This is a genomic window from Beijerinckiaceae bacterium (genome assembly GCA_004564215.1).
In the GTDB taxonomy this organism is placed as follows: domain Bacteria; phylum Pseudomonadota; class Alphaproteobacteria; order Rhizobiales; family Beijerinckiaceae; genus Methylocapsa.
In genome coordinates, this window is the sequence record CP024846.1 from 1,832,648 (window position 1) to 1,890,318 (window position 57,671).

The window sequence follows — 57,671 nt, forward strand, 5'->3', positions numbered from 1 at the left end:
ACCCCGCAAAAATCGTCGAGGATCTCGACCGGCGCATCGAGCGGGTGGTCAATGGATTACTCCCGCCGGTCGTACTCGAAGGCGCCGAGCTCCGCAAAATGAAGCTTGCGGACCGCATGGCGGCCCTTCGTATCCCAGGGGTAAGCATCGCGATGATCCATGACGGAGCGATCCAATGGGCGCGCGGCTTCGGAGTTCGATCCTTAGGTGGGCCGCCGGTCACGCCGGACGATCTGTTTCAGGCCGGCTCGATCAGCAAGCCCGTCACGGCGGTGGCCGCGCTTTCCTTCGTTGAAGACAGCAAACTTCATCTCGACAGCGATGTCGATTTGGCACTGACCAGCTGGAAGATTCCGGCTACACCGCTGACGAGGGAAGCCAAGGCGACCTTGCGCGAACTGCTCGCTCATCGCGCCGGCGTGAACGTCCCGGGCTTTTACGGCTATGCGTCGAATGCCTTGCTCCCTTCGCTGATCGCGACGCTGAACGGCACCGCGCCGGCAAATAATCCGCCGATCATTGTCGAAGTCGAGCCTGGTACGCAATACCACTATTCGGGCGGTGGCTACACCATCGTGCAGCAATTGCTCATCGATGTCAGTGGCCAGCCTTTTCCCCGCTTGCTGCAAGATTGCGTTCTCAGACCGTTCGGCATGACGCGAAGCGGTGACGCCCTATCTGGCGAATGGAGAACCGGTCGGGGGCGGCGCGCATATTTATCCCGAACTCGCCGCCGCGGGGCTTTGGACCACGCCGTCCGACCTCGCGCGCTTTGCCATCGGCGTCCAGAACGCGGTGGCGGGGCGGGCATCCCAGGTCCTGTCCCAAGCCATGGCGAAGGAGATGCTCACGCCCGGTCTTGGCCACTACGGCCTCGGGCCGATGATCGGCGGAAGCCGAGATCATCGCTATTTCTGGCATCCCGGCGTGAACATCGGATTTGCGAGCCTGATGGTAGGCTACGAATCCGGCGATGGCGCCGTGATCATGACCAATGGCGTGCGCGGTCTGGAGCTTGCCGACGAATTGATGCGCGCGATCGCGCATGAATATGATTGGCCGGACTTTGCCCCCGTCACCCGCAAATTGGCAAAAGTCGATCCCGCGATTTTCAATGCTTATCAGGGCCGCTACCGGTTGGCTCCAGATGTCGTTTTGACCATCTCGCGTCAAGGCGATCGCCTCTTCGCCCAAACCCCGGGAGAGCTGCAAATCGAACTCCTCCCCGAGAGCGTTCGAGACTTCTTCTGCATGGAAGCGAATGTTGCGATCAAGTTCAATACCGACGACCAGGGAGTGTCCACCGGACTGATCTTTCAGCAAAATGGAGAGGACATGCCGGCGCAACGGATCGACTAAAGCGCTTCCCGATCAGATGGAATCATCTGATCGAAAAGGAAACGCTCAAGTTCAACGAATTGGAGCATGTTCTGATCGAAAAAGTCGGTCAACTTTTTCGGAACATGCTCTAAAGAGCCGACAAAGGCCAAGCTATGCTCTCGAATGTCGCGCAATGGCAGAACAACCGTCGTGTTGAACGCGCCGGATGGCGCCCTCAAATCTTGAGGGCGGCTTTCAATTCCAGCAGCTGATCACGCTTTTCCGATGCGAGACGCCGGGCTTCGTCGTTGGGCGCATCGGCGACATCCTCTTCAACGTCCTTGATGTCGGCGGCGAGCTTCGCCGCATCGAGTTCCTCGACCGGAATCGCCTGTTCCGCAAGGATCGTCAGTCCGGTCGGGGCGACTTCGGCGAAACCACCACGGACAAACAGGCGAAGTTTCCTCGACGGCGTCTCATCGACTTCAACGACACCTGGCTTCATGGTCGACATGAAGGGCGAATGGTCCTTGAGAACCGTGAATTCGCCCTCCGTTCCGGGAACCACCACGGCTTCCACGTCGCCCGAGAAAACGAGTCGCTCGGGGGAAACGAGTTCGAAGTGAAAAGCCGCCATTTCATACCCTCGAATGTCGTTTGCTTATGCTGCCGATGCCATGCCGCGCGAACTGCTACGCCGCCTCGGCTGCAAGTTTCTGGGCCTTTTCGACCGCCTCGTCGATCGAGCCGACCATATAGAAGGCGGCCTCAGGCAGATGGTCATATTTGCCTTCGACGAGCCCCTTAAATCCCTTGATCGTGTCGGCGAGCGACACGAGCTTTCCGGGCGAGCCGGTAAACACTTCGGCGACATGGAAAGGCTGCGACAGAAAGCGTTCGATCTTGCGGGCGCGGGCAACCGTCAGCTTATCTTCTTCGGACAGCTCGTCCATGCCCAGAATGGCGATAATGTCCTGCAGACCCTTATAGCGCTGCAAAATCTGCTGAACTTTTCGCGCGACCGCGTAATGCTCTTCACCGACGACGAGGGGCGACAGCATGCGGGACGTCGAGTCCAGCGGATCGACCGCCGGATAAATGCCCTTTTCGGCGATCGCACGCGACAACACGGTCGTCGCGTCAAGATGGGCGAAAGAGGTTGCTGGCGCGGGATCGGTCAAATCGTCGGCGGGCACATAGATCGCCTGCACGGAGGTGATCGAGCCTTTGGTCGTCGTAGTGATGCGTTCCTGCAAGGCACCCATGTCGGTCGCCAGCGTCGGCTGATAGCCGACCGCCGAGGGAATACGGCCGAGAAGCGCCGAGACTTCGGAACCCGCCTGGGTGAAACGGAAAATATTGTCGACGAAGAAAAGCACGTCCTGGCCCTTGTCGCGGAAATCCTCGGCGACGGTGAGGCCGGTTAGCGCGACACGGGCACGCGCGCCCGGAGGTTCATTCATCTGGCCATAGACCAGCGCACATTTGGAGCCCTCGGCCGAACCGCCATGTTCATGCGGATCGACATTCACCTTGGACTCGATCATTTCATGATAAAGATCGTTGCCTTCGCGGGTGCGCTCGCCGACGCCGGCGAATACCGAATAGCCGCCATGCGCCTTGGCGATATTGTTGATCAGTTCCATGATCAAGACGGTCTTGCCGACCCCGGCACCGCCGAAGAGACCGATCTTGCCGCCCTTCGCATAAGGCGCGAGGAGATCGACGACCTTGATCCCGGTCACCAGAATCTGCGCTTCGGTCGCCTGCTCGGCATAAGTCGGGGCCGGCTGATGGATCGACCGACGGTTGTTCGCGTTCACCGGACCCAACTCATCCACCGGCTCGCCGATGACATTGATGATGCGACCGAGGCAGGCCTCGCCGACCGGCACCGTGATCGGGGCTCCCGTATCGGTGACCGGCTGGCCGCGGGTGAGCCCTTCGGAGACGTCCATCGCGATGCAGCGCACGGAATTTTCGCCGAGATGTTGGGCGACTTCCAGGACCAGGCGGTTGCCGCCATTGTTGGTCTCAAGCGCATTGAGGATCTCGGGGAGTTCCCCGTCGAATTTCACGTCGACGACGGCGCCGATGACCTGCGTGACGTGGCCTGTGGGCCTATTGGGGGCGGCGTCAGCCATGCTTCGTCCTCTCAAGATTGTCTTGAATGCTCACAGCGCTTCGGCGCCGGAGATGATCTCGATCAGTTCCTTCGTGATCATCGCCTGACGCGAGCGATTGTATTTCATAGTTTGCTTTTTGATCATCTCGCCGGCGTTGCGCGAGGCACTATCCATCGCACTCATCCGGGCGCCCTGTTCGGACGCGGCATTTTCAAGCAGCGCCCGCAAAACCTGGATCGAAATATTGCGCGGCAGCAGCGTTGTGAGGATTTGTTCCTCGTCCGGCTCATATTCGTAAACCGCGGCCGACCTCGTCGCTTTCTCATCCGCCGCAACGGCAAGCGGAATGAGTTTTTGCGCGGTCGGGATTTGCAAGATCACCGATTTGAAACGCGAAAAAAACAATGTGCAGACATCGAACTCGCCGGCATTGAAGAGTGCGACGATCCTGCGCCCGATCGCGTCCGCGTCGTTGTAACCGAGCGAACGGACACCGCGGAGGTCGATCAGGTCGATGATCTGACGCTCGAATTGCCGGCGCAGAAGGTCATGCCCCTTCTTGCCGACGCAGAGAATCTTGACCGTCTTGCCTTGTCCGATCAGCGAGGCCGCGGTGTCGCGCGCGAGACGCGCGATCGAAGCATTGAAGGCGCCGCAGAGGCCGCGTTCAGCCGTGCAGACAACCAAAAGATGGACGTTATCGCGGCCGGAGCCACCCAGCAGCGGCGGGACCTGCGCGCCGGTTCCGATCGAGGCCGCGAGCCCGCTCAGGACCTGTTCCATCCGCTCGGCATAGGGCCGCGCCGATTCAGCCGCCATCTGAGCGCGCCGGAGCTTAGCCGCCGCAACCATCTGCATGGCCTTGGTGATCTTCTGCGTCGCCTTCACGGAGGCGATCCGGTTACGCAGATCCTTTAACGAGGGCATTGTCTATCCACTTCACCTATGTCCCGGTGTCGCGAACTCACGCGAAAGTGTCATTCAAGCGAAGTTCTTGGCGTAGGCATCGACAATCGACTTCAGTTTTGCGCCGGAGTCGTCGGAAAGATCCTTGGAGATGCGGATCGCATCGAGCAGATCGGCGTGGCTCGTGCGCAAGAGCGCCAGAAGCCCATCCTCGAAAGCCCGCACCCGGTCAACCGGCAAACCATCGAGATAGCCGTTGACGCCGGCATAGATCACACACACCTGCTCTTCGATCTTCAGGGGCGAGAATTGCGACTGTTTCAAAAGCTCGGTCAAGCGGGCGCCGCGGGCGAGCAGCCGCTGGGTCGTCGCATCGAGATCGGATCCGAACTGCGCGAAGGCCGCCATTTCACGATATTGCGCGAGCTCGCCCTTGATCTTACCGGCAACCTTCTTCATCGACTTGGTTTGAGCCGAGGAGCCGACGCGCGACACCGAAAGACCGACGTTCACGGCAGGCCTGATACCCTGGTAGAAGAGATCGGTTTCCAGGAAGATCTGGCCGTCGGTGATCGAAATAACATTGGTCGGGATATAGGCGGAGACGTCGTTCGCCTGGGTTTCGATGATCGGCAGCGCGGTGAGCGAACCGTTCCCATTGGCGTCGTTGAGTTTCGCCGCGCGCTCCAGCAGACGCGAATGCAGATAGAACACGTCGCCCGGATAGGCTTCGCGGCCCGGCGGGCGACGAAGCAGAAGGGACATCTGACGATAGGCGACCGCCTGCTTGGAAAGATCATCATAGATGATCAGGGCATGCATCGCATTGTCACGGAAATATTCGCCCATGGCGCAACCGGAGAAAGGCGCCAAAAATTGCATCGGAGCGGGATCGGAGGCCGTCGCTGCGACGATGATCGAATATTGCAGCGCGCCCTGCTCTTCCAAGACCTTCACGAACTGGGCGACGGTCGAGCGTTTCTGCCCGATGGCGACATAGACGCAATAGAGCTTGAGATTTTCGTCGGTCCCCTCGTTCAAGGGCTTTTGGTTGAGGATCGTATCGAGCGCCACCGCCGTCTTGCCGGTTTGGCGATCGCCGATGATCAATTCGCGCTGGCCGCGGCCGATCGGAATCAGCGCGTCGATCGCCTTGAGGCCCGTCGACATCGGCTCATGCACGGATTTGCGCGGGATAATGCCCGGCGCCTTAACGTCGACCCGAGCGCGCCGCGTGGCATTGATCGGACCTTTGCCATCGATGGGATTGCCGAGCGCGTCGACGACGCGGCCAAGCAGTTCCTTGCCGACCGGCACGTCGACGATGGCGCCGGTCCGCTTGACGGTCTGGCCTTCCTTGATGTCGCGATCGCTGCCGAAGATAACGATACCGACGTTGTCGCTCTCGAGGTTCAAGGCCATGCCGCGCACGCCATTGGCGAACTCGACCATTTCGCCGGCCTGGACATTATCGAGGCCATAGACGCGGGCGATACCATCCCCGACCGAGAGGACTTGGCCCACCTCCGTCACTTGTGCTTCATTGCCGAAGCTCGCGATCTCGTTCTTCAGGATCGCGGAAATTTCAGCGGCACGGATTTCCATCAGCCGACCTCTTTCATGCGGGTACGAATAGAATTGAGTTTGGTCTTGAGTGAGCCATCGACCATGCGGGAGCCGAGCTGAACGATCAGCCCGCCGATGATCGCCGGGTCCACCTTAACCGCGATTTCGACTTGTCCGCCGCCGGACAGATTGGCGAGCGCGCTTTGCAGCGCCTCGACATGCTCGGCCTTGAGCGGCTCGGCGACGGTGACGGAGGCCCGCGTGACACCCTTTTCGGCGTCGTTCAATGTGTTGAAGTCGCGGATCATGTCATGAATGGCGAACAGCCTGCGCTTGGCGGCGGCCAGCTTGAGAAATTTTGCGGCAAGCCCGGTGATTTCAGCCTTGGCGAGGATCGCGCCGAGCGCCTTGATCTGCTCCTCAGCGGAGAAGACCGGGCTCTTGATGAAACGTTGCAAGTCCGCGCTCTGCGCAATTAATTCCGCGAAGGCGGCGAGATCTGCGGCAACTTGGTCGGTTGTCGCGGTTTCCCGGCTAAGCGCGAAAAGCGCCTGGGCGTAGCGCCCAGCCATTCCCGAAACAAGTCCCTCTTGTTGCGCCAATTTATTCCCCAGTTCTTGACTCAGCGGCCCGCAACGCTCGGGTCTTTCGCGGCGAAGCGGCAAAACCAATCAGCGCGAGGTGAAGCTGAGAACAGGGCAAAGCCATAAGAAAACGCGGCCCGCCCCGAAGGCGACGGTCCCTAACATAGAGCTTTTTGCGGCGCAACCCTAGCTGCGTCGAAGGCGGTTCCAAGGACCGACAAACCGCCTCGGCAAGAGTACCGACATCAATGTCACCTCGATCACGCTAAATCAAGATCGTCGGCGATAAGCTTTTGCCGGCAAGGGTCGGGCCCGTTCGGAGGTCGGCGACGCGGATGTTTTTGCAAAGATCAACCTAGGCTCCTCTGGCGTGCGGCTCCGGCGCGGCAAAACAGCGCAAGCCGCGCAATAAGCGCCTCGTGCGTGTTGAGGTTTAGCGGGAGGCCGTCTTGCGGGCCGAAAGCGCGATCGTCCACAACGCCCGTACCGTCAAGGCGGGCGCGAGTTTCGGCTCCCGTCTGGTCCGTGCGATGGCTTCGGCAATGGTCTCGATAACCCGGCCGAGTCGGGCCTTGGTCCACGCGGCCGACGAAGGCAAATCGAAAGCCTCGGGCCCGGCGCTTCGCGTGTCCCCGCCAAAACTGGTCCGGTGCAGCCGCAAAGCGTGGCGAAGCGCCGCGCCGAGCAGCGCATAATGATCGCCAGCCCCGCCAAAAATACGGCGCAGACTTGCATCGAGCGCAGTGAAATTGCCGCCAAAGGCGTCGTTGACGGCTTCCTCAACGAGAAGGCTCGATGCGTCCGACACAACGGCCTCGACGTCGCCGAGGTTAATCTCGCCCTTGCCATGCGCATAGAGCACGAGTTTTTCGAGTTCCGAGCGGGTCGAAAGCCGGTTTTGGCCAAGCAGCGAAGCAAGGAAGGCCTTGGCGGCGGGCGCAATCGCAAGATTCGACTCGCGAATCTCGACATCGATCAATTGCTCTATATCCCGGCCGGAATCCGGATAGCATTGGATCGCCGCCGCGTTTTTCCCGCGCTCGCACAATATCCTCAGGGCCGCATCTTTCTTCAACGCGCCGGCTTCGATCACGATGGTGCAGTCGCGCGGCGGCGTGGCGAGGACGAATTCGATCGCGCCGAGAAAGACCTTCCCCTGCGCCTCGATGACGATCGCTCTTTTCCCCCCGAAGAGGGGAATCGTATTGGCTTCATCGGCGAGCCGCATCGGGTCTGCGGCAAGCTCGTCGCCAGCGATCCGGACGAGTTGAAACGGATCCTTTGGATCGTCGATAGAACGCTGAATAATATCTCGCGTTCGCTCGGAGACGAGACCGGCGTCGGTGCCAAAGACAAGGTACAGAAAGATATGCGCAGGCGGTCGGGCAAGAAAACGCTCGGCTTCGTGATTCTTAACCGCCACCATCAGATGTCTCAGCCGCCTCCGGCAATAGCGGAGGCGAGGGCTGTGCGGATCTGATCAGCAAGCTCCTTCGCGTCGCGGATCTCGGCGTCACGCGCGGCGCGAATATCGGCAAACCTTTGACTGGTGCGATCATAGCTCGCAGCGACGGTTGCCGTTCCCTTGATAATCGGCTCGCCGCCCTGGACAGGCGTCAGCACGTAATTCGCATTTACCACGACGGTCGCGGCGGTCGGGTAGCCGGTGACCGTATCGAACAAAGGGGTCCGAACGGATGAGCTTGCGGTCACGACAAGCCGGTATTTAGGAGGAACATGCGCGCCGGTGCCGTTCAGGCGGAAAATCAGCTCGTTGCCAAGATAATGTCCGAGCCGGTTGGGAATCGGCTGAACTTCGATGGCTTGCAGTTCACCCGCGACGTCGCCGCCCGCGCTGAGCGGCCCATAGAGCGGCCGGAAACAGCCAGCGAGCGAGAAGCTGATCGAGAGGGCAGCCAGGACAGCTAACGCGGCTCTGCCACGCGGTTCGCGTTCAGGAAACGACATTCACAATCCTCTGCGGAACGATGATGATCTTTTTCACCGGTTTCCCCTCCAGCGCGCGCTGAACCGGATCGAGTGCGAGCGCGGCCGCCTCGATCGCGGCTCGATCGGCGCCGCGGTCGACGACGAGGTCGGCCCGCTTGCGGCCGTTGACCTGAACCGGCAAGGCGATCGTATCCTCGACGCAAAGGGCCTTATCGGCGCGCGGCCACGCGGCTTCGGACACCAGATCCGCATGGCCAAGCCGCGCCCAGCATTCTTCGGCGAGATGCGGCATCATCGGCGCCACCATCACCACCATGATTTCGCCGGCCTCGCGGAAGGCTGCGCGGATATCCGGGCCGATTTCCGCGCTTTCAATCGCGCCGATGGAAGCGGAAAGCTTGTTGGCAAGATCATGAATCTGAGCCACTGCGCGGTTGAAGCGCAACCGCTCGATGTCTTCCTCGATTTTGAGCAGGCTCGTATGAACCAATCGCCGAATCTCATTCGCCGCCGGGGATGGATTTTCCGCAAACGGCGTGTTGATGGGAGCGGCAAGTTCGGCGATTTCGCCCACCAGCCGCCAGAGGCGCTGAACGAATTTGGCTGCGCCCTGAACACCTTCTTCCGTCCAAATAACATCGCGTTCGGGCGGGGAGTCGGAAAGCACGAACCAGCGCGCGGTATCGGCTCCAAACCCCTCGATGATTTCGTCGGGATCGACGGTGTTGCGCCGCGACTTGGACATTTTCTCAATCGAACCGATGGCGATTTCCTGGCCGTTATCGAGCCGGAACGCACGCCGCTCATTGGCGCGCTGCTCGATCCTGATGTCGGTTGGAAAAAGCCATTCGCCGTCGGGGGCCCGGTATGTCTCGTGAACCACCATGCCTTGGGTAAATAATCCCGCAAAGGGCTCCTTGAGTTTGCCGACGTGACCGGTTGCCTGCATCGCCCGGGTGAAAAACCGAGCATAGAGGAGGTGCAAAATCGCGTGCTCGATGCCGCCGATATATTGATCGACCGGCAGCCATTTTTTGACCATCGCGGTGTCGGTCGGCGCGGCTTCGTTCCACGGATCGGTGAAGCGGGCGAAGTACCACGAGGAATCCACAAAAGTATCCATCGTATCCGTCTCGCGCCGGGCGGGCTCGCCGCAGACCGGACAGGCAACATGTTTCCAGGTCGGATGCCGGTCGAGCGGATTGCCGGGATCCTCGAAGCTGACGTCCTGAGGCAATTCCACCGGCAAATCGGCAACCGGAACCGGCACGATGCCACAGCTCTCGCAATGGATGATGGGGATCGGGCAGCCCCAATAGCGCTGGCGTGAAATGCCCCAGTCGCGCAGGCGGTAATTGACCTCGCGCCGGCCTTGCGGCCTGTTGCCGATCGACGTTGCCTCCATACGCCGGGCAACCTCTTTCTTTGCTTCGTTCGTTGTCATCCCATCGAGGAAGCGTGAATTGATCAGCACGCCGTCGCCCTCATATGCGGTATCGCCGATCTTGAAGGTATCGGGGTCTTTGTCCGGAGGACAGACAACCGGCGTATTGCCAAGCCCATGGGCATTGGCAAATTCAAGATCGCGCTGATCATGCGCCGGGCATCCGAAGATCGCGCCCGTGCCATAGTCCATCAAAACGAAATTGGCGACATAAACAGGCAGGCGCCAATCGGGGTTGAAGGGATGGCGCACTTCAAGTCCCGTGTCATAGCCTTTCTTTTCCGCCGTTTCGATGGCCGCCGCCGATGTGCTGCCATGATGGCATTCGGCGATGAAGGCGGCGAGGTCTCCGTCAACCTTCGCGGCCTCTGCCGCAATCGGATGATCGGCGGCGATCGCCAGGAATTTTGCGCCAAAAAGCGTGTCCGGCCGGGTAGTATAGACCTCGATTTCGCTTGCCGCCATGGGAGGCAACGGTTCGAGTTCGAATCGAATAACAAGCCCCTCCGAACGGCCGATCCAGTTTGCCTGCATCAGCCGGACTTTTTCCGGCCAGCGGTCCAGATTATCGAGCGAGGTCAATAGATCCTCGGCATAATCGCTGATCTTGAAGAACCACTGCGTCAGTTCGCGCTGCTCAACGAGAGCGCCCGAGCGCCAGCCGCGTCCGTCGATCACTTGCTCATTGGCAAGCACCGTAAAATCGAGCGGATCCCAATTGACCTTGGATTGCTTGCGAACCACGAGGCCGGCCGCGAGAAAATCCAGGAACATACGTTGCTGGTGCTTATAATAGCTTGGATCGCAAGTCGCGATCTCGCGCGACCAATCGAGCGAAAGCCCAATCGACTTCAATTGGGTGCGCATGGACGCGATATTGGCGTAGGTCCAGGCAGCCGGATGGCTCTTGTTGTGCCAGGCGGCGTTTTCGGCCGGCATGCCGAAGGCGTCCCAGCCCATTGGGTGCAAAACATTGAAGCCACGCGCGCGCTTGTAGCGGGCAATCACATCGCCCATCGTATAATTGCGGACGTGTCCCATATGGATGCGGCCCGAAGGATAGGGAAACATCTCGAGGACGTAATATTTGGGACGGGAATCTTCGTTAGGCGCGCGGAAAATTCCCGTTTCGTCCCAAATCCTTTGCCATTTGGGTTCGGTTTCGCGGGCGTTATAGCGCTCAGAGTCCATGGGCTTTTGATCGTCGATCGCGTCGGGTAAGCGGGCCAATATGTGAGGCGTACACAGCATTAATTAACGAACTCGGTCAATCTCCCTCGGTCAAGGTCGTGTTTCAGTTGGGATTTCGGCGTCGCGCGCGAGGGCTGACATTCGCCGAGAGTGGCCTTCCCCAACCTTCAGGGGCAAGTGCTGCTTCCAGTCAGCCCGAATATCTTGATCTTTACTTCTTTAGATTTTGGGGTGTTAACCTCTCAAACCTATTTCACGAGGGGAAATCATGTCTCCATCCGTTCGCGCAGGTTTCTTGATCGCAATCGCCGGGGCCTTAACGACCTCACCCATGAGCACCTCTTATGCGCAGGACGTTGCATCGCTTTGCGCGAAGGGGGCCGATAACGATCGCGTGAGCCCCATACCGGCCGCCCTTGTTCCAGCGGCGCGCCGGCTTTTCGGCTTTTCGTCCGACACGCCCGGCGCATACATTCAAAAAGGCACTTCGTTTCGATGCATGCAGGGCCAAGTTTGGCTTTGTAACACCGGCGCCAATCTCGTTTGCGGGAAAGCCAACGCCAGCCGCAAATCAGCAGGTGCTTCCGCCTTTTGCAAAGATAACCCCGGTTCCGATGTTGTTCCCATGGCCGCCACCGGGCATGACACGATCTACGAGTGGAAATGCGTTGGAACCAAAGCCGTCATCTCGCGACAGGTCGAAAAGCTCGATCCTCGTGGCTTCATTGCCGAGAACTGGAAGCAGTTGGATTAATACCAAGTCTCGAATGAAATTACTCATCTACCGTGGTCATGGCCGGGCTTGACCCGGCCATCCAAACATCTGCCTCCGTTGTTGGATGCCCGGCTCAAGGCCGGGCATGACGGCTAGCGCCGATGGGTCGCTCTCTTTGAAACATAGTACAAGGCCAAAGCTTTGCAGCAGCATACAAAATCTTTAGAAACCGCCGTCGGACGCCTCGCCGCGGTTCGCGCCCGCATCGCATGCGCTGCCCGCGACTCGGGGCGTAATCCACAAGATGTTGCCCTCGTCTGCGTCTCCAAAACTTTCGCCGCCGAGGAGATCAAACCCGTGATCGAGGCCGGCCAAAGAATTTTTGGGGAAAACCGGGTCCAGGAAGCGCTGGAGAAATGGCCGGCGCTCAAGGCCGCCCATCCCGACATCGAACTTCACCTCATCGGGCCGTTGCAGTCGAACAAGGCGCGCGATGCTGTTCAGTTTTTCGACGTCATCGAGACCTTGGATCGGGAAAAGATCGCCAAAACCCTTGCGGACGAGATCCAAAAATGCGGGCGGCACCCCCGCCTCTTCGTCCAGGTGAATACCGGCGCCGAACCGCAAAAGGCGGGCATTCTTCCGCAGCAGGCCGACCGCTTTATCGCGAATTGCCGCGAAAATTTTGGGCTGGAGATTTCCGGGCTCATGTGCATCCCGCCCGTCGACGATCAGGCCTCACCGCATTTCGCGCTTCTGAACCAGATCGCCGCCTGCAATGGGATCAAGGCTCTCTCGATGGGCATGAGCTCCGATTTTGAGCTCGCGATTCAATTGGGCGCGACCTATGTCCGGGTCGGAAGCGCCATATTCGGCGCGCGGTGAGATCGTGCGAGAAACTTCACCTGATCGTCAGCGTCACCTGTCGAGAGAGGCGTGGCAGCAGGCGCCGCAGATCGGCCGGGCGAAGGGCGACGCAGCCTTCGGTTGGCGCGTATCCCGGGCGAGCGCAATGAAGAAAAATCGCGCTGCCTTTGAATTTATGGCGCGGCCGGATGTTGAAATCGAGCACAAAAACCAGATCGTAAAGACCGTCCGCACGCCACAGTTTCTCGTGCCGGGCCGCGCTCGGCAAACGGACCCAGCGGTTGTAGACCGCGCTTGAAGGATCGTCGCACCAGCCGTCGGAGGGCCTGATCGGCCGCATCGGCACGAGCGAGAGGAGACGCGCCCCCCGGTCCACGCGAAAGAAACCAGAGAGCAATCGAAACGCGCCGGCGGGCGTCGCGTGGTCGCCTTCCCGCTTGTCTCGGGTGATCCCGGTTCGCCCGAGAGCGCAGGGGATGACCACCGGCCCCGCGTGAAATCTGCCGAACCAGACTGCATCAGCTTGACCTTGACGCGGCATACGCGTGGCCGATAGACGGCTCAGGCCACGCTTGACCTTGCCAGTCTTAAGCGCAAATGATTTAGGCAGCTCTTTTGCAATATATTTCATGCAAATTTATGCTTTCGGTCCATCGAATGCGATTCGCGGGTGCAGCCGGGCCGGTCCGTCTTAGCCCATTTTCCGGGCAAGCAACGGTAACCATTCCGCTTGAATTCGCTTTAGAGTTGCATGCCGCTTTCGCTCAAAATGCGCTTTCTTGGCTGCTGCACCTAAAGGCAGAGGGTTTCGGATAGATTTCCAATGCATTATGGGAAGGTTTTGGCACCGTGGGAACTGAGGAACCAGTTGAATCCGTGTCGATTATTGAGCGCGACGATGCCCGCTCCATTGGGGACAAGGTCATGACCCAGGCTCTTAAGATCCTGATCGCCGACGATGATAATGATTTGCGCGCGGCGCTGGCCGAACAACTTGCCCTGCACGAAGAATTTTCGGCCATCCAGGCCGATACCGCGAAGGGGGCGATCGCGCTGGCCCTTGCCGAAAGACCCGACCTCGTCATCATGGATGTCGGCTTGCCTGATCTCGATGGGCGCGAGGCGGTCCGGCAATTGCGCCAGGAAGGATTTAAAAATCCGATCATCATGTTGACCGGGCACGATACGGAGACCGATACCATCGAAGGATTCGATGCGGGAGCCAACGACTATGTGACGAAACCGTTTCGGTTTGCCGTGCTCCTGGCGCGGATCCGCGCCCATTTGCGCCAACATGAAACGAGCGAAGAGGCGCTGTTCCGGATTGGCCCCTATACGTTCCAGCCGGGGGCAAAGCATCTGATTGGCGAAAAGGGCAACAAGCTTCGCCTGACCGAAAAGGAAACCGCCATCTTGCGGTTCCTCTACCGGGCCGGGCAGTCGGTCATCACCCGAGAGGTCTTGCTGCGGGAGGTGTGGGGGTACAACGCCAATGTCACCACCCACACGCTGGAGACCCATATCTACCGGCTTCGGCAAAAGATCGAGCGCGACCCGGCCAAGGCGCAGCTTCTCATAACGGCTGCGGGCGGCTATAAGTTGGTTCCGTGAGGATAGCTCTGGCTTTTCCGAAAGCCGGGCTCTGCAAATGGAAGCGTCAGCATGCGATTGGAAGATGACATCCGCACGCTTGCGCGCAATCCGACCTTCGCTGCGATCGAACCCGAAGCGCTGCGGCTGATCGCATTTTCGGGCGAAACTCGCATCTTGCGCGCGGGCGACATTCTGTTCCGCCGCGACGAACTATCCAACGATGGCTTTGTGGTGCTCGCGGGCTCGATTGCCATGGATACCTCGGGGTTCGGCGCCACCGCCCGAATCGTCCGGCCACCTGGATTGATCGGCGAGTTGGCTCTGGTGACGCAGACCCGCCGGCCCGCGACCGCGATCGCCCGCGAACCCTCGACGGTCCTGCGGATTTCCCGCCCGCTGTTTCATCGGGTTCTGAACGAATTCCCAGCCAGCGCGGAACAGCTGCGCCAATCGTTGAGCGAACGGCTCCGTCAATTCACCGAGGAGCTCGGAGCGACGAGCTGGCCGGCCCTGGCCGCAGCCGACAAGGCTGAGTCGGGGTCTTAAGCCCACGTCTGGCCAAGCTTGTCAGAAATTGAAGTGCACGATGACCGGCACATGGTCGGACGGCCGTTCCCAGCCGCGGCTCTCCCGAACGACTCGCACGCCGCCGAGACTGGGCTTGAGGCTTTCACTGACCCAAACATGGTCGAGCCGCCGGCCCCGGTCGGACTTGGCCCAGTCGTGCGCGCGATAGCTCCACCACGTATAGAGCTTTTCATCCTGCGCCACGTAATGGCGCATCGCATCGACCCAAGGGCCAGCTTCGGCGACGAGGCCAAGCTTCTCGACTTCGACTGGCGTATGGCTGACCACCCGAAGCAAGGCCTTGTGATTCCACACGTCGGCCTCCATCGGCGCAATATTGAGGTCGCCGGCAATGACCGCATCCGTCTTGGCGATCTGATGGCTCGTGACCCACTCCGCCATTTCATCAAGGAAGGCGAGCTTATGCGCAAACTTCGGATTGATGTCCGGGTCCGGCTCGTCGCCACCCGCCGGCACATAAAAATTATGCAGGGTAAGCGGCCGGCCCTCCCCTTGGGTGGGAGAGAGCGTGACAGCGATGTGGCGGGCGTCCCCCTTGTCGCAGAACGAACGCCGGTCGATGAGGTCGAAGGGCAGCTTCGAGGCTACGGCGACGCCGTGATAGCCCTTCTGTCCATTGATCGCGACATGCGGGTAGCCGAGCTTGTGAAACGCGGCGAGAGGAAACTCGCTGTCTCGGCATTTGGTCTCCTGCAAGCAGAGAACATCTGGCGCATGTTCTTCCAAAAATCGCGACACAAGATTTATGCGCAGACGGACCGAATTTATATTCCAGGTTGCAAGAGTAAACTGCACGCCAAGCTCCACCACCAGCCAAGGAATTGACCACGTTTTCCAGCTCGGCCGCAAGCGCCAAGCAACTCGGCCCACAGGATCTGGCGGCGAAAAAAAGGGGCGCTCGATCATGGACCGAACGCCCCTAGGAGCAACCATTACCGGGAGGGGACCGGCAAATCTGCTTCAGGCGGAACGGGGGGATACGCCTGATAAGCTTTGTCGCTCACTCCCCTGAAAATACGTTGGGTTTGCGCAGTTTCAAGGCGCCCCTAGCCGGCTTTAAAATCCAAACGCTTGCGGTTTGACGCGCGGCTCGTTTCGCGATGCGGCTAAGCCATTAAAATTATTAGTGATTTTTAGGCAACGCCAGGCCCGCGATGCCTCAGGGCAAAAAGGGTCAATTATTTGTGTTTAACACGCGCTCTTGCGTGATCTGAAACAACCCGGGGTCCGGCTTCTTCGACAGATCGATATTGAAGAGCGAGACTAGAGTTTCATAGCCCTGGGGGTCGGTCACCTGCCATTGCCTGAGCGTGAACTTCACGGGATCGAATACCAGTTTAATCTGGGATGTTCCCCCGAAGGTCGCCTTGTCCTCGACCAGAATCGTCACGGCGTTCGGGTCGCTGGTCACGTCGATGATCTTCACATCGCGGGTCAGATCGACCTGATCCTTGAGCAGGAACTTAAGCGGTGTCTGGCTGATGAAATAAATATCCTTGGTCGCGGTCTTGCGATCGTGAACGGCAACGGAGAGACCGTCGGCGACGATCTCCAGCGTTGCGGGCGCGGCATATTCAAAGCGCAATTTCCCAGGCCGCTGGACGAAGATCTTGCCTTCGGAACGCTTGCCATCGGGACCGATCTGGACGAAGTCGCCGATCATGTTGGTGGCGGCGTTGAAATAGGTGTTTGCTTTTTGAACGGCGACGAGAGGGTCGAGGGGGACGAAGGGTTTGGCAGGGGCCGGGGCCGCGGTGGGAGCCGTAGCCTTGGCGGGGGCTGGTACAGTCGGAGACGTTCCTGCCTGAAGCGGCGCCATTCCGAAAAAGGAGCAAAATACGATAGCCAGTCCTGCCGTGCGCTTCATGAAGGCCGCCTCGATCCCGTGAAGTTTGCTGTTAGACCATTGATATGGCGTTAATGGGCCGCTGGTCTCACCTTCTGCGCGCGGCGTTTTCGCGTCCCGCCAACCCATTAGCCTACTTTTGCACGAGAGCTCAAGGCCGAACCAAAATGGCGCGAGAGCAAGCTCCGCGCCATTTGATGGGTTTAGGCGAACGCCGATCTAAGGGGCGTTCGCGGGAAAGCCGGCTTCAAGGCATTTGGATCGGGACATTCCTCGCAACCCGGCCGATGTCGGCCTCGACCATCATGGTGCAAAGGCTCTCAAGCGAGGTTTTCGGTACCCATCCCAATTTGTCGCGCGCCTTCTCAGGATTGCCTATCAAGATCTCGACCTCGGAGGGGCGATAGAAACGCGGATTGATTTTGACCAAGCTTTCGCCGCTCGATGCGGAGATGCCTTGCTCCTCCTCGCCCTTGCCCTGCCATTCTATGTCGATGCCGGCCGCCCGGAATGCCATGGTTGCGTAATCGCGCACCTTTTCGGCGCGATTGGTCGCCAGAATGAAGGTGTCGGGTTCCGGCGCCTGCAGAATGCGCCACATGCCCTCGACATATTCTTCCGCAAAGCCCCAGTCGCGGATCGATTCGAGATTGCCCAATTCGAGTGTTTTTTGCTGCCCAACCTGGATGCGCGAGACCGCGATGCTGATCTTGCGCGTGACGAACTCGGCTCCGCGCAGCGGGGACTCGTGATTGAACAGGATCCCGGACGCCGCGAAAATACCGTAGGCTTCGCGATAGTTTACCGCCATCCAATGCGCATAAAGCTTGGCCGCGCCGTAGGGGCTGCGCGGATAAAACGGCGTCGATTCGATTTGAGGAATGGCTTGCGCCGCCCCGAACATTTCCGCCGACGAGGCTTGGTAGAAGCGAATGCGAGGATTGACGGTGCGGATCGCTTCCAGCAGATGCACCGGTCCCAGACCGGTCATGTTGGCGGTCGCAATCGGCTGGTCGAAGGAAACATGGACGAAGCTCTGCGCGGCGAGATTGTACACCTCGTCGGGCTGCGTCGATTCGATGAGACGCATCGCGGTGCTGAGATCGGTGAGGTCAAATTCCCGCAGATGCAGATTTGGATGATCGGCAATACCAAGTTCCTGGATACGCCAGAAGTTTGGCGCGCTGGTCCGCCGATGGGTGGCATAGACGCGATAGCCGCGGTTCAACAAAAATCGCGACAAATAGGCGCCGTCCTGACCCGTGACTCCGGTAATAAGCGCAGTTTTCATCAAATAGATCCTGTTTAGAAGGTTTCGCGGGGATAGGTATTGATGTTCTTCTGGTGCTCGGCCCAGCGAGCTTCGACATAAGAACGGAACTTTGCCTTGAAGACTTGGGTCGAAAAGGAAAGCGCATGGGTTCTGATGCGTTCCGGATCGAAATCCTTCTCCACAGTCTCAAACCGCTTCACCGCCTCGCAGATGGCGTCTTCGGTTTGTTCGTGGAAAAACAGTCCGGTTACGCCATCGGCGACCGTCTCTCGGGCGCCCCCCTTTCCGAAAGCCAAGACAGGCGTGCCGCAGGCCTGGGCCTCAAGAGGGGTAATTCCGAAATCTTCTTCCGAAGCGAAGATGAAGCATCGGGCCTTTTGCATATGGTCGAGGAGAACCGGAAAAGGCTGAAATCCCATCACCTTTACGTTGCTGGTCGCTTCCGCCTGAATTTGTTTGAGAAGTGGACCGGCGCCGATAACCACCAGCTTCCGGTCCGGCATTTTGGCAAAAGCACGAACAATCAATTGTATTTTTTTATAAGGAACGAGGCGGGACGAGGTGAAGTAGAAGTCTTCCCGCGGACCTGGCCCTATCAGGAAGTCATCAACTTCAACGTTAGGGTATATGACGGTCGATTTCCGGCGATAGGCTTTCCATATGCGGCGCGCAATATAGCCGGAGCATGCGATAAAATAATCGACACCATTGGCTGTGCGGGAATCCCAAATGCGCATGCGATGCAGGAAATACCGCACTAAGGCGCTGCCGAACCCTTTGGTCAGCTTCGATTCTTCCAAGTATTGGTGCTGAAAATCCCAGGCATACCGTATCGGCGTATAGCAATAACAAATATGCAATTGATCGGCGCCGGTGAGCACCCCTTTGGCAACCGCATGGCTGTTGGAGATCACAAGATCATAATTCGATAAGTCATGTTGCTCAATGGCCAAAGGCATCAATGGAAAAAGATAGCGGTAGATCTGCTTAGAAAAAGGAATCCTTTGAAGAAATGAGGTTTTTATCTTGGTCGAGGCAAATGCCGTCCTTTCATGTTCAGGTAAATGATCAATAAGGCAAAATAGATCTGCGTCTGGAAAGACGGAAATCATTTCTGCGAGGACTTTGTCAGACCCCGCGTACGTCGTAAGCCATTCGTGGACCAACGCAACTTTCATAATCTCGCTCATGGTGATCGTGTTGCTTTAAACCGACCCCGCTCTGGGTCGCCGTTTATGAGCTCTAGCCTTCGCATGGTCCCTGAGCTTGCGCATGACCCTTTTGGATTATAGTGACAGCTAGCTTCAAAACTCATCTCCCAGTCTTTTTGTCGATTCGCGTCACTTCACTTGGCAAAGCTCAGCTAAGACAAAGCGAAATTTCAGCCCCCGTGCCGTCGCTCGCGGTTCCGCCGGGACCCAAAAAATGTTCGATGCGTTGATCTGCCTCAGCCGAGCAGATCATTCCGAAGCTATGGCATTGCTAATTTTGTTGAATGACTCATCCAGCTGTCCAAAGGACGCGGTGCTCGTGATTCAAGTTGTCCGGCATCGACAATGATCGGCTGGCCCGATGAGCGGACCAGCCCCGAAGTCACTTATGGCTTTATTGTGCGCCGCGGCCCGGCAAGATACAAGAGTTATTGTATTACAGACCGAAGAACGGGTTGTTGCTTGAATAAATTCGATAAACATTACTTATAATGCTTGCTCGAACCTAGGCCTCATTGGCGAGATCGAAGGCGCCCCTATCGATCCCACCGCCCACCAAGATCGTGCGCTTGCCCGAATGATTGGGGGCGCCGACCACGCCTTCCGCCTCCATCCGTTCGACGAGCGATGCCGCTTTGTTGTACCCCACCGACAAGCGCCGCTGGATGTAGCTCGTCGAGCATTTCCGATCGCGCAAAACGATGTTGACCGCGCGGTCGTAAAGATCGCCCGCCTCCTCGGCATCCATGCTTCCGGGTGCGGGCGCGCCACCATCCTCATCAACGGGTGAAGCGTCCTCATTGGTAATCGCATCGAGATATTCGGGCTGACCCTGGCTCTTCAAATGGGCCACCACTTTCTCGACTTCGCCATCTGCGACGAACGGCCCGTGCACCCGCGAGATGCGGCCGCCCCCCGCCATGTAGAGCATGTCGCCTTGACCGAGCAATTGCTCGGCGCCCTGCTCCCCCAAAATCGTTCGACTGTCGATCTTGGAGGTGACTTGGAATGAAATGCGGGTCGGAAAATTCGCCTTGATCGTGCCGGTAATAACGTCGACCGACGGCCGCTGGGTCGCCATGATGAGATGAATGCCCGCGGCGCGCGCCATTTGGGCCAGCCGCTGGATCGCGCCTTCGATGTCTTTGCCGGCGACCATCATCAGGTCGGCCATTTCATCGACGATCACGACGATGACCGGCAGCGGCGTAAGCTGCATCGCCTCATGTTCGTAGATGGCTTCGCCGGTTTCGCGGTCGTAACCGGTCTGCACGGTCCGCGTCAGCTTCTCGCCTCTTGCGGCCGCTTCAGCGACCCGCGCGTTAAATCCTTCGATGTTGCGCACACCGAGCTTCGACATGCTCTTATAGCGGTCTTCCATCTCTCGGACCGCCCATTTCAGCGCCACGACCGCCTTCTTTGGATCGGTGACCACCGGCGTCAGCAAATGCGGAATGCCGTCATAGACCGACAATTCGAGCATTTTCGGATCGACCATGATGAGACGGCATTCCTGCGGTTTCAACCGGTAGAGCAAGGACAAGATCATCGTATTGATGGCGACGGACTTGCCCGAGCCTGTCGTTCCTGCGACGAGCAGATGCGGCATACGGGCGAGATCGACAATGATGGGCTCGCCGCCGATCGTTTTGCCGAGCGCGATGGCGAGCCTGTGCTTGCTGTTTTCAAAGTCTTGCGAGCCGAGAAGTTCGCGCAGATAGACGGTCTCGCGGCGCTGGTTCGGCAATTCGATGCCGATGGCATTGCGCCCCTGAACCACGGCAACACGGGCCGAGATCGCCGACATGGAGCGGGCGATGTCGTCGGCAAGCCCTATAACCCGTGAAGACTTGATCCCCGGCGCCGGCTCCAACTCATAAAGCGTGACGACGGGACCTGGCCGGACATTGATGATCTCGCCCTTGACGCCGAAATCCTCAAGCACGCCTTCCAGCAGCCTCGCGTTCTGGCTGAGCGCGTCTTCGGAGACTTTGTTGGCCGGCAGTTTCTTTGCTTCGGACAGCATGTGCAGGGGCGGGAAAACATAATCGCGCGGCGACAGCCGGTCGAGCATCGAGGGCTGCGCTTCCTTGAGTGCCCGCGTTCCGGGCTTCAACATGCCGGCCGCCGCCGCGATGGTCCGCCGCGGCGCATCCTGATCCACTACAAGTTTTTGCGCTTCCCCTTTCGGTTTGCGCGCGGCGCGCGCAGCCGGCGGCGCATAGGCGCTGGCATCGAATTCTGAGTCCTCCGGTTCCGGCGCCGGCCAATGAAGCGGTTCGATGGCAAGATCGAGCGGCCGGTCGAATCCCGCGTCGGTATGTTGCAGGTTTTGCCAGGGGGCCGGCGGCGCCGCTTCCGCGTGGGCTCGACGCTGCGCGAGCCGACGCGCCAGGGCGGCCTTGAGGCTGAGCCCGGCATGGATCACCGCCCCGAGCAAAACCAGCGCCACGCCGGGTTCGCCGGCGGCGTCCTGATCCTCGGGGTAAGCGGGGCGGCGGCTCGAGACGAGTTCGTCGTCGTCCTCGCCCGCTTCGTCGGACCCGTAATCGCGCAGGCCAATGCAGGCCGACAGACACAGAATGGCGCCTCCGGCCAAAATGACCGCGAAGATCAGCATGCCGACGCCGTGCCCTCCGATCAGCCGGTTGGGAAGCATCAGGACGGCGTCGCCCAAGACACCGCCAAGCCCGGTCGGCAGGGGCCAGCGGGCGGTGATCGGAAGAAGGCCGGCGAGCCCCGCCGAAAACAATCCCCCGGCGAACCAAAGAGCAAGACGCGTCTTCCAGCGCTCCAGGCGGCGGGTAAACAGAAGCCGCCATCCCCAAAGGGCAAGTGGCGCCAGGTAAGCGATGACCGACAGGCCGAGCATCTGCATGATCAGATCGGCGGCGATCGCTCCCGGCGCGCCGAGCAGATTATGCACCTGCCCCGAGGCCGCGTGGTTGAAGCTCGGGTCCTGGACCGACCAGGACGAGAGCGCCAGCCCCAAGCCCACGGTCGCCGCCAGAAGCGCGAGACCGATGAGTTCGGCGCCCCGCCGTGCCGCGAAGGCCCGAACGGGTTCCGGGATATGATCGAGGGCTGTGAAACTCGTTGTCCGCATCATTCCCCGCCGCCGTCCAATTGCCGCTATTTTGCTTTGTCTTTCCCCGGTCGTGACGGCGATTCAGGGCTTCGGCCGCGCCAGGCTGACAAGCTTGGCGCAAGTTACCAAGGGGGGGTTAACGGCGTTTTAACCTTGAGCCTCCGCGGGGCCATCGAGCCAAAGCCCGTTTTCCGGAGCGCTCCAGCCTTGACGCCGCCCAAACCCTAAACTAAGAAGCTCGCGTCCCCTTTTTGCAAAGTGGTAGACGCGACCGGCTGCCGTTGCGGCATCGGGAGCATCCCAGCCGAACGAACCGATATTGAGGAAAAGCCATGTCCCGCCGTTGCGAATTGACTGGAAAGGCCGTTCAGACCGGCAATCTGGTCAGCCATTCGAACCATAAGACGCGGACGCGGTTTTTGCCGAACCTCTGCAATGTGACGCTGCTTTCGGATGCTTTGCAGCGCAAGGTCCGGCTGCGGGTGACGGCTTCGGCGCTTCGCTCAGTCGAACATCGGGGCGGCCTCGACGCTTTTTTGGTCAAGGCCAAGGATGCCGAACTGTCGAGCGGTGCGTTGGCCTTGAAGCGCGAAATCGCTAAGAAGCAGACGGCTGCCGGCTAAGGCAAAGGCCGTCCTCGCTAAGCTTTAGCAGCTTTACCTCGAGCGCGCGGCAGCCCCGCGCCCGGCTTGGCGATAAGTTCTTTTGCTGGATATCTTGGTGAAAGGGCGGTAATCCGCCCCCCTCGCTTCTCCCGGATGGCTTAGGCCACGCGGCGGACGAAAATAAGGATCACCGGCGCAAGGCTGCTTGGCGTCAGGGCACAGAAAACCTTCAAAAGGTGAAAGAGCCAGGGCTGGTTGCCATGATAGGCCGGGTTCGGATTGCTCGTGTGACAAGCGTCGGCCCAATAGTTCGGTGAGAAATGCTGGCGAATGTCGCGCAGCGTATTCAATCGGTAGATTTTGGGAAAGGTGTCGATCTCCTTTCGGTTCGGCTGCAGGAAACGAAGGGCTTTCGCTTCCATCGCCTCATTCATGAGGCGGACGCCGACCGCATAATAACTCCAGCGGTTTGGGGTCCGGGCGCAAAACCAGCCGCCAACCTTGAGGACGCGCCGCACTTCAGCGGCAAACGAGACCGGGTCTTCAATATGCTCAAGAACCCAGTCGCAAAGAATAAGATCGAAAGTTTGGTCGGCGAAGGGTAATGGTTTTCCGGGCTCGATGATTTCAGCCTGGTCCAATTCCGGGTTATGTTTGACGGCGGGATCGACATCGGCGCCGATCCTCCGCGAATATTTCTTTCCGAGCCGGAGCAACCAATGTTTCCAGGGTCCAAGCTTGGCATAAAAGGCCGAGCCACGGCCAGCACCGAGGTCGAGAACGACCGCACCCTCGGGGATGACCGAGACCACGCGCTGATAGAATTCCACCGTTCCGTCGTCTTGCGCATAGCCGCCAGCCGCTATTTCAGGATGGAATTTCGTATTGAGATCTTGCTGCTCCTGCAAGGCGACGTCGACACCTGAATTTGCGTGTGAAATCTCTTCCGTCACATGATGCTCCATTCGGCGGACGCAAACCGGGAAACCGCCATTTGGCCGCTTTCCCGTGATGATAGTGAACACATACGATGATGCGCCGCAACATACTAAACGTCATGCCTTCCCACGCAATGAAATTCGCCGGGTCATGAGCCTAAAAACCAGACATATTGCCGCCTTTGCACGCAAGTCTAGCGCTGTGCTTGCCAGCCCTGCAGACGATGCTGCATCGTCAAAGTCAAAGCCAATAGCGGATCAAAACGAAGGTTCAATAGGTGGCTAGCAAATTCGACTTCATGGTTCCCTCGGACAAACAAGTATCGCTTGTCCTTCCTTTGACCGTGGTCGGTGTTTGCTCGGTCATACAACTGCTTCTTGGGGCAAGCCCGGCAATTATTGCAATGTGCGCGATCGCGATCATCGTGCCTTTTCTGCCGTTCGTAGTTTATGGACGCGACCTCTATTCTGTTTTGGGCGTTGGCTTCAGCCTGACCTATGTCGGCATCGCTTTGGTCACCAAGACTTTCTACGGACAAACCCTCGACTCGAATCTGTACGACCCTTACGCCGCCTTTGGACTGACCATGTTGCTGATGGTGGTCCTGACAGCCATGCTGGCGACGGCCCGATACTTGGATCGGGGCAAAAGCTTGTTTTCATTTCCGATCGATTTACGGAGTTTGCGGCGCTTGTCGCTGATCTGTATCGGCCTCGGACTCGTCGGCGCGATCGTGGTTGCCGGCAACAAATCAACCGAAAGTGGCGGCTCGAATGCCGGTGCCGCGATTGTTCTTGGGAAAAATTTTCAAGACCTATTCTACCTCGGGCTGATTGCAGAGGTCACCTATGCCATCATCAAGTCCGACGGACGCAGCTTTGTCAGTTTTCGGCTTGGGCTTTGGCTGCTCCTCGAAACCTTGATGGTGGTCGCCCTGAATGTGAGGGAAGTTCTCGTAAGCTGCATCATCGGCGTGGTCACTGCGGCATTCCTTCATGGCATGTTGCGCTTTCGTCATCTTGTCATCGGGATGGTGGGCTTGTTTTTCTTGATCAATGTGATGACGCCCATCACCATTTACCTGAGGATGTCGAAGGAAGGATTGTCGATAACCCAGTTTGTGGTCCTGGCCGTGGATACTGTCGCAAAAGCCGCCACCGACCCGGATTTTTTCCGCATGATTTCCGACAGCGGAGATGCGGCGGCGACTCAAAACGACAATGTGTTGGTGGCGACCGACTATTACCACAAGCCCGCGAATGTCTTGGGACGATTGTCCTGGGTCGCCCTTGTCGACGCGGTTTACAATGGGACGCGAACCCGTGTGCCTATCGGGATGGCCGCTTTGGACGAGACATTGGCCGCAACCGCGCCGGGCTTCTTAGGATATCGAAAGAGCACCCAGGGCATGGGCGACTGGCTTTCATGGCAGACGGGGCTTTCCGAGCCAGGCCGGGTTTATTACGCGATCTTCGGTCTCCCCATGGAAGGGCTCGCCTCCTGGGGCCTGCTGGGGATGATCGCCTATCCGTTCCTCTTCATGCTCCCGGTGCTGTATGTCTGCGGCACTTTATCGAGTTTCCGCCTGACCCTGCCGCTCAGCATCTTTCTTTTCACGGCCATTCAGCATTCAATGCTTGAAAGCACGTCCGAAACATTCGTTGCGTTTTTGACCCGGGGCGTCCTGTTTCTTGTGGTTATTATATTTATATTATCCAAGATGGTATCTTCCGGCTCGCGGGGGACAAGCCCCAAAACGCGCGCTTTCGAAGCGCCGAATTGACGGTGCCGGCTCAAACCGGTCTGTTGCATTCACTATCGGTTTGCGGCATATAGGCGAGCCGGCGGCATGGATGCGGGTGTAGCTCAGGGGTAGAGCACAACCTTGCCAAGGTTGGGGTCGAGGGTTCGAATCCCTTCGCCCGCTCCAGATTTTCTTAATCATTTCTGTAAGTTAAGCGCTGCCCTTCGGGGCCGCATTTGCTTAGATGATTCAATCCAAAATCCTGAACATGATCGATTCCAAAAGCTTAGAGCGGGATGAGGAAAACCGGCTTCCGCTTTTCCTCATCCCGCTTTAGGCCACGACTTTATCCGAGTCGTGCGCCAGGTCTTGCTCGTGGAGATGGGCAAGCTGGGTGATTTTGCCGGACTCCAAGCGAATGCAGCGGTCAGCTTGTTGAAAATATTTATCATCATGCGTGATCACTACGATGGTTTTTCCCCGCGCCTTCAATTCAGGCAATAAAGTTTTATAGAAAAGCTCCTTGAACTCCGGATCTTGATCGGCAGCCCATTCGTCAAAAACATAAAAAGGCCTGTCTTCCAAATAGGCGGAGAGCAAGGCCAGGCGTTTTCGCTGGCCTTGAGACAGTTCTACAGTGGAAAACGACCCATTTTGAATTTCCACCTTATGATTGAGGTGAAGGTGCGCCAAATAATGCCGCGCCAATTCATCAAGCTGCCCGTTTCCAGAACCGACTAAGTTCTCGAACACATAGAAGTCGGAGAACACTGCGGAAAAATGCTCTCGATACTGTTCCCGATTGGCGTCGGCGACCGGCTTTCCATTCAGGCGTATCTCACCTGTTTCGGGGGCGTAGAGCCCAACCAGGATAAGCGCAAGGGTTGTCTTCCCGCTCCCATTGCCGCCGATAATAAAAACCAACTCCTTGGGACGTAGAACCAAATTCAGGGGGCCAAGGACAAAACTGCGATCTTCTCTTTCGCGGTGATAGGTGTGACTCACATTGATCAGTTCGAGCTGGCCCGGGGACATGGAATGTTTTGAGTCTTCTCCCGGAAGATCCTCGGGCGCGTGGGATGCAAGGTCTTGCTCAAACCAATCGAGACGGCGGAGAGCAATTTTGGCGCGGCTCAACGTTGGCAATTGGTCCATAATGGCCGACACCGGCGACATCATATAGAGGAGCACCAGAGTATAGCCTGTTAAAGTATCACCACCACTTTCTCTCACTGCCGTCGGCAGAATGAACAGGATCAAACCTATCATCAAATAAAACAATCCATTGCCCCAATGAGCGGCAAGGACAATGAGCGTCATGCCCGAGGTATATTGTTTGCGGCAACGCGTGGCAGCGGTGGACAACAGATTTCCCACAAAAGCATGACGTCGCAATCTATTGAGCTTCAACTCCTTGATGCCGTCGATCAGGCCTCGGAAATGGCCGTAGAGAATATCGCTTTCCAAGCGGGCGGAGGTGAGCGCCTTCAACGCCTTGGTGTTGAGGAATTGGAAGCTCGCTATCCCCAAGACCAATACCAACATGATCAGGGCCAACAGCGTTTGAGAAAGCCAGCCCAGATAGACGAGGCATCCAAGGACGATGGTTCCATTGACGCATATCCACGGGATCGACTCGAGGGCCGCGGCAAGGGTTGCAATTTCATCGGTAAGATTGGCAAGCAAACGTGCCGGTCCGAGCATTTGAAGACTTCGGAGCGGGGCGGCAACGATCTTGCGACTTAAATAGAGGCGCAAGTCCAAGATCACGGTTTGCCCGAGATGCATCACCAGGAGAGACGAGGCCGCGCGCGCCAGGATCATGAGCGCGCACAAGATAAAATAGCTCCAGGCAAGTCGATCATTGGCGGGGGCAGTTAAGGCCTGGTTTATCGTTGCGATAAGCCCGGCACTGCTCAAACCGCCTACGATGCCGGCTATAATTGCCAGAAGCAACATCCAACGAAGCCGGCTGATAATCTCGAGAAAAAGCTTCATGGCAATATGCTTACTGGCCGGCTGCCGAATCGAAGCACGGAGGTCGAACTAGCGGTCATGCGTTTGGCTCGGGTGCGCGGGCTTAAGCTCCAGTCGATGTTTGGCAGGTCCCGCCAGCAACGGCGCGGCAACTCCCGCCACCCAGTCCTTGTGCTGGTCGCGGTAAAAGGCCGACAACGGGTGCCCCGATTGGCCTGCCGGCATTTCGAAGATGCCATCTTGCTCATGGCCGGGCGACACCACGAGTCGCTCGGTCGCGCCTCCATCTTGGCTGGACCAACGGACACATTCCTCGCATCCCGGCAAAGATGCCAACGGCATATCGATCCATCTTTCCGCTCCTGGCAGCGCGGGGGACAAAGGGTGCCGAATCGGAACAACACTGACCTTGTCCCAGGTAAGATCCTCCAATCTGTCGACACCTCTGCGTTCCATGAGCCGACGCGCGGCATTTTCAGTCACGGTAATGATGAAATCATCCCAATCGGCGTGGTTTTGATTTTTCGGCAGAAGTTCCGTGGGCTTCGCCTCCAAGATTTGGCGAAGCGACGTCTCTCGATAGTAATTCCAGTTGAAGCGCGGATCGACCGCGCGGCAATGTTCGAGCAGCGGAACGAATAAAGCTTCCGAAATCGAATTCTGAAGTTCAACGATGAGGGCAAGACCGAGCGAGCCGGGCTCGGCTTTGCCCTCCCACGCGGCAAGATGGTGGCGCAGCGCACGCCTAAATGCATCCTCGTCCCGTCCACCTTTGAGGGTAAGCGAGGAAAGCGCAAGCCGCTGATAATATCTATAAAATTCGGTTCCCGTCTCCAATTGCAGCGCAAGCATATCGCGCTCCGTGATATTGCGCATCCCCGTGAGCGCCTGCGTAATGTGGTAGGCGCGGTAGCCGCCGTCGAAGCCATGCGCAATCGTAAGGGGGTATCCCTCCCCAACCATTCTTTGGTTCGCGCTGACGATAAAGCCTGAAGGAGGATTGACAATGCGCGGCAATGCATCCGGGCGAATATACCCTTGCCACCGCTTTGTCCCGTCGGACCAGGATCGCGCCATAAGGCCATCGTAGCCCACGCGGATCGGAATTTTGCCCGTATAGGTCCAACCGATATTGCCGCTGTCGTCCGCGACCAAGCCGTTCAAAGCCGGTCCCCCCGAATGGTTCAACAGGGTTAGAGCTTCGTCGACAGACGCGGCACTCTCAAGATCCGAGAGTGCGATGTCCGTCGCATTCGGGTCGAGAGCCGTCCAACGCACCGCGACTTGTTTTTGGAGCAGTTTTTCAGGAAGGACCGGCCCCCAGATCGTCTCCTTGACCACGACGGAAACCGGCGCCTCTCCACGAACGCGAATGGTTTCGGTGCGCTCGCCGAAATGTTTCGGTCCCTCCGGTGTGAGATAGGTGTCGCCGTCGTCGCCGACTTCATCCAACAGGATCAAGTCGGAAAAATCTCCAGCGACATTCGTGAACCCCCACGCAATGTGCCGGTTGCTGCCGGAAATCACGAGGGGCATTCCAGGAAGCGTAAGGCCTGTCAGCTCGGTCTTGCCATAGTGGAAATCGGTCCTATACCAGATGTTTGGAACGAGCAGGTCGAGATGCATATCATTCGCGAGCATCGCGCGGTCCTGCCCGCTTTTTCCGGGGGCGACGACCCAAGCGTTCGAGCCCCCCTTTCCTAATCGGGCTGGCGGATGTTGCATCAGTGGCGCCCGAGCGGCGGCATCCGATAAAGCCGCGTGAAAGTCTTCGACAGGAACGTCTTCGAGACGACATTTGTCGATTTCGGTCCCGAGGACGCTCTCCGTGTAGCAGTCTCTCGCTGGGAAGAAGAATTCCGAAACCCGCTTGGAAAAGGCCCTCTCGATAACCGTCGCTGCCTGCTCGTCCGGCCCCGACCAGCTCAAGCGCTCATAAAGGCCCAGGATCACAAGCAAGGAATCTTCGGGTCGCCATGGCTCGGGGAGATAGCCTAGAGTTAGAAATTCCCAGGGCGGTATGCGCCGACGTGTCAAAGCGGCATTGACGCCCTCCGCGTAAGCCGCCAAGATTTCGCGTTGGTCCTCCGGAAGTCGCGTAAAGACCGCCTCGGCAACATGCTCGAACCCCATGACCTTGTGCCATTTGTCTTCCGCAACGACGCTCGCGCCAAAAAGCTCCGCCAAGCGTCCGGCACTTCGGCGCCGGAGGAGATCCATTTGAAACAGCCGATCATTGGCATGGACGAATCCGAGCGCTCGATAACTGTCAATCCGGCTTTGCGCGGCAATCGACGGGATGCCGCGCGCATCGGTCTCGACACTTACCGGGCTCGCCAGACCGGCTACCTGGATCTCTCCATCGAGCGTGGGCAACGAAGCGACAAGTAAGAGCCCCATGATCAGGACGAGAACCAGGGCGCCTGCAAGGCCGAGGCTGAAGATCCACAGGCTGACTCGCACGAGTTTTTGTGACAGGGATCGAACCATGCCTGACTTTTGCTTGGCGCCGGCACCACGGAAAAGACGCTCATCTGGGATATTCTTCACGTGGGTTGGTTTCCTGTGACTCGTTTTCATGACGGGACGTTGCCTAGATCACGATGATTTTGGATTGACTCAATCCAAAATCATGAACGTGATCGATTCCAAAAGCCTGGAGCGCGGATGCGGGCGGAAAATCGGTTTCCACTTTTCCTCATCCCACTCTAGAGATTGTTTAGCCGCGTTGCAGGCCAACTTCGGCATCGCCGCACCTCCCAGACGCAAGGAGGGATTCGATGAGCTTCACGCCCAGTTTGGCGGCTTCTACGTCGATGAAACGGGTTTGCATGAGGCGGAGCTGAATGCGGATATAGGGATTGGTCGTCGCCGCACGGATGAGCGACCTCAGTTTCGCCCCGTCGATCTTGGTGAACTCGCCCCGCATCGCGAGACCATGATAGATCGCTCGAGCGGCAATGCCGGGGTGATCCCCGCCTAACGGAAAAATCACCATGGGCACGCCGAGGAGAATGCATTCTTTGACGGTGTTCGCTCCGCCATGCGTGATCATGACGCTCGCGCGCTTCAACAATCCGATTTGCGGTGCATTTTTGACGACGAGGACATTTTTGGGAACGGTGCCGATTTCATCCCAGTGGAGCGATCCGCCGGTCGCCAGCACCCACTGCCATTCCGGCATCGCGAGGGCAGCATCGAGAACCGCCCGGAAAAATCGGACGTATTTCTTTTTGCCATACCATAAATACGTCCCCAGCGCGCAGTAGGCTAACGGTTTACCGGTATCGAGCTGGTGCCAAGGGAATTCCTCCTCCCGTCGTTCGAGGCATATCGATGCCCCAATAAAATACTGACCAGGGAGAGGCCGCGATAGAAAATCGAAGTCGGGATGAAATGGAATGATCTCGGATAGAGTGACGGAAGCATCCTTGGAATAAACGGTGTCGTGCGTAAATTTATCGATCCCATATTTCGCCGCCAGCTGTCTCGTGCACTTCCTGTGTCCGAAAAAATGCAACATGTTCTCAAAATTAAACTTCTTCCAAGCAAGCCATACGCGAGCGCTTTGCCAGAGCGAATTTTCATATCGAGGAATCATTGCGGAGGAGACTGGCGGAAGACCGGTTCCTCTTCGCAGCGATAAAGTCGAGCATAAATAGACACATTTAATCCCCCGCGAGAAAGACATGAGTGCCGGCCATTCGACATAGGGGCCGCCAGAGAAAAGGATGAGGTCCGGGCGCAGCTTGTCGGTGACGGCAAAAAACTCTTCGTCGCCGCCGGCGATCAGATAATCCACGAAGCGCCGGAAGATGAAATATTTGCGAGGCAGCCACCGCAGATAGCTTAGACCTCGCCGAAGAGTGCCTTGGCCGGTGAGGGTTTGAACGCTTTGCTTGGGAAAATGGCTTTCAAAAAGCGTTACGAAGTCGAAGCCGTTCGCCTTGATGAGCTCTTCCGAATCCGCAAGCCCGACATAAGTGACCTGGTGGCCACGGGTCTTCAGATCGTTGGCCAGTTGCAGGCTCGCGTTAATCGATCCAACTTCGTGCAAAATAAAAAACATTATGTTCGACATGAAACAATCCCAAGGCCCGCGCTTGCACGACCATCGTGAGTTGCGCTGCAGCTCTGTTCGATAAAGTTCGCCAATTGCGCCACGCTTGGAGCTTGAAAAATCGCCACCAGCGGCAAATTGCAACGCAAGGTTTCACGTATGCGATATGCGAGGATGCAGGCGAGCATCGAGTGTCCCCCGAGTTGAAAAAAATCGGCATGAATGCTCACTTGTTCGATGCCGAGGACCTGCGCAAAGAGATCGCTCAGGATTTCCTCCGTGGGTGTCCGTGGGGCTACAAACGAAGTCTTTGCAAGCTGCCCCGACTCAGGCGGAGGGACGCGATCGATCATCTTAGCGGCTGATATTTGAACGCCGCACAATTCGGAAAGATGCGCCTGCGGACGTGCTGCAATGCTTTCGAGCAGGGTCACATAATCGCGCAGCATGCGTGCGGCCGTCTCCGCGTCGAACAGATCGGCATTATATTCCCATTCTCCCGCGAGCGTGTTCCCTCGCTCCATCATGGCGAGCGTGAGGTCGAACCTCGCGGTCTGCGTACCAACTTCCACGGGCTCGACATGCAAACCGGGGAGGTCCAGAGCCCGCAGCGGCGCATTCTGCAAGACGAACAGAACTTGGCATAGCGGACTGTGGCTTGGATCACGGGTCGGCTGCAGCTCCTCGACCAGTTTTTCGAACGGCAGGTCCTGATGGGCCTGCGCCTGCAGGGCCGTCTCTCGTACAAGCTCCAGCAATGCAAGGAAAGTGGGATCGCCGGAGAGATCGGTGCGCAGGACCAGCGTGTTGGCGAAAAAGCCGATCAGCCCTTCGATCTCCAATCTTGTGCGATTGGCGATCAACGTGCCGACGCAGAGATCATTCTGGCCGCTATAGCGCATCAGTAAGACTTTAAAGGCCGCGAGCAGGACCATGAATAAGGTCGCTCCGCTGTTGCGCCCCAACGCATGCAGCGTCTGCGCAACTGCCGGGGAAAGTTCGAACGCAATGGTCTTGCCCCGATAGCTCTGTACAGCCGGGCGTGGCCGGTCGGTTGGCAGCGCTAACACCGATGGAGCGCCTTCGAGCTGACGCAGCCAATAGCTCAATTGCTTTTCAAGGGCTTCCCCCTGCAGCCAACCGCGTTGCCAGCAGCTAAAATCGGCATATTGAACGGGTAGCTCAGGCAAGTCGGGCTGCTGGCCACAACTCAAGGCCGTGTACATGGCCGCGAAGTCCCGGATCAGGACGTCAGTCGACCAGCCATCGGAGACGATGTGATGGAGCATTAAAGCGAGCACATGGTCCTGTTCGTCCAGCTTGAACAGCGTTGCCCGCAACAAGGGTCCACGCGCGAGATCGAAACTGCGCTTGGCTTCCGCGTCCAGCAGGCACCGCATTTCCGCCTCGGCGCTCCGAACGGAAGGTCCACAAAGATCGACGCGCGAAAAGGGCAGATCGAGTTCCCGAGCGATCAGCTGACGCGGTTGTCCAGCCTTGGTGGGGAAGCTGGTACGCAGGACTTCATGTCGTTGTACCAATCCACGCAAACCGACTTCCAGCGCCGCGACATCAAGGTCGCCGACAAGGCGTACCGCCGCCGGAATGCAATAAGAACTGTTACCCGGTTCGAGCTGGTCGAGGAACCAGAGTCGCTGTTGCGCAAAGGAAAGCGGGAGAGGATCTTGTCGTGTCCCCGCCACCAGCGGCGGGGCGTCAAATGTCTCCGCTCCGCTGCGCGCCGTTTCCACGCGGGGGGCAAGGGCCGCCACGGTCGGCGATTCGAACAGGCTGCGCAAGCGTAGCTCGATGGCGAAGGTTTGCCTGATCCGCGAGATCACCTGCGTCGCGAGCAGGGAATGTCCCCCGAGCTCGAAGAAATTATCTTCAATGCCCACGCGCTCAAGCCCAAGCACGTCCGCCCACAGCTCCGTCAGCAATTCCTCCGTGACGGTCCGTGGCGCCACATAAGATTGCGCCAGCTGGTGACCGAGATCCGGCGGTGGCAAGGCGTTGCGATTCACCTTGCCGTTCGCGGTGATCGGCAACATTTCGAGAACGACAAAAGCGGAAGGAACCAAGTAGTCCGGCAGATCGCGCTGCAGCGCTGTCCGAACCGCCGCGGCAGCGAGTTGCACACCATCTGCGCCCACGACATAAGCGACCAGCCGTTTCTCTCCTGGAATATCCTCCCGCGCCGTGACGACGGCCTCGCGAACCTCGGGGATCCGAACGAGCGCCGCCTCGATCTCGCCAAGCTCAATCCTGAAGCCGCGAATCTTCACTTGATGATCGATCCGGCCCACATATTCGATGTTCCAATCGGACTTGTAGCGTGCCAGATCCCCCGTCTCATAGAGTCGGCTTCCCGTCGGGCCCAAGGGGTCCGGCACAAACCGCTCTCCCGTCAAATCCGGTTGGCCGAAATAGCCCCGCGCCAAACCCGCGCCGCCAATATGGATCTCGCCGACCACCCCGCGTGGGACCAACTCCCCTCGCTCATCAAAGAGGCCAAGACGCGTCCCAGGAATCGGCCGACCGATGGAAACCGGCGCCTGCGCCGACTGCGGTGCGACCTCCAGGACCGTGCTCCACACCGCAGCTTCCGTTGGGCCATATTCGTTATAAAGAGATGCATGGGGGAGACGCTCGTAATGCAGAAGCGGCAGGTTGGAAGGACAACTCTCACCCGCGACAATCGCCGCTTGCAGACTTCGTAGACGCGCGCGGTCTTGGTCGAGCATCAGCGCGTAGAGCGAGGGGAGACAGAGCAAATGGGATAGTGCGTGGCGCTCCACCAACCCCGTCAAGGCGGCAGGATCCTGAAGCTCTTCGGCGGTCGGCAAACACAGACAGCCGCCCTGGCCGAGGGTCCAGAACAATCCGGCGACCGAGCTGTCGAAGCTGAAGGAGGACAACAACAAGAAGCCGCGGACCGGTGCCGGATAATAAAGGTGACGGCTTAATGTGGAATGCAACGCGGCGCCGTGGCTTATGGCTACGCCTTTGGGCCGTCCCGTCGACCCTGAGGTGTAGATCAGATAGGCGAGCTGGTCCGATTCGGTTTTCCTTGCCAGCCCATCGATCTGCTCGCCGCGAAGCTCGGCGTTGGGCTCCCCATCGAACCACTCATCCAAAACTATGCATGGACTGTCCGATGCGTCCGCGACGTGGAGGCACGCCCGTTCGGTCAGGACGAACCTAACGGCGGCGTCCCGTATCACAAATGAAATGCGATCGACCGGATAGGCCGGATCCAACGGCACATAGGCCCCCCCGGCCCTTAGCACCGCGAAGATCCCCGCAATCATCCACAGCGGGTTCTGGAGCAAGAGTCCGACCCGGTCTTCGGTTTGAAGACCTTGTGCCAAAAGCCGAGCAGCGAGAAAGTTGGCGCGTCGATGCAGCTCGGCATAGGTCCAGGCGAGCTCTCCGTGCCGCAACGCAAGCATGTCCGGGCCAGTTTCAACCTGACGATCGAGCAATGCGTGAAGGCCGGCTGCCTCAACCGTGACCGAAGACTCCGCGCGACGATAGTCGAGGAGGAGTCGATCGCGTTCGGCATCGCTCAACAGCGCCAGGCGCCCAATGGGAGTGTCGGGCGCGTTCAACGCATCCCCCAAGAGCGTCCACCATTGCTCGGAGAGACAATTGATGGCGACCGAAGAAAATCGGGATTGGTCGTGATGGAATTCGATTTCGATCCCATCCTGACCAGCCAGACATTGCAGGTGAAGCCTGAGCGGTTCCACCTGCACCGGCGCGGCCTGGAGTGTCATCAGGACAGAGCCCGCCCGCAAAGGCGGCAAGCCAGCGATATACCCAAAGCACAACGGCAAGACCGAATTGTCGGATCTGCGCGTGGCACTGGCCGGGGCGTAGTCCTGCCAGTCCCGATGTTCGTCCAGCGCGGCCTGCAACCGCTGGACTAGGGCAGTAAAGGATTCGTCAGACTCGAAGCCGCAGCGCAAGGGCAAAGGAAGGGCGAAGGCGCCAATCGACGTTGCGATCGCTTCGCTGCGGCCCTCGCCGAGAAAGCAGAGTTCAATCTCAGGGAGACCCGAATGACGATGCAGCAGGGCAGCCCAAGCCGCCAGTAGAATGGTCGCGGGCGCAGCATGGTGGTGTTCCGCAAAGGCGCTTAAGAGGCTGGCCAGTTCTTGCGGCAGTTGAAGTCTTACGACAGCCGGATTGAAGGACGTCGCGTTTGCAGCGTCATTCTCCAAGGCCAATCGTGTCCGCATGTCCGATGGCTCGCGCTGGCGCCAGTAGCGTACGCCATCGCCTTCACCGGAGGCAAGAATATCCTCTTGCCAGGCAGCGTAATCGGCATATTGCAGCGGCTCCGTCGCCAACGCGGCTTCGGCCATCCCTTCGTCGTAGCCGGCCGCCAATTCGCGAACCAGGTTTTGAAGGCTGACGAAGTCACAACAGAGCGGCGAGACCGCGATGATGAGGTAATGCAGGTTGGGGGAAAAATGTACCAGCTCCGCATGGAGAGCATCCCCACGCAGGTCCTGGCATTGCGTTTCGCTTTCGATATCGCTCAATGCCGGAATACGGCTCTCCGGCGCGAACTGGCTTAAATCGCGGAAGTTGACGAACGGTGTCGCCTCGCCAATGACCTGAATCGGCTGCGTCGTCCCCGACAAAAGCTCAATCCGCGTTCGTAAGGCCTCGTGACGCCAAACCACCCGACGCAAGCTATCCTGGAGCCGCTCGGCGTCGAGCGGTCCGTCCAGCCGCAGCCTTCCGAGCAGCGGTGGCAGGTCGCGTCCGATTTGGTCGCGTAAACGCCACAGCCGCTCCTGCTGCTGCGACAGCCGAAACCCGACCGTCAATTGGTTCGAGGTCATGACGCAACTCCCGTCTCAATCGCCCAATCCCGCGGTTGAAAAATCTGAGCCATGGCCACGAGAATTTTGCGAACACCGGAAAACGGAGCTCTGCCGTGCACGGTCAAAATATTGTCCAAGAGCAAGACGTCGTTGGTTTGCCAGGCAAAGGCACGAAGCGTTTCTCGATAGATACCACGAAGATGCTCGAGGGTTTCGGCTTCGATCGGAGTTCCGTCACCATAGTAAGTTTGAGTCGGGAGGTCGTCCTCGCCGAACTCCGCGAGCAAGGCGTCCCTCACGGCTGCCGGCAAAGTGGTCACATGAAAAAAGGTCGCATGATTGAACCAAATCTCCTCATTTGTGCGCGGGTGACGAATCATCGCGGGTCCGGTCTGCCGGGTGCACAATCTGCCTCCCGGCTTCCATTGCCATTCGATCCCGATGCTGGCGCAATAGCGCTCCACCTCCGCGCGATCATGGCTTTGAAAGACGGTCGTCCAAGGCAGGCCGAACCCTGCCCCATAGTTGCGCACATAAAGGACACCGCGCCGCAGGAAACGTTCCTTGACCGCGGCGTCGATCCGCCGCGTGATTTCACGATTGTCGGCAATCGGAGTTTCGCCGCCTTCACGCGCTGGGGTGTCGCAGTGGAAGATGAGATAATTCGGACAGATCGGGGAATAGGCATGCTCATTGTGCGGGAATATCACCTGATCGGCTGGATAATCGGTCGCCGTATAGACATGCCGGCCGACTTCTGTGCGCGGCGAAGCGCGAAAGCGGTATTCAAGCGCGCTGCCGCACATTTTCTCGACGCAGTCCTCAAACTCCGCGACGTCCGCCACCGCGAAACCTCGCAGCAGGACAGCACCGTGCCGAGTCGCCAATTCTTCGAGTTCTGCGCGGCGCCCCGCCGCCCAAGCCGACAACCGGAGCCTGTCGATCCGCGCTTCGATGACAAGCGGAAAATTGCCAAATCCCGGCAGGAAGCGATGCTCAACCATATCCTCCGGTTGAAGTGAGACCGGCCGGCGGCGCGCGGAGCCGATCGTCACCGAGTTTCGGATGACGCTCATGGCTTATCTCTCCCGAACGAAGGTTGGAGACCGAGAGGCTTCGACCTGCTCATTGTTCAATTGCAGACTTCTGCGCTTGGCGGACCGCAATTGATCGAGCTGCCCCCTGAGTTGCTCGGCGCGCACGGCGCCACGGAAGGCCCGGTCGCTTTTCGCCAGGAATTCCACCAGGGCGTTAAGGCCGATTCCTGGCTCGGACAGCACGCGGTGAAGCAGCAAGCGGAAGAGCTCGGCGAACCGGCTGATCGTGGCGGCGTCGAAGAGTCCCTCCCGATATTCGAAAATCGCACGCAGTCCTTGAGGTCGCTCATAAATATGGAGCACGAGGTCAAGTTCCGTACGCGGCACATCGAAGGGAATGACCTCGAACTGCAACCCGGGAATGTCCAACTCGGTGAGAGGGACATTGTGAAACACCATCTTCACCTGGAAGATTGATGCATGAAGAGGACTGCGTTCCGGCCGAAGCTCCTCGACCAGTTTGTCGAAGGGGAACTCCTGATGATCATAGGCCGACAGCGTCACCTCGCGTACCTGCGTGACGATGCGACTAAAGCTCGGATCGTCATCCAGTTTGATCCGCAAGGCCACCAGATTGATGAAGAACCCTATCAAGGGTTCGAACTCGCTGCGCGGCCGGTTCGCGACGTCAGCACCGACGACAAGATCGGCAGTGCCGCTGAGGTACCGCAGCAATCCCGTGAAAGCCGACAGCATGGTCATGAACATCGTTGCCGCATGCTGGCGGTTGAACGCGTCGAGCGCGGGGAGCGCCTCACTCAGATCGAATTCATGCGAACCCGCTGCATCGCCCGTCTCAAAATTCCGCGGCCGGTCAGTGGGGAGGTCTAGAAAAGGAGGCGCGCCTTTTAAATGTTCCGTCCAGTAGTCGAGCTGACTGGCGAAATTCTCTCCTTGCATCCTTTCCCGCTGCCAGACGGCGTAATCTGGATATTGCACCGGAAGCGGGGGAAGTGATGGCTCGCAGCCATTGCGCTTGGCTAGATAGAGCGCCGACAATTCCTTCAGGAATACGCCGAGAGACCAGCCATCGAAGACAATGTGATGGAAACAGAGGAGGACCGTGCAAACAGGGGGCGCTGGCTCCCTTGGCGGCGCCAATCGATACACGCTTGCCCGGACCAGCGGCCCGCAAGCAAGATCGAACGGTGCCGCGATGGAGTTTCGTATCCGGCGGAGCAATTCGTTCGCGGGCACTCCTGCTCCATCCTCGATCGATTCATAATGAAGTGCGATTCCAAGGTCGGGGAGGATGTTTTGGTGGAGATGCCCCGCATCCATCCAAAATACCGTCCGAAGCGATTCATGACGCTGGATGATTGCATTCAGGCTCGCTTCAAATAGCGCCGCATCGAGCGGTCCCGTCACCCGGACCGCCACCGTGAAGTGATAAAGCGGATTGGCGCCATCCATCTGATGCATGAACCACAGCCGCTGCTGCGCATGCGAGGCCGGCAGAGGTTTTTCCCTGGGCGCCGTGACCAGCGATGTCCCTTCCTTCGTGCGCGAGCGAGCGCGAATACCATCGACACAGGGCGCGAGCGCGGCGAGAGTCGAGGCTTCGAACAGGGTACGAAGCGGCAAGTCGATCTCGAAGGCGGAGCGAATGCGCGAAGCGATCCGGGTCGCCAGCAGCGAATGGCCTCCCAATTCGAAGAAATTATCGTTGATACCGACTCGTTCGACGCGCAGGACATCGGCCCAGATTTGGGCGAGGATTTCCTCGGTCGGGGTTCTCGGCGCGACGAAGCGCTGGGCCAGCTGAGCGCCGAGGTCGGGCTCGGGCAGCGCATTGCGGTCGACCTTGCCGTTGGGCGTCAGCGGCAGCGCCTCGAGGCTGACGAAAGCAGCCGGGATCATGTAATCGGGAAGCGTCGCGCGAAGATGCTGGCGAAGCGCATCGGCGTCGACCTCGCCCACCACATAGGCCACCAAGCGGTAGATGCCCGGAGCCGCCAGACGCGCCACAACCGCCGTCGCCTGAACTCCTGGATGCGTGGCAAGGCAGGCCTCGACCTCGCCCGGCTCGATCCGGTGGCCGCGGATCTTCACCTGATGATCGACCCGGCCTAAAAACTCGATCACCCCGTCGGCGCGATAGCGTCCGAGATCGCCAGTGTGATAGAGCCGCGTCCCGGGCGGCCCGAAAGGATCCGGCCGGAACGCCGCCGCGGTCAGGTCGGGCCGGTTGAGATAGCCGCGACCGACCTGCACGCCGCCGACGCAAATCTCGCCCGGCGCGCCAACCGGCGCCGGCTCGAGCCAGCGGTTGAGAAGATAAAGCCGCGTATTATCGACCGGACGGCCGATCGGAACGCTGAGATCATTGCCGGCCGGCGCAGCCTCGATCGGATAATAGGAGACATCGTCCGAACATTCGGCGGGACCATAGGCGTTGAGCAGGCGCACCCGCGGATGGCGCTCCATGAAGCGCCGGCAGAGTTCGGGCGCGAACGCCTCGCCGCAGGGCAAAAGCCAGCGCAGGCCGGCGAGACCCGCTTCCGCTTCCGGCGCATCGAGAAGCGCCCGGATCATCGAGGGCACAGCTTCGAGGATGGTGACGCCGCGGGCTGCGATCTCCTCCAAAAGCCGCTGCGGATCGCGGGAGATCGCATCGGGGAAGATCTCGACCCGCGCCCCCAAGGTCAGCGCGGTCAGAAATTGCCAGACCGAGATGTCGAAACATTGCGAGGCGGTCTGGGCGATCACATCGGCGGAGGTGAGCTCCAGCGCCGGAACCTTGGTGATCAGATTGTTGAACATGCCCTGATGTTCGACCATCGCCCCCTTGGGCTTGCCGGTGGAGCCCGACGTGTAGATCACGAAGGCGAGGTTTTTCGGGCCATGCCGGCGGCGAGGGTTCTCGCGGCAACTCTCACGCGCTTCCAGCGTCGCGAGGTCGAGGAGCCGTGGCTTGAGGTCTGCCATCGCCGCGACGATGGTTCCGGCGCGATCGCGACAGGAGGTTCCGGCAAGCAGCAGGCCGACCTGCGATTCGACAAGCACCTGGGCGATGCGTCCATCGGGATGGGCCGGATCGAGCGGCAGATAGGCGGCGCCGGCCTTGAAGATCGCCAGCATCATCGCCAGGAAATCGAGCCCCCGCTCGTCGAGCAAGGCGACCACGGTATCGGGGCCGACACCCTCCCCGATCAGCGCATGGGCGAGCCGGTTGGCCTTTTCATTGAGCGCCTGGTAGCTGAGCGTCACGCTGCCGCAAGACGACGCCACCGCCTCGGGGCTCTCCAGAACCTGTGCCTCGAAACGGCCGATCAGATCCCGCGGCTCGCCATAGACATGCCCCGTCCGATTCCAATCCTCCAAAAGCTCAATACGCTCCAAGGAGGCAAGGAGCCCAAGCTCCTCAAGCCGGGCCTCAGGCCGATGGATCATCCCCTGAAGCAAACGAAGGTAATGAGCCAACATCCGCTCAGCCGTCGCTGTATCAAAAAAGCGGCGATCATAGGTCAGTTTGAAGCACAGCGCTTCATGCGGCCTGATGCTGAGGTTCAATGGATAATTTGAATGGGTCCTCGATGAATAATTCAAAACCTCCAGCGGCAGATTTTCGCGCATGAGCGTCGGGTTGATCGGAACATTTTCAAAGACGATAAAGCTGTCGAACAGCTGTTGACCGCGCTCGATATCGCTCCACTTTTGGATCTCGGCCAGAGAGGCATATTCATATTGGCGCATCTCTGCCGTCTGCGATAGCAAAGCGTGCAGCCAGTCGAGCAGCGGAGCGGTGGGATCGACCGTCGTCCGGAATGGCAGCGTATTGATGAACAGGCCGGCCATCTCTTCGACCCGGTCGAGTTCCGCTGGACGGCCCGCGACAGTGACTCCAAAAAGGAGCTCTTGGCGATTGAGATAGTGGGCCATCAGCAATGCCCACGCACCCTGCAGAAAGGCGCTTGGAGTCAGCCTGTGTTTGCGGCAGGCCTCGTGCAGCGCAACCGTATCGCCTTCGGATAGATCTGCTTCGGCGTCGGCGACTTCCAATTCGCCAGGCAGAAGTTCGCGCGGATTACGCTGCGCCACCATGTAGGTGGGTGTCGTAAAATCCTTCAGGACCTTCCGCCAATAATGTTCCGCTGCAACAAAGTCCTGCCGCCGCAACCAGCTGAGATAACCCCGATAGGGTGTGGCCGCCCGGGTCGGCAAGGCCCCTCCAGCAAGCAGTGCCTCGTAATAGTAAAGAAAATCGGCGAGCAGCAGCGGCAGGCACCAGGCATCGAGCAGGATATGATGATGGCTACGGGCGAAGACCCAACGATCTTCGCCAACATGGATGAGACGCATGCGTAAGATGGGCGCTTGATCCAGCTTCAGGCCCGCCGTCAGTTCGGCTTCGAGCATGACGCGCAGCCGGTCCTGCCGTTCGTGTTCATCGAGGTCACGCCAATCGAACAGCTCACATGGCATGTCCACAGATTTGAAGACGATCTGATGCGGTGGCTTATCCGTCGTCCAATAGAAGGCGGTGCGCAGGATGGAATGAGCTTCCACCACCTGCTGCCACGCCCCCTGAAATGCCGAGACATCGAGCTTGCCCTTCAGGTCGATGACATCCTGCATTAAATAAATGCCGGAATGAGGATTGAGGAGGGTGTGGAGCAGCAGTCCATGCTGGATCGGCGCCAGCGGATAGAGATCTTCGACGTTGCGCGGATCGGTAATGAGTCTGTCGAGATCGCGTTGAGCTAAAGACGACATCGGAAAGTCGGAGGGCGTGAAGCCGCCGGCTTCCGCGCTCCGGCAATGATCGATCAAGGCTTCGAGTTCAGACTTGCAGGCGTCCGCGATGGCTTGGATCGTTGCGTCGGAATAGCGCTGGCCACTGTAACGCCAATGGATGCGCAGACAATCCTGCGTCACATCGCCGATAATCTCCCATTCATGCCGGGATCTTCCGGCTGGCGAGAGACCGGTCCCGCTCGACCCACGTCCAGGCGCAAAGGCCGATTTTGGCGAAAGCGCCTGGTCCAATTGACCGAGGTAATTGAAGAGGATGGAAGCTTTTATCTGCGGCGTGTTCGCTGGGGTGAGATAGCGCTTGATGCCGTACCAAAAGCCGTTGCCGGGAACCGCCCGCAATTGCTCCTTGATCGACTTCAGGAGCCTGCCCGGATCAGCCTCACCAACGGTCAACAGGACCGGGTAGATGGAGGTGAACCAGCCAACCGTGCGCGTGACATCGACGTTCGGAAATATTTCCTCGCGCCCATGTCCTTCGACGTCGGTGAGAACGTCCTGGCTGCCATTCCAGTCGCAAACCGCTTGGCCTAGCGCCGCGAGAAGCACATCATTAATCCGCGTGCGGTAGGCCATGGGCACGTCGTGAAGGAGCGCGCGAGTCCGCTGCGGATCGAGCTGAATCGTGATCTGGCGGGAATGGATCCTCATGTCGGATCCGTTCGGATCCTCTACGCGCAGCGGCGTTACCGGTTTTGCCGCTAGTTCATCCCAATACGCGCCCCCTCTTCCGGCACCCCGCTTTGCGCCGCTTCCCAAAGGCGGTTTGCCCAGGCGCGATAGGACGTTGTCTTTGCCGGCAAGGCAAGCGTTTCGCCCCCCGCAAGCTGGCGGCAGGCCGTATCGAGGTCTTCGAGCAAGATCCGCAGGCTGACACCATCGACGACGAGATGGTGAATGATAATGAGAAGCTGAGGGCGCCGGTCCGCACCAAGATTGAACCATATGACGCGCAGCAATGGACCGGTTTCAAGATGCAGAGTTTTTTGCCAGCGATCTGCGGCATTCGTCAGGGCTTCTGCCTGTTGATCCGGCGCTAGTTGACTGAAATCTTCGACATGAAAGACATCCTGCGTTTCCGACGCCGCGTTGAATGCCATCCATTCATCATTGCGCCGCTGGAATCGCATCCGTAATGCGTCATGATGATGGATGAGCTGCCGAACTGCGCGCTCTAAATCGGCAGGACGCAAAGCCGCGCGGATTTCAAGCAGAACAGCCAAATTCCAATGGTCGGCTTTCGCCAACTCCTGCTCGAAAAACCAGTGCTGAATGGGAGTCAGAGGAGCTTCCCCTTCGACGTCGCCCTGTTCAGCCGCTACGCCATTGGTCTCGGCTGCGGCGGCGAGTTCGGCTATGCTTTGCAGATCGAAGATCTGCTTCGGCATGAGCATAAGACCGGCCTGACGCGCACGGCTCACGATCTGAATGCTCAGGATCGAGTCGCCTCCCAATTCGAAGAAATTATCGTTGATACCGACTCGTTCGACGCGCAGGACATCGGCCCAGATTTGGGCGAGGATTTCCTCGGTCGGGGTTCTCGGCGCGACGAAGCGCTGGGCCAGCTGAGCGCCGAGGTCGGGCTCGGGCAGCGCATTGCGGTCGACCTTGCCGTTGGGCGTCAGCGGCAGCGCCTCGAGGCTGACGAAAGCAGCCGGGATCATGTAATCGGGAAGCGTCGCGCGAAGATGCTGGCGAAGCGCATCGGCGTCGACCTCGCCCACCACATAGGCCACCAAGCGGTAGATGCCCGGAGCCGCCAGACGCGCCACAACCGCCGTCGCCTGAACTCCTGGATGCGTGGCAAGGCAGGCCTCGACCTCGCCCGGCTCGATCCGGTGGCCGCGGATCTTCACCTGATGATCGACCCGGCCTAAAAACTCGATCACCCCGTCGGCGCGATAGCGTCCGAGATCGCCAGTGTGATAGAGCCGCGTCCCGGGCGGCCCGAAAGGATCCGGCCGGAACGCCGCCGCGGTCAGGTCGGGCCGGTTGAGATAGCCGCGACCGACCTGCACGCCGCCGACGCAAATCTCGCCCGGCGCGCCAACCGGCGCCGGCTCGAGCCAGCGGTTGAGAAGATAAAGCCGCGTATTATCGACCGGACGGCCGATCGGAACGCTGAGATCATTGCCGGCCGGCGCAGCCTCGATCGGATAATAGGAGACATCGTCCGAACATTCGGCGGGACCATAGGCGTTGAGCAGGCGCACCCGCGGATGGCGCTCCATGAAGCGCCGGCAGAGTTCGGGCGCGAACGCCTCGCCGCAGGGCAAAAGCCAGCGCAGGCCGGCGAGACCCGCTTCCGCTTCCGGCGCATCGAGAAGCGCCCGGATCATCGAGGGCACAGCTTCGAGGATGGTGACGCCGCGGGCTGCGATCTCCTCCAAAAGCCGCTGCGGATCGCGGGAGATCGCATCGGGGAAGATCTCGACCCGCGCCCCCAAGGTCAGCGCGGTCAGAAATTGCCAGACCGAGATGTCGAAACATTGCGAGGCGGTCTGGGCGATCACATCGGCGGAGGTGAGCTCCAGCGCCGGAACCTTGGTGATCAGATTGTTGAACATGCCCTGATGTTCGACCATCGCCCCCTTGGGCTTGCCGGTGGAGCCCGACGTGTAGATCACGAAGGCGAGGTTTTTCGGGCCATGCCGGCGGCGAGGGTTCTCGCGGCAACTCTCACGCGCTTCCAGCGTCGCGAGGTCGAGGAGCCGTGGCTTGAGGTCTGCCATCGCCGCGACGATGGTTCCGGCGCGATCGCGACAGGAGGTTCCGGCAAGCAGCAGGCCGACCTGCGATTCGACAAGCACCTGGGCGATGCGTCCATCGGGATGGGCCGGATCGAGCGGCAGATAGGCGGCGCCGGCCTTGAAGATCGCCAGCATCATCGCCAGGAAATCGAGCCCCCGCTCGTCGAGCAAGGCGACCACGGTATCGGGGCCGACACCCTCCCCGATCAGCGCATGGGCGAGCCGGTTGGCCTTTTCATTGAGCGCCTGGTAGCTGAGCGTCACGCTGCCGCAAGACGACGCCACCGCCTCGGGGCTCTCCAGAACCTGTGCCTCGAAACGGCCGATCAGATCCCGCGGCTCGCCATAGACATGCCCCGTCCGATTCCAATCCTCCAAAAGCTCAATACGCTCGGACGGGTCCAGCATCTCCACAGTGCCGACGATTCCATCGAAGCCGCGGATCAATCCTTCGATCGCGGCTTTGAGGTGCCGCGCCATTCGCTCCATGGTGCCGGCTTCGAAGCGGTCCCGTGCATAGGTCAGCCGCAGCGTCAGCACATCCGCCGGGATAGCGACAAATGTAATCGGATAGTTCGTGTGCACGCGAAGCCCGACGAGATCGATGTCGAGCACATCCTTTTCTGCACGCAGGCTTGGGTCTATCGGCGCATTTTCGAACGTGAGCAAATGCTGAAAAAGCAGACTGTCCGCGCGCGGAATGGCGCTCCAGCGCTGTATCATCGACTGCGACACGAATTCATATTGGCGCATGTCCAGATTGTCGGCGAGCAGGTCCTTCAACCACGCGCGGACCAGTTGCTCCGAGCGAATTCTTACGCGCAGGGGCAGGCTGTTGATGAAGAGCCCGATCGTCGAGTCGGCGGACGCCAAGTTTGCGGGACGACCGGCAACCGTAACCCCAAATACAACTTCCTCGGTTCCTGCATATCGACAGAGCAACAACGCCAAGGCCGCCTGGACGAAGGTGTTGACGGTCAGGTGGTGCTTACGTGCGAGTTCGCCGAGCTTTTGGGAATCCGAGGCGGTCAGGTCAAGGATGACGTCGTCAACGGCACCGCTGGCGTCCGAAGGAATAATGTCGCTCCCGCCAATAAGCGGCGTCGGCTCGGTGAAACCATCGAGATAACGGCGCCAGAACTTTTCGGCAGCTGCGAGATCTTGCTGGCGGATCCACGCCAGATAGTCGCGAAATTGCCCGTTGGCTCGGCACGGCAGGGATGACCCCTTGGACAAGGCCGCGTAGTGGTTTCGAAAATCCAGGAGCAGCGGCGAAGTGCACCAATCATCCATGATTATATGATGGAAGCTGCGCACGCAGAGGTATCGCTCCTTGTCCAGACGAATGAGCTGAATCCGTAACAGCGGGGCGACGGATAGATCAAAGTCCTGCTCAAGCTCGGTCTTTAAAAGGGATTGAACTTGCGCGCGTCTCTCGGCATCCGAGAGGTGCCGTAAATCCACATGTGCGAACGGCAGCTCGACACGCCGGTGAACCAATTGATGAGCGCAGCCATGGGTGTCCCATAGGAACGATGTTCTGAGAATAGAATGACCGTCGACAACGCGTTGCCAAGCATCCGCAAAAGCGCCAAGATCAATCGCTCCCTTGATCTCGTACCTCTCCTGCATATGGTAAATGCCGGTCTTTGGTTGCGAGAGGCTATGGAAGAGCATCCCTTCCTGCATCGGCGTCAGGGGGTAGAGATCCTCAATATCGGGGACGCGGCCCTTGATGGTCTCGATTTCATCGGGTGTTAGCTCGGCAAGGCTGAAGGGGCTCTCGAAAGCGGACGGGTCGGCTCCCGTCTTCGCAGGTATCGTTTCCGGCGCGAATGCCTTCAGGTTGGCGGCGAGGATTCCAACCGTCGGAAATTGGAGGAGCTGTCGAGGGGAAAGATCGAAGCCCGCCGTTTGCATTCGGCTGGCGACGCGGATCGCCCGAATTGAATCGCCCCCCAGATCGAAGAAATTATCCTCAACGCCAATTCTTTCGAGCCCAAGCACTTCCGCCCAGATCCGGCACAATGCGTCTTCGGCGGGGGTGCGCGGCGCCATATATTGGTGGGCCAGCTGCGCGAGGATGTCCGGGGCGGGCAGCGCCTTGCGATCCAGCTTACCGCTGGACGTCAACGGGAGCGCGTCCAGTATCACAAAGGCAAAAGGGACCATGTAATCGGGCAATTCCCGCTGCAGCGAGGCCCGCAGATTTGCCATCGTCGGTGCGGATCCGGCATTTGCGACCACATAGGCGACAAGCTGCTTCTCTTCGAGACTATCCGCGCGCGCCAAGACCACCGCATCACGGACATCGGGGACCCGGCAGAGCGCCGCCTCGATCTCGCCAAGTTCGATCCGAAAACCCCGGATCTTAACCTGATGATCGATCCGCCCGAGAAATTCGATGTTTCCGTCCGGCCGGTAACGCGCCAGATCCCCACTCGCATAGAGCCGTTCCCCTGTGTCGAACGGGTTGGGAACGAAGCGCTCCGCCGTCAGATCCGGCTGCCCAAGATAGCCGCGCGCCAAACCAACTCCCCCAATGTAAAGCTGCCCCGCGACCCCGATGGGAACCGGATTTAGGCTGGTGTCCAGAATATAAAGCCGCGTGTTCCAAATCGGACGGCCGATCGGAATGCGTGCCTCCGTTTTACCCGGCTCGCACGTATGAGCGGCAACGTCGATGGACGCCTCGGTGGGCCCATATAAATTGTGGAGTTCCGCGGACTGCGTGCTGTAAAACTGCTCCACGAGTCCCGGCGAGAGTTCCTCTCCGCTGCACAGAACACGGCGTACAGTTCCAAGCGCGTGGGGTTCCGAAGCACTCAGGAAGGCCCGCAACATCGAGGGGACAAAGTGCAATGTCGTTACCCGTTCGCGTTCGATGATCTCGCTTACACGTTCGGGCTCGCGATGATCGTTCGGCGGCGCCACGATCAAACGCGCACCGACGCGAAGGGGCCAGAAAAACTCCCAGACGGATACGTCGAAACCGAAGGGCGTTTTTTGCAACACGGCGTCGGCGCCGCTCAAACCATATCTTGCTTGCATCCATTCCAAGCGGTTAACCACCCCGCCATGGGTGATCGCCACGCCTTTCGGCCGTCCGGTCGACCCGGATGTGTAGATGACATAAGCAAGATTTTGCGGGATCGCGCGGGTCTGCGGATTTCTCTGGCGCGTGGCGTCGAGCGAGAGCCAGTCCTTGTCGAGACACAGCGTCTTTATCGTTGCAGGCAGGTGGCCGCTCAGATGCGCCTGCGTCAACACCAACAAAGGTTGCGTGTCCTCGATCATGTAGGCGAGCCGCTCGCTCGGATAATCAGGATCGAGCGGCAAATAGGCGCCGCCGGCTTTCAATATCCCGAGGAGACCAATGACCATTTCGAGCGACCGCTCGGCGCAGATCCCGACGATTGTTTCCGGACCAACGCCGAGATCGCGCAAATGATGAGCGAGTTGGTTCGCTCTGGCGTTTAGCTCTGCATAGGTGAGTTGCGCATCTTCGAAGACCACCGCAACGCCATTCGGAGTGCGGGCGACCTGATCCTCGAACGAGTCGTGAAGACAGCGAGCATCCGGATGGTCGGTCGTATTGGCATTCCACGCGGCAAGCATTTGCTGCCGTTCGGTCACACTCAGCATCGCCAGGTCGCCGATGTGGGTTTCGGGGGCCGCGACAATTCCCTCAAGGAGCGCGCGATAGTGCTGCGCCATCCGCGATATGGTTGTCGAAGCAAACAGCTCCGTTCGATATTGAAAGGACAAGAGAATCTCTTGACCCACCGTGGCGGCCATCAGCTTGAGATCGAAGTTTTCCACGCGTTCCCGCAATCCGAGTGGCTTTGCCGTGCAACCGCACAAGGAAAAGGGCTCCCCGTCCTCACCGAGGGCGAGCGATGCAAGGTCGTCGGGGATATCCAATTGTGCCTGCTGCAGGACGAACAAGGTCTGGTAGATTGGCCATTGATTGCCATGGCGCTCCGGTTGAAGCCGGTCGATGATCAGCGGAAATGGAAATTTCTGATGATCGAGTCCTCTCATCACCTGCTCATGGATCCGACTCAAGAACAGGCTGAAGGATTCGGTTGGATTTTGGCTTCCGCGGAGCGCGATCGGATTGACGCAGTTTCCGATCAGGCCGGCAAACTCTGCCTGCAGCCGGCCGCTGGTTGGAACGCCGACGATAATGTTGCGCTGCCCTGTGTAGCGATAGAGCAGCGTGAAATAGGCGGCCAGCAGCAAGGTAAAGAGGCTTACACCTTTCTGGCTTGCCAGTGATTTCAATTGAGCGACAAGCGCGTTGTCGAGACCCAATCGTTCCGACGCGCCTTTGTAGCCAGCGACGGCCGGCCGAGCGAAATCCGTCTCCAATTCAAGGACCGGAAGCTCAGCGACAAGCTGCGCGCGCCAGTAGTCCCAATCTCGTTTGGCGCCAGCGCCGGCCAGGTATTGATCTTGCCTCTTTATGAAATCCGCATAGCCGGGCCCGCGCGGAAGCTCGGGGAGCGGCGACGCTTCACGCGCGCGATACCCAGCGCCGAGCTGTTTGAGGAGGAGAAGGATAGACCAGAGATCAAGGGCAATATGATGCGCGCCAAGGAAAAGCGTCGAGCGGTTGGGACCGCGGCGATAGAAGACCGTACGGAAGGGAGCTTCTTTTTCGAGATCGAAAGGCTGTGCCGCCCGAATGGCAAGATCGGCTTGCAATCGGGCCATATCCCAGTCTTCCGCTGCAATTTGCGTGAACCATTTTGGTAGATCTTCGAGGGGCGCGATCGTCTGAGCTGCCGAATCCGACGCGGCGCGATAAAGCGCACGCAATTGCTCATGATGTTCGACCAAGCGCGCAAGCGCCAGCTGGAGCCGTGCACCATCGAGAGGGCCCTCTATATCAAGGGCAAGGTGCAAATTGTAGGAAATGCTGGCCGGTTCAAGCTGGTGCACTGTCCACATAGCCCGTTGGGCGTAGGACAAGTCATGGATTTCGATCTGCTCGGAATCCCGGGGCGCAGGCCTCTCACCTTTGCTGTTCGCCGTGGCATTCAATACCGAGGCAATCTGCTCAAAAGTCATGTCCGCGAGCAAAGCGGACAATGGGATCTCCACGCCGAGCAGGACATCGAGCGCATGTTTGAGTTCGAGGGTACGCAATGAATCGAGACCCGTGGTCATGATCCGTGTGTTGTCGGCGAGGTTCGCTTCCGGAATTCGCAGCAGCCGGGCGGTATTCGAGATCAGAAAACGGGTAATCAACCCGATCCTTTGTTCCGTGCTCAGAAGAGCAAGAGCTTCCCGCAACAGAGGATTGCCTTTTTCGGCGCCTGACGGTCCCCGGTTCTCATCCGTCAACGCCGGGGAGGAGCCGCCCTCCCCGGAACGCGCGACGATTTGAAGCCGCCCGCCGAGATAATCTTGGCGGCAGGAAGCGCGCCGGATCTTTCCGCTCGATGTCTTGGGAATCGAGCCCGGTTGTACAAGAACAATGTCGGCCGGAGCGACGTCGCATTCGCTGGCAAGGCTTTCGCGGATCTGTTGAAAAAGGTCCTGCGGACCCTTGTCCCGCAATTGCTGAAGCGTTGATCGCTGAGGTTCGGCAACGATGACAAGAGCCTCCTGGTCCTCGACCGTCACCGAGAAGGCCGCGTTCGAACCTGGGCGCAACGCCTCGACATGTTCATCAAGGACGCGTTCGAAATCATGCGGGTAGTAATTGCGTCCCGCAATGATGATCAAATCTTTCAACCTGCCGGTAACAAAAAGTTCGCCCTGATCCGAGAAGCCGAGATCCCCGGTTCGCAGAAAGCGTCCGATTTCTTCACCAGCGAGCCGGGCCTGAAAGGTCCGGGCCGACTCTTCCGGCTGGTTCCAATAGCCCTTGGCCATGCTGGCTCCAGCCGCCCAGATTTCGCCGATTTCACCATCGGCGCAGGGCACCTCGGTTTCGGGGTTTACGATGCGCACCTCATGCCCTGGCCATGTGTGGCCACAGCCAACCAAGGCGAGAGCTGCTCCGGAATTTGCCTCCACAATCTGGTTCGCCCCGAGGGCGGCTCGATCGGCACGCCGGAAGGCGGGCGATCGGCCGCGAGTCGGCGCCGTCACCACCAATGTCGCTTCGGCCAGTCCGTAGCAGGGAAAGAAATTTTGGCGCCGGAAGCCGCATTCTGCAAAGGCGGCGGCGAAGCGATCGAGCGTCGTGGCGCGTACCGGTTCGGCACCACTGAACGCAACGGTCCAGGAACTCAGATCGAGATCGCGCTTTTGTTCCGCAGTGATTTTGCGCGCACAGAGATCATAGGCAAAATTTGGACCACCGCTCGTGTGCGCGCGATAGTTTGAAATTGCCTGTAACCAGCGGAACGGCTTTTCCAGGAACGCCAGCGGCGACATCAAATAGGCTGTCGAACCGACATAGAGAGGCTGAAGCACATTTCCGATGAGGCCCATGTCGTGGTAAAGCGGCAACCAGCCGACCAGCGTCGAATGTTTCGAGTGTTGAAAGCTCCGCTTGATGAGCGCCTGATTGACCAGGAGATTCGCGTGACTGATCATCACGCCGCGCGGATTGCCGGTCGAACCTGACGTATATTGCAGGAAGGCAAGACTGTCCGGCTCCACGGCAAAGGGAGTCCAGCCGTCCGCCTCATGGGCTCCAATCTCGTCCGTCGCGAGCCAGGACACTCCACCCTGCCCTAGACTGCTTTCGGCTTCCGATTTGAAGCGGTCCCGAAGCTCCGTCACCGTCATGACCGAGGCAGGCGAAGCGTCGCGGAAAATGGCCTGCAATCGTTGTAGATGACGCCCGGACGGAGGATAGGCCGGCACCGCGACGACACCCGCGTAGAGGCAACCGAAGAATGCTTGAATGTAGTCAAGGCCAGGGGGATAGAGCAAAAGCGCCCGCTCGCCGGCAAGTCCGGACTCTTGAAGACGCGCCGCGATCGCCCGCGCACGTCGATCAAGATCGGAAAAGCTGAGACGAATGCGCGCGCGTTCGCCCTCGTCAAGAAAGACATAGGCTGTGTCGTTGGGCTGCAACTCTGCGCGGCCCTGGAGCAAGGAGACAAGATCATATGTGTCGAGTAAAGCTGCTTCTTCACTCAAGTCAGAACTACTAACCGATGACATATCGCTTGCCTCTTGACGCTTGATCTAGACGAATGAACGCACCGTTCACGACACGTAGTTGAGATAAGATCGGTAGTAAGGAAAAAGCCGCTTTGGGGAGATGCCGCCCCACAAGCCGAGCGCGATGACTAGGTTGTAATAAACGTTCTTCCAGGGCATCCCGCGCACGCAAGCGAGAGCGCCTTTCACGGCGCTGTCCTTGGTGTGCCAATCGACATTGAAGGAGAGAGCGCAATCCAGGCTGCGCACATGGTGAAGCGTACCCGGCGGCAGGTATAAGGCATCGCCGGGCTCGACGATGACTTCGGCTGGCTTTGCGATCCGATAGAGCGGATAACGATCGTAATCCGGCTCTTCGACATTCACTTCGCACCACCTCCAATGATGTGGATAGCAATATTTAAGCTGTTCGCGCGCGACCAGGACGAAGCGCTTTCGTCCGCTAATCTGAAAAAACAAATTGTGGGTGAGCAGGCAATCGAAGTGCAATGGCGTGATGCTGTCGGCTGGCCCCAGAAATAATTGCGCAAACTTCCACCATTCGGCTCGATACCAGTTGGGAAAATAATCCGAGGGAAATTTATCAAGATCGACGTTCGCGTCGGGCAAGATACTGGTGAGCGGAACGTCATGAAGATAAGCGGGCTTTTGATCCGGGGTCGCGGTGCGGTCTTGAAGCTGAGATTCGTAGCGCTTCAAATGGTCGACATAGGCTTCGAACGAAGTCTGGACCGTTTGGATCCCTGAGGATCCCCATTGCTTGAGAGGTATCTGCTGGTGACCGACCTCTGTACGCAGATAGTCGAGGTTCCACCGTGAAAGCGCTGAACATCCTTCAAGGGCTCGCTTCACGAGAACCGGCCTGGCTTGCCTTACATAATCTTCGGCGAACTCCTTCGCCCCCAAGTGGTCGCGCCGATCAACCACATAGTCCGCTTCTTCCGGCATCATGTTTCCTCATGAAAGTCAGGACAATGCCTTTGACCGGCGCGCGCCATCGATCGAGCGAATGCGCGGTCGCATCGCAGCCCAAAGTTTTCGCCGATCCAAGTTTTGTTAAGGCCGGTGCCGACTCGCTGTAGGCAGCGCTCGGCTCTGGATTGCTTGGCTATTTGCTAATCTGGTGAAACGCGCTCGGCTTCGGCCATCTGCTTACGCAAGCTGAGAGGGCGCATGTCGGTCCAGACTTCCTTGATGTAGGAAAGACAGTCCGGCTTGGGGCCGGCCTTGCCGACCGCACGCCATCCGTCCGGAAGCTCCTTGTAATCCGGCCAGATCGAATATTGCTCTTCATGATTCACGACAACCTTGTAGATGGCGTTTTCGTCTTCTTCCCAAGCCATTGTGTGATTTCCCCCCGGAGAAGTTATTGCCGCTGTAATGGACCGATACGCGGCCTGAGCAGGCTGTTTATGCTACGAGTAGTTTTTCAGAGGCTTTGACCGCCTCGTGGAACCGGCCGGCGATTTCGTCGATCTCGGCGCGGCTCACAATCAGCGGCGGCAAGAAACGTACGACACTGCCGGATCTGCCTCCCAATTCGACGATCAATCCGCGGCGTAGACATTCATCCTGGATCCGCCGCGCCATTTTCGGGGATGGCGGAGGGAGCCCGATGACGCCGCCTGGAACATCGGAATCGATGACTTCGACACCGGCCATTAGGCCGCGACCGCGGACGTGACCGATGCAGCTCGTCTCGGTTGCGATGGATTTGAGTGTTGCCAGCAGCCAAGATCCCATTTCCGCGGCGTGGCGCTCCAGATGATTGGCCGAAATATAGCGAATCGTGGCCGCCCCGGTCGCAAACGCCAACTGATTGCCACGGAAGGTGCCCGCGTGGGCTCCGGGCTTCCATTGATCGAGATTGTTGCGGTAGACAATGACGGAGAGCGGCAAGCCGCCCCCAATCGCTTTGGAAAGCACGAGAACGTCGGGCCTTATCCCGGCGTGCTCGAAGGCGTAAAGCCGCCCCGTCCTGCCGAGCCCCGTCTGCACCTCATCCAAAATGAGCGGAATGTTACGGCGTTCGGTTATCTCCCGGATCTTGCGCAGCCATAGGTCCGGCGCGGGATTTATCCCGCCCTCGCCTTGCACCACTTCAAGGATCATGGCGGCTGGAAGCGGAACGCCGCTGTTGGGATCGTCGAGCAGCGTCTCGATGTAATGGGTGTTGATGCTGGAGCCGGCATCGCCACCGACGCCGAACGGACATCGATATTCCGAGGGAAATGGAAGAAACTGAACTTCGGCCGTCAAGCCAGTAATAGCGGCCTTGGGACCGGTCTCGCCCGTGATACTCAAGGCCCCATGGGTCATTCCATGATAGGACCCGTGAAAGGAGAGGATGCCGCGACGGCCGGTCGCGGTCTTGACAAGCTTCAAGGCCGCCTCGATGGCGTCGGCGCCCGTGGGCCCGCAGAATTGGATCTTGTAATCGCTCGAGAAGTCGGCCGGGAAGCTTTCGAAGAGATCGCTGATAAAACGATCCTTGAAAGGTGTTGGAAGATCGAGCGTTTGAAACGGAATTTCTTCACTCAAAGCGTGCTGAATAGCCTCGATGACAATCGGATGATTGTGCCCTAGGGCAAGAGCACCTGCGCCGGCCAGACAGTCGATATACTCGCGTCCCTCAATGTCGCGAACCCTGATGCCCCGGCCGGATTTGAGTGCAATCGGAAGTCGCCGCGGATAGGTCCTGGCATTGGATTCGACGGCCTCCTGGCGATCGAGATAGGCATTTCCGAAGGAGGTGTAGAATGGCGTCCCCTCTTGTCGTTCGCTTGAGTCTGCACGGAGCCCGCCGTCGAGAAAGGGCGCTCCGACAAAGCGCGAGACATCGATATGCTCCGCGGCATCGAATCCGCTCACGCCTGCAGGAAAACTATTGCCGGAATGCAGTGAGTCTCTTGACATTATTCCGCTCCCACGGAGGATAATTTGTCCAACGCCAGTTAGGCATCAGACATCAATCCTCATACCTACTCAAAACGCATGGGCGCCGCGGAACCCGACACAAAAAATTGCCGGCTAGATTATTTTCTATGCAGTCCGGGCGGCAAGGCTACGCGCCCTTCCTTCGTGTCAGATTTCGAAATGATTGCCCGGCAGGCGAGGTTTTGGATGCACATATCCACTCGGCGTACGTCGCTTCCCGACAGGTGTCGGGACGGGGTTTATTAACGCCCGGATGACCAGGCAGGGGCGAAAGTGTTGCGCCTTTGCCACGCATCGCGAAAGTAGCGCGATCCCGGCCTTTTACGTGGCAGGTTCCTGCCGCCCGACGCGTCCCAACTCTTGGAAGCAAAGGATGCTGCAGCTTTTGGCCGGCGACCGATGATTCCTTCTCAAGCCCGCGTTTCGGGCGCTTTTTGTGGGGGGTAGTCAGATGACATATCACTTATATGCCACCGGTCGGGCATTGAGGCACGAACTCTTGGCGACGACGATATTGGGCACGCTTGCCTTGACCCCGCTGGTCCAGTGCTCACAGGCTCGCGCCCAAACCGCCGAGAGCGGCGCCGGCGCCCTGCCGACTGTCGACGTGACGGCTTCCCAGGGTGGCGCGGGCGACCCAGTCGGTGGAGCCGGGGTGAACGCGCCGAACCAAGGCTACAGCGCGCCGCCCGTCCTCCAAAGCACCACCAAGATCAACGTCCCCACTTTCGATCTTCCCATCGCGATCCAGACGGTGCCGGAGCAGGTCATTCAGGATCAAAACGACATCAGCATCCAGGATGCGCTCCAAAATGTCAGTGGTGTGCGCTCGGCCAACAATAATCTCGAGGGCTATGTCTTCAATCTTCGCGGCTTTAGAAGTGTCAATGTGTTCCGTGACGGTCTTTTGATCTCGGACGCTATTCCGCAAAACTACGACACCGCCAATCTGCAGACTATCGAAGTGTTGAAAGGTCCGGCCTCTTTCGTCTTCGGCCGGGCGGATCCGGGTGGCGTGATCAATTTGGTGACCAAGAAACCCCTCGACGTACCTTATTACAGCGTCACCCAGGAATTCGGCTCATTCAACCTCTATCGCACGGTTTGGGATTTGACCGGTCCGGTCCAGGTCCCAAGCCTCGATAATGGCGCCTTGAGCTATCGGTTCATGGGCAGCTATACCACCGGCGGCGAATTCATCGACTTCATCAACAATCGAAAGGTTTTCCTCGCGCCCGCAGTTACTTGGCGGATTGACCCCGCGACGACGCTCACGGTGGATGCGCAATACACACGGCAAAACTCGCAAAGCTTCGTTGGCATTCCTGCTCTCGGAATGTACCCCGCCAGCCTGCCCGTTTACCGCACGGCCCAAGAGCCGAACGAGCCGCCGGATACAGTGCGCAGTTCGATCATCGCTTATGAATTCAAGCACAACTTCAATCAGGATTGGACGATCACCAACCGCTTTCTCGCCGCCCGCGCCACCCTCGAAAAAGACGATTTGACCGCCAATAATTTTGATAGTCCGCCTATCCTCGATAGAGGCATCACCTATCAGAAATTGACGGGCACGAACTATTCCGCGAACCTCGACCTGACCGGCAAGTTCTATGTTCTCGGCGCCAGGAACGACGTCCTCATCGGAACCGATTATTTCTATAGCTTCTACAACTATATTTTTTCGGCGGATGGAAGCTACCCGATCAACATCTACAATCCGCTCTACGGCACGGTGCCGACGCCTGCGTTCGCCGGCGCCGCCTCCAGGGCGTGGCAAGGGACGGCTGATCAGTTCACATCTTTTTCCTCTTTAGCGAGAAAAGACCTCGGCGTTTACGCGCAGGATTCGATCACGCTGTTCGACAACCTCCACATTTTGCTCGGCGCCCGCTGCGATCTAGCCGATGTGCGAGGCGGTGATGGCGATAATTTTGCCCAAGCCTCTTTCAATTTCAACAACAGCCTCAGCCAACACACGGCCTTCTTCAGCCCCCGCGTCGGTGTCGTCTATCAACCTGTTCCCTGGCTCGGCTTTTACGGCAGCTATACGCGGTCCTTCGGACAGCCTAACGGCATAGCGACCGACGGCACCGTATTTCCGCCCCAAATCGCGGAAGGCTGGGAGGGTGGTGCCAAGGCCGAGCTGTTGGATGGCAGGTTGAACGCAACGCTCGCTTTTTTCAGCATTACGAAGAGCAATATTCTGACGCCGGTTCCAACCGCGCTGGACCCGACCGCGCAGCGCCCGGTCGGCGCGATCCTCAGCCAAGGCGCCGAGCTCGATGTGCTAGGCAAGCTCACCAACGAACTCAGCGTCATTGCCAGCTATTCCCACATCGACGCGACGATAATCGCGGACAATAGCGGTCTGCTCGGTAATTCGCCGCGGACCTACGCGCCGGATTCGGGCAGCATGTTCCTTGCCTATGAATTTCCGACCGACAGCTTCTTGCATGGCTGGCGCGCCGGCGGTGGTGTCTTTGCCGCGAGCAACCGGTGGGGAGACGACGCGAACACCTTCATCCTGCCCGCCTATGCCCGCTTCGATGCGTTCGCGAAATATCAGA

General features: G+C 58.9%; 34 protein-coding genes and 1 tRNA gene (2 of these 35 running past the window's edge). 10 read left to right on the forward strand and 25 right to left on the reverse strand.

Translation table 11 applies throughout. From position 1 onward, the window contains the following. Together CU048_08665 and CU048_08670 are read left to right on the forward strand one after the other, a co-directional pair. On the forward strand, nucleotides 1-1,049 hold the 3' portion of the coding sequence (locus CU048_08665) for a hypothetical protein (GenBank protein QBR71342.1). Its footprint begins 169 nt before the window's first position; only the last 1,049 of its 1,218 coding nucleotides appear in the window; its start codon lies beyond the left edge, outside the window; the stop codon is at nucleotides 1,047-1,049. Then, nucleotides 832-1,359, forward strand: a complete 528-nt coding sequence (locus CU048_08670; GenBank protein QBR72783.1) for a hypothetical protein — start codon at nucleotides 832-834, stop codon at nucleotides 1,357-1,359. The genes CU048_08665 and CU048_08670 overlap by 218 nt, the downstream gene beginning before the upstream one ends. Nucleotides 1,360-1,555: 196 nt before the next feature. Here the strand turns inward: CU048_08670 and CU048_08675 are convergent, their stop codons facing one another. From CU048_08675 to CU048_08710, 8 genes are all read right to left on the reverse strand, one after another. Next, nucleotides 1,556-1,957 carry a F0F1 ATP synthase subunit epsilon gene (locus CU048_08675; protein QBR71343.1) on the reverse strand — a complete coding sequence of 134 codons (402 nt, stop codon included), beginning with the start codon at nucleotides 1,955-1,957 and terminating at the stop codon, nucleotides 1,556-1,558. Nucleotides 1,958-2,012: 55 nt separating this feature from the next. Continuing rightward, the gene (gene atpD / locus CU048_08680; GenBank protein QBR71344.1) at nucleotides 2,013-3,464 is read right to left on the reverse strand and encodes a F0F1 ATP synthase subunit beta; all 1,452 of its coding nucleotides are present in this window, start codon (nucleotides 3,462-3,464) and stop codon (nucleotides 2,013-2,015) included. A gap of 30 nt (nucleotides 3,465-3,494) precedes the next feature. Next, complete coding sequence (locus CU048_08685; GenBank protein QBR71345.1) at nucleotides 3,495-4,373, reverse strand: F0F1 ATP synthase subunit gamma; 879 nt, start codon at nucleotides 4,371-4,373, stop codon at nucleotides 3,495-3,497. Nucleotides 4,374-4,427: 54 nt separating this feature from the next. Continuing rightward, nucleotides 4,428-5,957 (reverse strand): F0F1 ATP synthase subunit alpha, encoded by a 1,530-nt coding sequence (locus CU048_08690; protein ID QBR71346.1) that lies wholly within the window; start codon nucleotides 5,955-5,957, stop codon nucleotides 4,428-4,430. Beyond that, entirely contained in the window at nucleotides 5,957-6,520 is a 564-nt protein-coding gene (locus CU048_08695) for a F0F1 ATP synthase subunit delta (protein ID QBR72784.1), read from the reverse strand. Before CU048_08695 ends, CU048_08690 begins: the two co-directional genes overlap by 1 nt. 415 nt (nucleotides 6,521-6,935) lie before the next feature. Beyond that, on the reverse strand, nucleotides 6,936-7,928 hold the full coding sequence (holA, locus tag CU048_08700) for a DNA polymerase III subunit delta (GenBank protein QBR71347.1): 993 nt from the start codon (nucleotides 7,926-7,928) through the stop codon (nucleotides 6,936-6,938). 8 nt (nucleotides 7,929-7,936) lie between these two features. Then, on the reverse strand, nucleotides 7,937-8,470 hold the full coding sequence (locus CU048_08705) for a hypothetical protein (protein QBR71348.1): 534 nt from the start codon (nucleotides 8,468-8,470) through the stop codon (nucleotides 7,937-7,939). Beyond that, complete coding sequence (locus CU048_08710; GenBank protein ID QBR71349.1) at nucleotides 8,457-11,087, reverse strand: leucine--tRNA ligase; 2,631 nt, start codon at nucleotides 11,085-11,087, stop codon at nucleotides 8,457-8,459. The genes CU048_08705 and CU048_08710 overlap by 14 nt, the downstream gene beginning before the upstream one ends. A 268-nt stretch (nucleotides 11,088-11,355) precedes the next feature. Here CU048_08710 and CU048_08715 point away from each other — a divergent pair, with 268 nt between their 5' ends. Further along, nucleotides 11,356-11,841: a hypothetical protein gene (locus CU048_08715; protein ID QBR71350.1), complete on the forward strand. Its 486-nt coding sequence runs from the start codon at nucleotides 11,356-11,358 to the stop codon at nucleotides 11,839-11,841. Between the two features lie 162 nt (nucleotides 11,842-12,003). After that, entirely contained in the window at nucleotides 12,004-12,687 is a 684-nt protein-coding gene (locus CU048_08720) for a YggS family pyridoxal phosphate-dependent enzyme (protein ID QBR71351.1), read from the forward strand. A gap of 16 nt (nucleotides 12,688-12,703) precedes the next feature. On the opposite strand, the gene CU048_08725 is transcribed toward CU048_08720, so the two are convergent. Beyond that, nucleotides 12,704-13,210, reverse strand: coding sequence for a L,D-transpeptidase catalytic domain protein (locus CU048_08725; protein ID QBR72785.1), 507 nt, complete (start codon nucleotides 13,208-13,210; stop codon nucleotides 12,704-12,706). A 383-nt stretch (nucleotides 13,211-13,593) separates the two neighbouring features. Here CU048_08725 and CU048_08730 point away from each other — a divergent pair, with 383 nt between their 5' ends. Both CU048_08730 and CU048_08735 read left to right on the forward strand, forming a co-directional pair. Beyond that, a complete protein-coding gene (locus CU048_08730) occupies nucleotides 13,594-14,280 on the forward strand; it encodes a DNA-binding response regulator (protein QBR72786.1) in 687 nt (228 codons plus the stop codon). A 51-nt stretch (nucleotides 14,281-14,331) separates the two neighbouring features. Beyond that, nucleotides 14,332-14,808, forward strand: coding sequence for a cyclic nucleotide-binding protein (locus CU048_08735; protein QBR71352.1), 477 nt, complete (start codon nucleotides 14,332-14,334; stop codon nucleotides 14,806-14,808). A gap of 21 nt (nucleotides 14,809-14,829) precedes the next feature. On the opposite strand, the gene xth is transcribed toward CU048_08735, so the two are convergent. The 5 genes from xth to CU048_08760 all read right to left on the reverse strand — a co-directional run bounded on the left by xth (nucleotide 14,830) and on the right by CU048_08760 (nucleotide 22,289). Then, nucleotides 14,830-15,756 (reverse strand): exodeoxyribonuclease III, encoded by a 927-nt coding sequence (gene xth / locus CU048_08740; protein QBR71353.1) that lies wholly within the window; start codon nucleotides 15,754-15,756, stop codon nucleotides 14,830-14,832. 268 nt (nucleotides 15,757-16,024) lie between these two features. Beyond that, complete coding sequence (locus CU048_08745; GenBank protein ID QBR72787.1) at nucleotides 16,025-16,717, reverse strand: cell envelope biogenesis protein LolA; 693 nt, start codon at nucleotides 16,715-16,717, stop codon at nucleotides 16,025-16,027. 226 nt (nucleotides 16,718-16,943) lie between these two features. After that, nucleotides 16,944-17,987 carry a GDP-mannose 4,6-dehydratase gene (gene gmd, locus CU048_08750; protein ID QBR71354.1) on the reverse strand — a complete coding sequence of 348 codons (1,044 nt, stop codon included), beginning with the start codon at nucleotides 17,985-17,987 and terminating at the stop codon, nucleotides 16,944-16,946. Between the two features lie 14 nt (nucleotides 17,988-18,001). After that, nucleotides 18,002-19,147, reverse strand: a complete 1,146-nt coding sequence (locus CU048_08755; protein QBR72788.1) for a glycosyl transferase — start codon at nucleotides 19,145-19,147, stop codon at nucleotides 18,002-18,004. Nucleotides 19,148-19,685: 538 nt separating this feature from the next. Then, nucleotides 19,686-22,289 carry a cell division protein FtsK gene (locus tag CU048_08760; GenBank protein ID QBR71355.1) on the reverse strand — a complete coding sequence of 868 codons (2,604 nt, stop codon included), beginning with the start codon at nucleotides 22,287-22,289 and terminating at the stop codon, nucleotides 19,686-19,688. Nucleotides 22,290-22,600: 311 nt separating this feature from the next. Here CU048_08760 and CU048_08765 point away from each other — a divergent pair, with 311 nt between their 5' ends. Continuing rightward, nucleotides 22,601-22,891, forward strand: coding sequence for a 50S ribosomal protein L28 (locus CU048_08765; GenBank protein ID QBR71356.1), 291 nt, complete (start codon nucleotides 22,601-22,603; stop codon nucleotides 22,889-22,891). A gap of 140 nt (nucleotides 22,892-23,031) precedes the next feature. On the opposite strand, the gene CU048_08770 is transcribed toward CU048_08765, so the two are convergent. After that, entirely contained in the window at nucleotides 23,032-23,838 is an 807-nt protein-coding gene (locus CU048_08770) for an SAM-dependent methyltransferase (protein ID QBR71357.1), read from the reverse strand. A gap of 272 nt (nucleotides 23,839-24,110) precedes the next feature. On the opposite strand from CU048_08770, the gene CU048_08775 reads away from it, so the two are divergent. After that, the gene (locus tag CU048_08775; protein ID QBR71358.1) at nucleotides 24,111-25,595 is read left to right on the forward strand and encodes a hypothetical protein; all 1,485 of its coding nucleotides are present in this window, start codon (nucleotides 24,111-24,113) and stop codon (nucleotides 25,593-25,595) included. Between the two features lie 72 nt (nucleotides 25,596-25,667). Then, nucleotides 25,668-25,742 (forward strand) — tRNA-Gly (locus CU048_08780). A gap of 147 nt (nucleotides 25,743-25,889) precedes the next feature. Here the strand turns inward: CU048_08780 and CU048_08785 are convergent. From CU048_08785 to CU048_08830, 10 genes are all read right to left on the reverse strand, one after another. Continuing rightward, on the reverse strand, nucleotides 25,890-27,554 hold the full coding sequence (locus CU048_08785) for an ABC transporter ATP-binding protein (GenBank protein ID QBR71359.1): 1,665 nt from the start codon (nucleotides 27,552-27,554) through the stop codon (nucleotides 25,890-25,892). A gap of 48 nt (nucleotides 27,555-27,602) precedes the next feature. Next, nucleotides 27,603-30,113, reverse strand: coding sequence for a penicillin acylase family protein (locus tag CU048_08790; protein ID QBR71360.1), 2,511 nt, complete (start codon nucleotides 30,111-30,113; stop codon nucleotides 27,603-27,605). A gap of 139 nt (nucleotides 30,114-30,252) precedes the next feature. Next, nucleotides 30,253-31,614 carry a hypothetical protein gene (locus tag CU048_08795; protein ID QBR71361.1) on the reverse strand — a complete coding sequence of 454 codons (1,362 nt, stop codon included), beginning with the start codon at nucleotides 31,612-31,614 and terminating at the stop codon, nucleotides 30,253-30,255. Then, nucleotides 31,602-36,449: a hypothetical protein gene (locus CU048_08800; protein QBR71362.1), complete on the reverse strand. Its 4,848-nt coding sequence runs from the start codon at nucleotides 36,447-36,449 to the stop codon at nucleotides 31,602-31,604. Before CU048_08800 ends, CU048_08795 begins: the two co-directional genes overlap by 13 nt. After that, nucleotides 36,446-37,507 carry a taurine catabolism dioxygenase TauD gene (locus CU048_08805; protein QBR71363.1) on the reverse strand — a complete coding sequence of 354 codons (1,062 nt, stop codon included), beginning with the start codon at nucleotides 37,505-37,507 and terminating at the stop codon, nucleotides 36,446-36,448. The genes CU048_08800 and CU048_08805 overlap by 4 nt, the downstream gene beginning before the upstream one ends. A 3-nt stretch (nucleotides 37,508-37,510) precedes the next feature. After that, nucleotides 37,511-43,228: a hypothetical protein gene (locus CU048_08810; protein QBR71364.1), complete on the reverse strand. Its 5,718-nt coding sequence runs from the start codon at nucleotides 43,226-43,228 to the stop codon at nucleotides 37,511-37,513. Next, nucleotides 42,985-52,164, reverse strand: coding sequence for a hypothetical protein (locus tag CU048_08815; protein ID QBR71365.1), 9,180 nt, complete (start codon nucleotides 52,162-52,164; stop codon nucleotides 42,985-42,987). Before CU048_08815 ends, CU048_08810 begins: the two co-directional genes overlap by 244 nt. Before the next feature lie 45 nt (nucleotides 52,165-52,209). Then, a complete protein-coding gene (locus CU048_08820; GenBank protein QBR72789.1) occupies nucleotides 52,210-53,112 on the reverse strand; it encodes a transcription factor jumonji in 903 nt (300 codons plus the stop codon). A gap of 167 nt (nucleotides 53,113-53,279) precedes the next feature. After that, nucleotides 53,280-53,507, reverse strand: a complete 228-nt coding sequence (locus CU048_08825) for an MbtH family protein (protein QBR71366.1) — start codon at nucleotides 53,505-53,507, stop codon at nucleotides 53,280-53,282. A 67-nt stretch (nucleotides 53,508-53,574) separates the two neighbouring features. Beyond that, the gene (locus CU048_08830; protein QBR71367.1) at nucleotides 53,575-55,080 is read right to left on the reverse strand and encodes a diaminobutyrate--2-oxoglutarate transaminase; all 1,506 of its coding nucleotides are present in this window, start codon (nucleotides 55,078-55,080) and stop codon (nucleotides 53,575-53,577) included. Between the two features lie 472 nt (nucleotides 55,081-55,552). Between CU048_08830 and CU048_08835 the strand changes: the two genes are divergently transcribed. Further along, nucleotides 55,553-57,671, forward strand: the 5' portion of a protein-coding gene (locus CU048_08835) for a TonB-dependent siderophore receptor (protein ID QBR71368.1). 164 nt of this gene lie beyond the right edge of the window; the window shows 2,119 of its 2,283 coding nt (coding positions 1-2,119); it begins with the start codon at nucleotides 55,553-55,555; its stop codon lies off the right edge, out of view.

Coding starts and splice junctions, on each gene's coding strand:
- CU048_08670 (QBR72783.1), top strand. CDS start 832: ATGGCGAAGGAGATGCTCACGCCCGGTCTTGGCCACTACGGCCTCGGG.
- CU048_08675 (QBR71343.1), bottom strand. CDS start 1,957: ATGGCGGCTTTTCACTTCGAACTCGTTTCCCCCGAGCGACTCGTTTTC.
- atpD (QBR71344.1), bottom strand. CDS start 3,464: ATGGCTGACGCCGCCCCCAATAGGCCCACAGGCCACGTCACGCAGGTC.
- CU048_08685 (QBR71345.1), bottom strand. CDS start 4,373: ATGCCCTCGTTAAAGGATCTGCGTAACCGGATCGCCTCCGTGAAGGCG.
- CU048_08690 (QBR71346.1), bottom strand. CDS start 5,957: ATGGAAATCCGTGCCGCTGAAATTTCCGCGATCCTGAAGAACGAGATC.
- holA (QBR71347.1), bottom strand. CDS start 7,928: ATGGTGGCGGTTAAGAATCACGAAGCCGAGCGTTTTCTTGCCCGACCG.
- CU048_08705 (QBR71348.1), bottom strand. CDS start 8,470: ATGTCGTTTCCTGAACGCGAACCGCGTGGCAGAGCCGCGTTAGCTGTC.
- CU048_08710 (QBR71349.1), bottom strand. CDS start 11,087: ATGGACTCTGAGCGCTATAACGCCCGCGAAACCGAACCCAAATGGCAA.
- CU048_08715 (QBR71350.1), top strand. CDS start 11,356: ATGTCTCCATCCGTTCGCGCAGGTTTCTTGATCGCAATCGCCGGGGCC.
- CU048_08725 (QBR72785.1), bottom strand. CDS start 13,210: ATGCCGCGTCAAGGTCAAGCTGATGCAGTCTGGTTCGGCAGATTTCAC.
- CU048_08730 (QBR72786.1), top strand. CDS start 13,594: ATGACCCAGGCTCTTAAGATCCTGATCGCCGACGATGATAATGATTTG.
- CU048_08735 (QBR71352.1), top strand. CDS start 14,332: ATGCGATTGGAAGATGACATCCGCACGCTTGCGCGCAATCCGACCTTC.
- xth (QBR71353.1), bottom strand. CDS start 15,756: ATGATCGAGCGCCCCTTTTTTTCGCCGCCAGATCCTGTGGGCCGAGTT.
- CU048_08745 (QBR72787.1), bottom strand. CDS start 16,717: ATGAAGCGCACGGCAGGACTGGCTATCGTATTTTGCTCCTTTTTCGGA.
- gmd (QBR71354.1), bottom strand. CDS start 17,987: ATGAAAACTGCGCTTATTACCGGAGTCACGGGTCAGGACGGCGCCTAT.
- CU048_08755 (QBR72788.1), bottom strand. CDS start 19,147: ATGAAAGTTGCGTTGGTCCACGAATGGCTTACGACGTACGCGGGGTCT.
- CU048_08760 (QBR71355.1), bottom strand. CDS start 22,289: ATGATGCGGACAACGAGTTTCACAGCCCTCGATCATATCCCGGAACCC.
- CU048_08765 (QBR71356.1), top strand. CDS start 22,601: ATGTCCCGCCGTTGCGAATTGACTGGAAAGGCCGTTCAGACCGGCAAT.
- CU048_08770 (QBR71357.1), bottom strand. CDS start 23,838: ATGGAGCATCATGTGACGGAAGAGATTTCACACGCAAATTCAGGTGTC.
- CU048_08775 (QBR71358.1), top strand. CDS start 24,111: ATGGTTCCCTCGGACAAACAAGTATCGCTTGTCCTTCCTTTGACCGTG.
- CU048_08785 (QBR71359.1), bottom strand. CDS start 27,554: ATGAAGCTTTTTCTCGAGATTATCAGCCGGCTTCGTTGGATGTTGCTT.
- CU048_08790 (QBR71360.1), bottom strand. CDS start 30,113: ATGAAAACGAGTCACAGGAAACCAACCCACGTGAAGAATATCCCAGAT.
- CU048_08795 (QBR71361.1), bottom strand. CDS start 31,614: ATGTCGAACATAATGTTTTTTATTTTGCACGAAGTTGGATCGATTAAC.
- CU048_08800 (QBR71362.1), bottom strand. CDS start 36,449: ATGACCTCGAACCAATTGACGGTCGGGTTTCGGCTGTCGCAGCAGCAG.
- CU048_08805 (QBR71363.1), bottom strand. CDS start 37,507: ATGAGCGTCATCCGAAACTCGGTGACGATCGGCTCCGCGCGCCGCCGG.
- CU048_08810 (QBR71364.1), bottom strand. CDS start 43,228: ATGGTTCAATCTTGGTGCGGACCGGCGCCCTCAGCTTCTCATTATCAT.
- CU048_08815 (QBR71365.1), bottom strand. CDS start 52,164: ATGTCATCGGTTAGTAGTTCTGACTTGAGTGAAGAAGCAGCTTTACTC.
- CU048_08820 (QBR72789.1), bottom strand. CDS start 53,112: ATGCCGGAAGAAGCGGACTATGTGGTTGATCGGCGCGACCACTTGGGG.
- CU048_08825 (QBR71366.1), bottom strand. CDS start 53,507: ATGGCTTGGGAAGAAGACGAAAACGCCATCTACAAGGTTGTCGTGAAT.
- CU048_08830 (QBR71367.1), bottom strand. CDS start 55,080: ATGTCAAGAGACTCACTGCATTCCGGCAATAGTTTTCCTGCAGGCGTG.